We start from the raw sequence: 55,808 nt of genomic DNA, 5'->3' as shown, positions 1-55,808 counted from the left end.
ACGTCGCGCATCAGTACGGTGTTGACCTTTACCCGCTCAAAGCCCGCGTCGAAGGCGGCATCGATACCAGCCATCACCTGGTCGAACTTATCCTGGCCGGTAATGGCGTGAAACTGACGGGCATCCAGACTGTCCAGGCTGACGTTGATGGCGGTCAGTCCCGCATCGCGCCAGGCGCGAACGTCGCGCGCCATGCGATAACCGTTGGTGGTCACCGCAATCTGGCGAACCGCCGGGTTTTCAGCAACGGCGGCCACAATATCGGTAAAGTCACGGCGCAGGGTCGGCTCGCCGCCGGTCAGGCGTACTTTTTCGGTGCCCAGCGCGGCAAAAGCGCGGGTGACGCGGCGAATCTCGTCGAGGCTCAGAAAGCCCTTATTGGTGACGCCATGGGGGCGATATCCGTCCGGCAGACAGTAAGTGCAGCGGAAGTTGCAGACATCGGTAATTGAGAGGCGCAGATAGTAAAATTTACGCTCAAACGCGTCGGTAAGTTGTGTGACCATGTACACCTTTCCAGATATCGGGAGATGCAGTCATTTCTTCCTGCACCCTGGTGGCCCGGAGCCACGGCCTGAGCGCCGTATCGTAGTCTGACTTAGGCGGCAAAGGCTTGAGTGTTTAATTGTGTCGTTACAGAGGCGATAGTAGCTGCAATTTTTGCTTTTCGCCAACCGCATCTTTCGTTATATATATTTATATATAGCGTTAATATTCAATACGTTGACGACAGAATACGTCAAAATCGCGCTTTTGCTTTGATATACATCATTATCTCCTGCAGCGCCCGGTCAACGCAAAGTGCCACCAGCGTTTGGCGTGTGCAGAGAGCGTTCTTCCCAGGCGAGCTACCGGCTATGCCGTTCATACCATTGCCCCAGGTTGCTATACCTATCCCTCTACAGGTAAAAACCCACGAAGTCACTACGCCTTTGCCTGCTTTATTTTTACGCTATGTGCAATGGCTGCTTTGTGCCAGGAGCGGACATTACAGATTACAATCACAAGAGATGATAATTACCCCGTTGTCTTATCAACGTTACTTTTTCATCCACGTATCAAACTGTTCTTTCCAGTCCGGGTGCCAGCGGGAAAGTGCCGGACGATTCTCTATAATGTCCTGGTTTGCCCATGCTATTCGTTTAGCATCCATCTCAGGTGTGACTTCATTATCAGGGCACAGGATATAAAAATCCCCACGGGTGAAGCCAGTTATGAAGTAGTCAACTACCTGAGCTGCAGTCCATGCGGCTTCTGGCTGAATATCGTTCTTCTCATCCATCCCCGGAAAATTCATCGGGGTCCAGGTGTAGCCTGGAATGAGAAGATGGGCCGTTACGCGATCGGCTGCAATCTGACGAAGCTCATGCGCTAACTGTTCCGTAAGTACTTTAATAGCGGCTTTCCCGGCACTGTAGGCAGCATTACCGGGTGGTGTGGTGATGCCTTCTTTCGAACCCAGATTTACCACAGCAGCAGGGGTATGATGAGAGAGCATATCCGGAACAAATAAATGCTGAAGAGTGATGGCAGAAAGCAGGTTAATCTATAAGTGTTTCAGCCAGCGTTCTGGCTCATCCCAGGGACCGGCTCCGGTATTCACTGCGGCATTGTTCACCAGTAATGACACATTGCCAAATTCAGTCTTCGTGTTGTTATAAAACGTTTGCAGGTCTTCATTGCTGGCCACATCGCCAACTGTGCTGCAAGTTTTGACCGCAAGTGATTCAGATAAAGACAAAAGTGCCTGCTCATCTCTGTCGAATAAGCTCAGTTGCATTCCTTCGGAAGCAAAACGTCTTGCCATTGCAGCGCCAAGCCCATGAGCGGCCCCGGTGATAACTGCTACGTTGTCGCGGATAATTATATTGTCAGGCATGCTGACTCCTTTTAGATGCAATTACGGATAAAACCATGAAAACTAATCCTCCAGATGCCAGAGCAGCGCCAACCCAACCCGTGGTCGCCCAACCAGCCCCAGCAGCGATTGCCATACCACCTAATGAAGCACCGATGGCATTAGATAGGTTAAAGGCGCTGTGATTGAGCGAGGCAGCCAGTGTCTGAGCATCGCTGGCGACGTTCATTAGGCGACTCTGGAGAGCAGGAACCAGGGCAAAACCGTTTCCCAGCAGGAATAATGCAATCAGGACAGCCCATTTCCATTGTGCGACGAGAGCAAATAACCCCAGGCAGCCAATGTTCCAGAAGAGCATGATAAAGATGGCCGGGATAAGTGATTTGTCTGCCATCCAGCCGCCAATTATATTTCCACAGACCATACCCATTCCCCACAAGACTAGCACCGCAGGAACCTCTGATAGAGAAAAGCGAGAGACCTGAGTCAAAGTTGGCGTGATATAACTATAAACAGCAAACATTCCGCCAAAACCGACAGTGGCTACGGCCAGCGTAAACCAGACCTGAGGCTTTGCCAGGGCACTCAATTCTCTCAAGGGTGAAGCATTATGGTCAGGCGAGGTTGAAGGTATGAAGAATTAGAGCATACATGCGGTGATCGTGACACCGACTGCTACGAACGAGAAAGCCACCCGCCAGCCCATTTGTTGTCCAAGCCATGTCATTGCAGGAACGCCTGCCACATTGGCAGCAGCAAGACCTAACATCACATAGCCGATATATTGAGTACGCCTCGATTCGGGTACCATCACAGATGCAGCCAGCCCGGCGACACCGTACCATGCTCCATGAGGCAGGCCTGAGATGAAACGCGCTACCATTAGTGAAGGGTAGCTCCATGCAAGAGCGCTAAACGCGTAGCCCAATAAAGCGATAAACAGCAGACAATAAAGCAGCCATTTTCTCGGCCATCTTGCTCCAATAACTGCCATCACCGGTGCCCCAATCACAACACCAACGGCGTATGAGCTAATATATTGTCCCGCGATGGGGATAGAAACCTGGGTTGCGTTTGCCAGAGAGGGAAGCAAACTCATTGTGGCAAACTCACCTGTACCAATAAAAAGGCCGCCCAGCGCTAACGTCAGGATAGCCGCAAACAAGCTTATCGGTGGCTTCACCAGATTATCTTTGTCGAAGATATCTTCATTATTCAGCGTTTCGGAATTATGCATAAATCAACCTGAAAGAACTGCGGCACAATGATGACCTGAGGCCAGCAAAGGCCCCAGATCTTGTAGGAAACGATTTTAATCGCAAATGCAGGCTTTTCTGATGAATTAACCAGGATGCTTTGTTGAATTCAACTCAACACTGGAAAGCAATCCACTAAATTGAATTCAACAAAACCCGACCCCATGGCATATTATTGAATATCACGAGATGTATTCGTGAGTCATGTTCAACGATTTGAGGTGTCACTATGCCTGTACGACCGGTAGCCCGTTTATCCCGTAGCGATCTTGCAGACCTTAATGCTTTCCGGGCTGTAGAGAGGTTGCGAAGCTTTACTCAGGCCGCTGTTGAACTAGGGATAACCACATCTGCCTTGAGTCACGCCGTCAGAAACCTTGAAGGAAGACTCGGTGTAAGGCTACTTAACCGAACCAGTCGAACCGTTTCGCCCACAGAGGCTGGTGCGAAGCTGTCGGCCCGTCTGAACGTTGGTTTTGAAGAAATCATTGAAGCCTTAGACGAAATTAATGCATCCAGAGAAAAACCTGTCGGACGCCTTCGACTCAATGTCCTCCATGACGGCGCAAGACTGATTATTGGTCCTCATCTTCCCGCATTTTTAAAACGCTACCCGGATATGCAGATTGATATCACTGTTGATGATCGCATGGTAGATATCATTTCAGAGGGGTTCGATGCGGGGATTCGCTATGGTGGAACCGTACCTGAAGATTTTATCGCGGTAAAATTAGGTCAGGAATTACGATGGGTTGCCGTAGCGTCACCACGATATCTTTACCACCATCAGTCTCCATTTATTCCGGAAGACCTTATGGCGCACTCTTGTATTCAAATTCGTACGGGTGCAGGAACTATCTATAAATGGGAATTCAGAAAAGATAGCGACTACCGTGAAATTGATGTCCCGGGACAGGTATGTGTTGGTGACACCATCACGGGCATAGACCTTGCTCTTGGCGATGTAGGGATCACCTACTGTCCGGAAAAAAGGGTTGAAAAGTATATTAAAAATGGTGAATTAAGAGTTGTCTTGCCTGACTGGTCACCTGTAGAGCCAGCTATGTATCTTTATTATCCCCGTAACCGTCATAATTTGCCGGGGCTACACGAATTTATCACGGTGTTACGAGAAAGAATGCCTGTCTAATTTCACTTACATGACAGTGTAAGTGTAAGCATCCCTGCAAAACGAACCCTACATTTTTTATTTATTGCGATGTAGGGTTCAGGTACTAAAAAGGTGAACTTCCGCTTATCGCTCATAAGGGACAACCATACTCAAATCTCCCACATTGCAGGAGATTTGAGTATGAACACGTCACCGTGGAACAAAGACCGTATCATAGGCCAAAAAAGACCACTTCAGATATCTCATATCTGGGGTATCCGAATCCGACTTGAACTGGAAGGTAAAACGCGCGATTTAGCTCCATTCAATATGGCCCTGGACAGTAAGCTTCGGGGCTGTGATCTGGTCAAACTCAAAGTATCTGATGTGGCATATGGTAGCTGATCTCTTCCCTTTGTTCAGATCCAACTTCTGTTGGGCTACAAGAAACTGGAAAGTACAGTCCGTTATTTTGGCATTGAAGTCGATGATGCGCTAGAGATCTCTGAATCGATTGAAGCCTAAGGTTGACAGGGCTGCAACAGCGGCCCTGTGCCATAAGCGGAGCTTTAGGCAAAGTATTTCTGAATGATTCAGACACCAATATCGACAGTTTACGTTCGTCAACGAACTAACTAACAAGTACAGCGTAATAATATATTAACCAATTGAAATATGGGTATTTTTTAATATTTCAATCTATGCTTAATATTCTATTGGTTAACAACCTATGTAAATATTTATGTGAAGTAGGACATGTTTTTTTATAGTTAAACTTGTATGGTAGTATTCATCGGCGTAGATTTTAACCAACCTAAATGATTGACAGTCTTAAGGGTATAAAATGATAAATCGTGACATGGATAAGCCTATAAAGCTAAAAAATATGCTGGCTTATGGCGGCGGTGATTTTTTTGGCGGTGGCAGTTTCGCTGTACTTGGCCTTTGGTTAATGTTCTTTTATACCACCTATGCCGGATTAAGCCCGGCACAGGCAGGAGCTATTATTGCTATCGCGCGTCTCCTGGATGCATTTTTTGACCCGTTAATGGGTTATGTCACCGATAATTTTTATCGAACCAGGATTGGCCAGAAATATGGTCGTAGGGGATTCTTCTTTCTGTTTGGCGGGCCACTTGTAATGTTTACTTATATTATCATGTGGATAAACGGAATGGGCTTCTTCTATTACCTATCAACTTACATCCTGTTCTATGTCGCATATACCTTAGTTATTGTTCCCTATGAAACGTTAGCCGCAGAAATGACTAATGACTTCAAAGAACGCTCGAAACTGACTGGGATAAGGATGTTCTTCTCAACCGGAGCTGGCATTCTTGCGGCCTGGTTACCAGGACGGATCATCAACTTTCTTGGGGATAGTAACCCCTCTTCATTCCTCTATATGGGGGTTATCTTTGGGGTGCTTTTTGCAGTGGTTATTCTCTGCCTGTATCTCTTTACATGGGAGCGGCCTATAGCCTTTGACCCTGATTCACCGAGAAAGGACTTCTCCCAGGATATGAAGCATCTGTTCCGTTCCCTGATATCTACGTTCCAGTTAAGAACGTTCAGACAACACGTTGGCATGTACCTGGGCGCATATGTGGCGCTTGACGTCCTCGGAGCGATACTTGCGTATTACATAATCTTTGTCCTGGGCGAGACGCCGGTTAATGCTTCAAATGCCTTAACGTTTATGACGATAGTGCAATTTTTATGTGTAGCTTTATTTATTACCCTCTGTATTAAATTTGGTAATGGCAAGTCATATAAAATTGCGCAAAGCTTTATGTTGCTGAGCGTGACATTGTTCCTGGCCATTCATTTTTTCGCCCTGCCGTATAGTTCCTGGCTGGTCTATGTCGCAGCGCTGCTGATGGGAATCGGTCGTTCAGGTACTTATTATGTCTGCTGGAATATTTATAGCTTTATTCCGGATATCGATGAAATGCTTACAGGCAAACGCCGGGAAGGTATTTTCGCAGGCGTAATGACATTTGTGCGTAAAGCTGTGCAGGCCCTTGCTCTCTTCCTGGTCGGTGTTATTCTTCAGTATTATGGGTTCGTCGCAAAAAGCATGTCACAAGGTCCTGAAACAATTCATGGTATTGTAATGGTGTTCGGCGTTGGTTCTGTTGCATTCCTTACCTTCGGTATTCTCTGCTCATTGAAGTTCAGACTCACGCAGAAAAATCATGCGGTCCTTGTCGATGAAATTAGTCGGCTAAAAAACAATGGCAGCAAAAAAAATGTAACACCAGAGACAAAAGAAATAGTCGAATTACTTACCGGCTGGGACTATGAATACCTGTGGGGAAACAACAAAGTTTCTCGTGAGGATACTTCTTTATCAAAAGCATCACAGAGTTAATTCTTAATATATAAAGGATACGTTATGGCATTAGTTAAATTTGACGAGATGAAGCACACCGTTAAACAAGCATTTATGAATTCTGGTTTAAGCGAAAAGCAAGCTGACATTTGTGCTCAAATTCATACCGAAGCGAGCTGCGATGGTATTTTCTCTCATGGTCTGAACCGTGTTGCCCGTTTTGTGGATTACGTTAAAAAAGGCTGGGTGGATATTAACGCTGAGCCTAAGCAGGTCAAAACCCTTGGCAGCATGGAGATTTACGATGGTCAGCGCGGCATCGGCATTACCAATTCACTGTTTGCAGTGGAAAGAGCAATGCAGCTCGCCAGTGAATTTGGTATCGCGATCGTTGGTATGCGCAATACCACCCACTGGATGCGTGGCGGTACCTACGGCTGGAAAGCCGCTGAGAAAGGTTATGCCGCGATTTGCTGGACGAATACAGAATCCTGTATGCCAGCATGGGGAGCTAAAAACCCACGTCTAGGTAATAACCCTTATGTCATGGCTGTACCGATGAAAAAAGGTGCCCTGGTTCTTGATATGGCAATGTCTCAGTACGCTTACGGCAAGCTGCAAGTAACCCGTCTCAAAGGTGAAAAATTGCCGTTCCCTGGTGGTTTTGATAAAGAGGGTAACCTGACGGATGAACCTGGTCCGATTGAAGAGTCTATGCGTATCCTGCCAACCGGCTACTGGAAAGGCTCTGGCATGGCAGTACTGCTCGATGCCATGGCGGCATTCCTGACTGCCGGTGTGCCGACTAACGAGATCGATAAAATCCAGGAAGGTAGTTGTACCGGTGCGAGTCAGGTATTTATGGTGTTTGATCCTAAACATTTTGGCGGTAAAGAATTCAGTGAAAATATGGCCGCGAGTGTCGCTGAGTATGTGAAAACCTCGACTCCAGCCGAAGGCCAGCGTGATGTGTACTACCCTGGTGAAATGGAGCTGGCTAACCGTACTAATTTCAGCGCAAACGGTATTCCGGCGGATGATGGCGTCTGGGCAGAAGTACAAGAACTGGCGAAACGGTAGTGACCATGATTACAGGAAATATCGAACAATTAAGTAAATCTCAGATTGAGCTGCCAGTTGCCATCTATGAAGTTCTCAGCGCGATTAAGGATTTAGATTTTTCAGTGCATCCTGATGGACAGAAAGAAGTAAATGGCGTTATTTTTAAGACATTTACAGCGAATACTGATCTGCCTGAGAAACGCACTCCTGAAACACATAAAGACTTTATTGATGTTCAATTCGTGATCTCTGGAAATGAGCTGGCTGAATTTGGTTGCCTTGGGGATATAAAACCTAATATGGAAAAACCAGAGGATGATAATTATTTTTACGATCGTCCCGATCTTGATCTGAATCAAATGACGTTGAAAGATGGTGATTTCATTATCTTCTTTCCATGGGATATTCACTCACCATTGTGTCACAAAAGCGTCATCAGTAGAGTCAGGAAAATAGTTGCTAAAGTTCCTGTTGCTTCACTTTAAAAATAAGCCACTCCTTAAAATGGAGTGGCTTATTTTATTGTTTTATTAAGGTTGAATTAGTCATTCACCCACCGTGATAATCCGAACGCCTGATCCCTGCCCCATGCCGTGCCTCTATTTTCAGTTGCTTACGCCATACCCGGTTATGTAACATCAGGCTATTGACCGATAGAACACCGACAAATTCATCCACATAATACTCAGACCGAAGAATATCAGCCCTAAAACAGATGGTATCTGCGGCGTGTAATTATCAACAGAGCCGAATAAAAATGAAAACCAGGAAGAGACAAAATAAACACTGGCTATCATTCCTGTCAACACAATAACCACAAGATGTAATTTATATCCCGTTAAAGAACCACGTGAAGTCAGTAACATAGTGGTCATAATAATCACACAATAAACCACTGCGGCAAAGAACACTCCCATTAATACCTTATGTTCCGGTAACCCCAGCCAGCGAAACAGCATCATCCAGACAGAAACCTGTGGCATGGCGTAGCAAAAAATGGCAAGTATCATGCTGATAGCTAAGGGAATACCTGTTATATGTATGCTGACAGGCACGCCGAATCGGCTTTTTAATCGATCTTTTAACAACTCAAGTCGCTGCGGATCATCAGTCGCCATTTTCTTTGTAGTGACAGAGCTTAACGCAAGGCTCTTTCTAATATATTTCATCATCGCCGGGTCAATGATTTCCTGTAAATGAGAACGACTGAATTAAACCAAAAATGCATTTTCCGGATTACGCAATATTCTGAGGATTCCTGATGGTACCCGAAATTGCACTACCGACAAACGCTGAAGAGTTTGCAACGGCATTCATCGACTCAGGAGGCAAGAGTAACCGCAATTCGTCTTTTCCACCACTTTGCGCTACCTTAAGGGCGGAAAGTTATCCTGAAGGAATCGCTATGCGTAGTCGCACTTTTGCCGATCTTGACCGGGTGGTCGCCCTGGGCGGTGGTCACGGGCTGGGGCGCGTGATGTCTGCCCTCTCCTCTCTGGGCTCGCGCCTTACCGGCATTGTTACCACCACCGATAACGGCGGCTCCACAGGCCGTATCCGCCGCTCCGAAGGCGGTATTGCCTGGGGGGATACGCGCAACTGCCTGAACCAGTTAATTACCGAGCCCAGCGTGGCATCGGCGATGTTTGAGTATCGTTTTGGCGGTAATGGCGAGCTTTCGGGCCATAACCTCGGAAATTTGATGTTAAAGGCGCTGGATCACCTGAGCGTGCGGCCGCTGGAAGCCATTAACCTGATTCGCAACCTGCTCAAGGTCGATGCTTTTCTGATCCCCATGTCCGAACAGCCGCTGGATCTGGCCGCTACCGACAGCGATGGTAATCTGGTGTATGGCGAGGTGGATATCGACCAGCTCAGCGCGCCTCCGGCGGATTTGATGCTATCGCCAAAGGGCCAGACCACCCGCGAAGCCCTGCAGGCCATTGCCGACGCCGATCTGATCATTATGGGGCCCGGCAGCTTCTATACCAGCCTGATGCCCATTCTGCTGCTTGAAGATATGGCCCAGGCTCTGCGCCGAACCCCGGCACCGGTGGTGTTTATCGATAACCTGGGCGCGGAACACAGTCCCGCCGCCGATCTGGATCTGGGTCAACGGCTGGCGCTCATGGAGCGCCACGTGGGGAAACACTTTGTAGATGCGGTGGTGGCGCGCCCCGGCGTCAGCACCCAGGGCTGCGGCGACCGGACTATCATTGAGGAGCCGCTGGAGGCCAGCGACATTCCCTACCGCCACGATCGCCACCTGCTGCGCCTGGCGCTGGAAAAAGCGCTCCAGGCGCTGGGCTGATCAAGAAGCGGCGATAAACAGTTCGCGCAGCTGGTGAATCTGGTCGCGCAATGCCGCCGCCTCTTCGAACTCCAGATCCCGGGCGTGCTGCATCATCTGCTCTTCCAGTTGCTGAATCTTCTGCTGCAGCGCCTTCGGCGTCATCTCTGCCGCTTCCGGCACTGCGGCCGCCCGACCGCGACCGCGTCCCTTCGCTTTGGTGCGCGCCAGCCCCTGGCCCAGCGCCAGAATATCCACCACCTTCTTGTTAAGCCCCTGGGGCACAATGCCGTGCTCTTCGTTATAGCGCTGCTGCTTCTCGCGACGGCGTTCGGTTTCGCCAATCGCCTTCGCCATGGAAGGAGTAATCTTATCGCCGTACAGAATCGCCTGGCCGTTAACGTTACGCGCAGCGCGGCCAATGGTCTGAATCAGGGAGCGTTCTGAACGCAGGAAGCCCTCTTTATCGGCATCAAGAATCGCCACCAGCGAGACTTCCGGCATATCCAGCCCCTCTCGCAGCAGGTTGATCCCCACCAGCACATCGAATTCGCCCAGTCGCAGGTCGCGAATAATCTCCATCCGCTCCACGGTATCGATATCCGAATGCAGATAGCGTACCCGCTCCCCGTGCTCTTCCAGATATTCGGTCAGGTCTTCCGCCATGCGTTTGGTCAGGGTGGTCACCAGCACCCGTTCGTTGCGTGCGGCACGTTGACGGATCTCCGACAGCAGATCGTCCACCTGAGTCGCTACCGGTCGGACCTCGATCATCGGATCCAGCAGGCCGGTAGGCCGCACCACCTGATCGATCACATCGCCGCCGGATTTTTCCATCTCGTAATTGCCCGGCGTCGCGGAAACGTAGATGGTCTGGGGCGCCAGCGCCTCGAACTCTTCAAATTTCAGCGGGCGGTTATCCAACGCCGACGGCAGCCGAAAACCGTACTCCACCAGGGTCTCTTTACGCGCCCGGTCACCGCGGAACATGCCGCCAATCTGGGGAATGGTCACGTGGGATTCATCCACCACCAGCAGTCCGTCTGCGGGCAGATAGTCGAACAGGGTCGGCGGCGGCTCGCCCGGGCCGCGCCCGGAAAGATAGCGTGAGTAGTTTTCGATGCCCGAGCAGTAGCCCAGCTCGTTCATCATCTCCAGATCGAACTGAGTACGCTGGCTCAGGCGCTGCTCTTCCAGCAGTTTATCGTTAGCCAGTAGCACTTTGCGGCGATCGGCCAGTTCGACTTTGATCTCTTCCATCGCCTGGATGATGCGCTCGCGCGGCGTCACATAGTGGGTTTTGGGGTAGATGGTGTAGCGCTGCACCGTGGACTCCACGTGGCCGGTCAGCGGATCGAACAGCGACAGCCGCTCCACTTCGTCATCGAACAGCTCCACCCGCAGCGCTATCTCGTCGGATTCCGCCGGGAAGATATCGATAACCTCGCCGCGCACCCGGAAGGTGCCGCGCTGGAACGCCTGATCGTTACGGGTGTATTGCAGCTCCGCCAGACGCCGCAGAATCGAACGCTGATCCACCAGCATCCCGACGGTCAGATGCAGCATCATCTTCAGGTAGAGGTCGGGATCGCCCAGACCATAGATAGCGGATACCGATGCCACCACCACCACATCGCGCCGCTCCAGCAGCGCTTTGGTGGCCGACAGTCGCATCTGCTCGATGTGCTCGTTCACAGAGGCATCTTTTTCAATAAAGGTATCGGAGCTGGGCACGTAAGCTTCGGGCTGATAGTAATCGTAATAAGAGACGAAATACTCCACCGCGTTTTCCGGGAAGAACTCCTTCATTTCGCCATACAGCTGCGCCGCCAGGGTTTTGTTCGGCGCCAGCACCATGGTGGGGCGCTGCAAATTCGCGATGACGTTGGCAATAGTGAAGGTTTTCCCCGAGCCGGTTACCCCCAGCAGAGTCTGGTGCGCCAGCCCGTCATCCAGCCCCTCGCAGAGGCGTTTAATGGCATCAGGCTGGTCGCCGGAAGGTTGGAAGGCGGAGTGGAGTTTTAACGCTTTGCTCATGGCGGGCTACCTGGTGGTGAAGAAGTGTGCAAGCCGGAGAGTAATTTTACTCGCCATGGCGGCTTTTGCCAATCACAATAGCTGGATGAAAACACAGTAACCTGCTATTCACCTCCCCCTCCTCACACCGATTCACCGGTAAAAATCTGCCGTTTGGCCGCCGCATCGGATGATTTAACCTGGCGATTTCGGTTATCCCCAGAGAGCGGGTAAATTTTAACATTTGTCAAGCAAGGCGATGAAAGTTTTATTTCCTGAGATGGCAGTTTTATGACAAGGATTGATTTTATTTAACTCGTTGAAATAAATTAATTTTTAAATAAAGGCGGCTTTGACACCAATTCAGGCGCGGACCGCGTCTTTTCTTGCTTACCGCAGGTTTTCTAACTCTAATGCACAAGGTTATCCACAGGAATAGTGGATAACTGCTCCAGGCCCACAGACCATGCCGTCTGTCCAAAAGCCCTGATTTGTGTGTGTCAGGCCGCAAAAAAAAGTTTTGCGCTTTTTTTTCTCTCTTAAACCGTCCGAGGCACATTCCAGTCTGGCACCATAAAGTCCCCTTTCTGCACCAAAAGGGCGAGCCCCCCGGCACCGGTGAAGTGCAGGCTGACGCCCCAGCCAGCAGAGTAAAACTCTGCATTGCAGCGTTTTATCCGTTTTTTTAGCGGGTGTCTGCTCTTTCCGCTCATTGAAATAGCTGGCAAGCGATTTGCAGTGGTTCCTGATAGCCGCGCACGCGGTGGCCGATAACCCAGGCGGAGGAGTGAGCCATGTTGAGTGTACGCGCAGTGAATCAGTTTTACGGTGAGCGCCACGTATTATGGAATGTGGATCTGGAGCTGGCGCCGGGAGAGTGCACCTGTCTGTTAGGCGAGCCGGGCGCGGGTAAAACCACCCTGGCCAACTGTATCACCGGCCACCTGCCGGTACAGAGCGGCACCCTGCTCTGGCATGCCCCCGGTGGTCCGCCGGAGGATTTGCGTAATATGTCGGTCGCACGCAGGGCGGCACTGGGCATTGGCTACCTGCCCCAGGGTCGGCGGCTGTTTACTCAGCTTTCGGTCGAGGAGAATCTGCATATCGCGCACAGAGCGGTGAATACCGCTCCCCGCGCCATTCCGCCGCTGATCGACACCCTGTTTCCGGCGCTTTATGCCATCCGACATCTGCGCGCCAGCGCGCTGCCTGGTGTGCTGCAACAGCAGCTGTCGTTAGCTCTGGCGCTGGTCACTGCTCCACGGCTGCTGATTCTGGATGAGCCCCTGAGCGCACACCCGCAAACGCCGCTGGAAGAGATGGCGCTGCTGGTGAAACGGCTGGTTCAGGAGTTTGGAATGACGATTCTGATGGCCGAGTGCAGCCTGTCGTTCATCCGCAAAGTGGCGGATCGTTTCTGTCTACTGCATCGCGGCCGTAACCTGGCCCAGGGCAGGCCAGGTCAACTGGATGAACGACTACTGGGCTGGATGGCGCCTTAGGCGTCAAGCAGGGTCAGATCGAGCCACCGGTCGCCAGGTACGGCAGGATCCGTAAGCCAGGGGATCTCGCCAAGCATCGGCGCGGGCAACCGCTCGCGCAGCGTGGCAAGGTATTCCGCATGGCGGCGGCCGGGTTGCTGAACATTATTGGCGACCCAGCCCGCCAGCCGCAGCCCGGCGCTCTGCACCGCGGCGGCGGTCAGCAGCGCATGGTTGATGCAGCCAAGCTTAATCCCCACCACCAGAATGACCGGCAGTTGCTCTTCCACGACCCAGTCGGAAAAATAGCGGCGTTCAGACAGTGGCGTAAACCAGCCCCCGGCACCTTCCACCAGTACCCAGTCAGCCTGCTGCTCCAGAACACGCAGCCCGGCGGAAAGCTGGCTGAATTCAATAGGCCTGCCCTCTTCTGTGCTGACGATATGCGGCGAGGTCGGCTCCAGAAACGCCAGCGGATTCACCTGGGCATAGTCCAGCGTCAGGGTACTGTGACGCTGCAGGGCCAGAGCATCGCCATTACGTATCCCTTCACGGGTCATCCGGCTTCCGGACGCCACCGGTTTATAGCCCGCCGTGCGCCAGCCCGCCCGGGCGGCGGCCTGTAACAGCGCGCAGCTGGCGACGGTTTTTCCCACTTCGGTATCGGTTCCGGTTACAAACCAGCGCTTAGTCACTTCTCGATCACTCCATAAAACAGTTGATAACTCAGAGGAAATTGCCCCTCATGTTGCGGCCAGGCCAGGGTCAGCGCCTTAAGCTGGCTGCGGGTCAGGGTTCGGGCGGTACGGCCGTCGTGCAGATGGGTGGCACCAATGCCCTTAAGCGAACGCATGGCGCTGAGCGGATCGGCAAAATGCAGCCTGACCGTCTCGCAGAACCAGCGCATACCGGGCGCGTCAGCCGCACGCGCAATCTGCCCGGCGGTCAGGAAGCGATTGGCGTGGCGCTGGCTATCCACCGCCCGCCACGCCTGATGCAGCTCCGGCAGCGAGCCGTCGCACAGAGTGCTGAACAGCACCCGACCTCCGGGACGTGTCACCCGCTTCAGCTCCGACAGGCCGCGGGAGAGGGAGCTGCACCACTGCACCGCCAGGCTGCTCCACGCAAGTTCGACGCTATCAGTCGCCAGCGGTAACGCCTCGATATCACCCTGCACGCAATGGTGAGCCGCCTCGCAGGCCCGCACCCGGGTCAGCATGGCCGGAGCCAGGTCCAGGGCAATCACCTGACTGCCGCGCTGGCGCCAGAGGTGACTGAAAAAACCGGTACCGCAACCGGCATCAAGCACCCGGTCCGGGGTCCGCTCTCCGGCTTCCTGCATCAGCCGCTGACCACTAAGACGCTGCAGTTCGGCAAATCGGTCGTAGGTGGCGGCCGCCCGCCCGAAGGCGCCGGCCACGGCCTGTTTATTCACGGCAGTCATTCAGCGCCTCCAGTAACGCATCGATATCCTGTTCCTGATGGGCCGCGCTCAGGGTCAGCCGCAGCCGCGCAGTCCCGACAGGCACCGTTGGTGGACGAATCGCGCAGCACCAGAATCCGCGTTCACGCAGGCGCTGAGCCAGTCGCAATGCGCGACCGTTATCGCCAACAATCAGCGGCTGGATGGCCGTTTCCGATGCCGCGAGCTGAAACGGCAACCCTGCCGCTCCGGCCCGAAAGCGGGCAGTCAGACGCTGCAAGTGCCGACGCAGCGTGTCTCCCTGCGGCGATCGGATTATCGCAAGCGACGCCGATAACGCCTGGGCCTGGGCGGGTGGCATGGCGGTGCTGTAAATCAGATGACGGGCGAACTGCAGCAGATAATCGGCAACCGACTCGCTGCACAGCACCGCCGCACCGCTTACGCCAAAGGCCTTGCCGAAGGTCACTACCAGCAGTTCGGGCTGAATCCCGGCCTGATGACAGCTGCCGCGCCCCTGCTCCCCGATAACGCCAGTGCCGTGGGCATCGTCCACCATCAGCCAGCTACCGCTGGCCTGGGTGATAGCGTGAACCTCCGCCAGCGGCGCGCGGTCACCGTCCATACTGAAGATCCCTTCGGTGATCGCCAGTTGCTGACCGGCGCAGGGAGCGGCCAGCAGACGGCTTAACGCCGCCATATCGTTATGGGGAAAGCGCCGTAGCTGCGCCGGGCTCAGGCTCGCCGCTTCCAGCAGCGAGGCGTGGCTCAATCGATCCGCCACCAGCCGATCCTCCCTGCGGGCCAGCGCGCTTATCACCGCCTGATTAGCGGCAAAACCAGAGATAAACAGCAACGCGCGCGGATAGCCCAGCCAGTCGGCCAGTTCCCGCTCCAGGGTTTCGTGGGCTTCGCTGTAGCCGGTAACGTGGCCGGAACCACCGCTCCCTACGCCGTAGCGCGCCGCGCCATCCTGCCAGGCGGCAATGATTTCCGGATGGCGGCTCAGCCCCAGATAATCGTTACTGGAAAAGTTGCGCCACTGGCGCTCTCCCATCTGCAACAGCCGACCATTGCCGCCGCTCAGCGACTGCCGAACCCGGAAGCTATCAGCGGCGCGTCGTTCATCAAGCGCGGCATCGATGCGCTGCGACCAGCTCATAGCGCAGCCGCGTCGTACCAGGGAGCGCTGGCGTCAGCGCGTTCGATCTGGCGGGTCAACTGCTCCTGCTGTTCGTTATCACCCGCTTCCACGCCGTGCGACTGCGGATTCAGCCCCAGTTTGCGGAACAGCAGCAGATCTTTATCCTCTTCCGGATTAGGAGTGGTGAGCAGCTTGCAGCCATAGAAAATCGAGTTGGCCCCGGCCATAAAACACATAGCCTGAGTCTGTTCGTTCATCTGTTCGCGACCGGCAGACAAACGCACGTAAGAACGCGGCATCATGATGCGCGCCACGGCGATGGTACGAATAAAATCGAAAGGGCAGACATCGTCGTTTTCAGCCAGCGGCGTCCCCTTCACCTTCACCAGCATGTTGATCGGCACGCTTTCCGGGGGCGTGGGTAGATTCGCCAACTGTAACAGCAGACCGGCTCTGTCTTTCACCGTTTCCCCCAGGCCGACAATACCGCCAGAACACACTTTGATCCCGGCGTCTCGTACCCGATCAAGGGTGTCCAGCCGCTCCTGATAGCTGCGGGTCGTGATGATATTGCCGTAGAACTCCGGCGAGGTGTCCAGGTTGTGGTTGTAATAATCCAGACCGGAGCCCGCCAGCCGCTGGGCCTGTTCGTCGCTGAGGGTTCCCAGCGTCATGCAGGTTTCCATACCCAGCGCCTTCACCCCCTGAACCATCTGCTCAAGGTATGGCATATCGCGATCGTTAGGGTTTTTCCACGCCGCCCCCATGCAGAAACGGGTGGATCCGGCATCCCGCGCCTGGCGGGCAGAGGTCAGTACCTGTTCGACCTCCATCAGCTTTTCCGCCTCCAGCCCGGTTTTGTAGCGCGCGCTCTGGGGGCAGTATTTACAGTCTTCGGGGCAGGCGCCGGTCTTAATCGACAACAGCGTGCTCACCTGCACCTGACGCGGGTCGAAATGCTGGCGATGTACCTGCTGCGCTTCGAACAGCAGATCCAGAAAGGGTTTATCGAACAGGGCGTTAACCTGCTCCATTGTCCAGCGAGCGGGATGAGTCATGAGCCTCTCCAATGGGGGTGTTGTTTATTTCGGTTTTTGGTTATCCTTGTAAACCTAAATCTTTTTAAATTGGTTTACAAGTTTGCTTATGACCCCTGCCGATCTCGAATTCGACCGCCAGCATATCTGGCACCCCTACACCTCCATGAGCCAGCCGCTGCCCACCTGGCCCGTTGTCGCCGCCCGGGGTTGCGAGCTGGAGCTTGCCAGCGGCGAACGGCTGGTGGATGGCATGTCCTCCTGGTGGGCCGCGATTCACGGCTACAATCACCCGCGGCTCAATGCCGCCCTTGAGCACCAGATGGCGCAGATGTCCCACGTGATGTTTGGGGGCATTACCCACCCGGCGGCGGTGGATCTGTGCCGCCGCCTGGTGGCGATGACGCCCGACGCGCTGGAGTGCGTTTTCCTGGCGGATTCCGGTTCGGTGGCGGTGGAAGTGGCGATGAAAATGGCGCTTCAGTACTGGCAGGCGAAGGGCGAGTCGCGTCAACGCTTCCTCACCCTGCGTAACGGCTACCATGGCGACACTTTTGGGGCGATGTCGGTCTGCGACCCGGATAATTCGATGCACAGCCTGTGGCGCGGCTATCTGCCGGAAAATCTGTTTGCCCCGGCGCCCCAGAGCCGCTTCGACGGCGAATGGGACGAGCGCGATCTGGCGGCATTCGCCCGCCTGATGGCCGCCCATCGCCATGAGATTGCCGCCGTCATTCTGGAGCCGGTAGTCCAGGGCGCAGGCGGCATGCGGATGTGGCACCCCGAACTGCTGCGTCAGATTCGCCGCCTGTGCGACCGCGAAGGAATACTGCTGATTGCCGACGAAATCGCCACCGGCTTCGGGCGTACCGGTAAGCTGTTTGCCTGCGAACATGCCGATATCAGCGCCGATATTCTGTGCCTGGGCAAAGCGTTGACCGGCGGCACCATGACGCTTTCCGCCACCCTGACCACCCGTCACGTGGCGGAAACCATCAGCAACGGCGAGGCAGGCTGCTTTATGCACGGCCCCACCTTTATGGGCAATCCGCTGGCCTGTGCGGTAGCCTGTGAAAGCCTGGCGCTGCTGGAACAGGGCGACTGGCAGAGTCAGGTGGCGGCTATCGAGACGCAGTTGCGTCAGGCCCTGCTGCCGCTATGCGATGAGCCGGAAGTGGCAGACGTGCGGGTGCTTGGCGCCATTGGCGTGGTAGAGACCCACTCCCCGGCCAATATGGCGGCGCTACAGCGCTTCTTTGTGGAAGCCGGCGTCTGGATCCGCCCCTTCGGACGCCTGATCTACCTGATGCCCCCCTATGTCATCACCCCGGAGCAGCTTACCCGCCTGACAGACGCGATAGCCGCGGCGCTGCGTCAGCCAGCGCTTTTCCAGCGCTAAGGCACTCACTCCCGGCGGATGCACTACACTTCAGGCAGTCGTCATCAACCGGGAGGACACAATGAAAATACTTATGGTGCTGACCTCGCACGATAAACTGGGGGATACCGGCAAAAAGACCGGCTTCTGGCTGGAAGAGTTTGCCGCCCCCTTCTACGTCTTTCTTGACGCCGGACTGGCGATTACTCTGGCCTCTCCCGCAGGCGGTCAGCCGCCGCTCGATCCCAAAAGCGACGAGCCGGATTCCCAAACCGAAGATACCCGCCGCTTTCGTGCCGACCAGGAAGCTAAAGCCGCCCTGGCAGGTACCCGCAAGCTGAATGCTATTCGCCCCCAGGACTATGATGCCGTATTTTATCCCGGTGGCCACGGCCCGCTCTGGGACCTGGCCCAGGATCCCGACTCTCTCGCCCTGATTGAGCAGTTCTGGGCGGCGGGCAAACCGGTCGCAGCCGTCTGCCACGCCCCCGGCGTGCTGTACAGGGCGCGTAAGCCCGACGGCTCGCCGCTGGTGGAAGGTAAGCGCGTCACCGGTTTCACCAACAGCGAAGAAGAGGCGGTCGGCCTGAGCCAGGTGGTTCCCTTTCTGGTGGAAGATGCGTTAAAACAGGCAGGCGGCCTGTTTGAACGCACCGACGACTGGGGGGCTTTCGCCATCGCTGACGGCCATCTGGTGACCGGGCAGAACCCGGCCTCTTCAGTCGCTGCCGCACAAGAGCTACTAAAGTTATTAAAACTCTGATTGTAACAAGGAGCCCACATGGAACTCACGAGTGAGGATATTAACGACGGCGCAAAGCTGCCGGAACGCCACGTCTTCAACGGCATGGGCTACAGCGGCGAGAATCTCTCTCCCCATCTTGCGTGGGATGAGGTACCGGACGGCACTAAAAGCTTTGTAGTAACCTGTTTTGACCCCGATGCGCCTACCGGTTCCGGCTGGTGGCACTGGGTGGTGGCCAATCTGCCAGCCGATGTCCGCGAGCTGCCGCGCGGCGTCGGGTCTGGTTCGGCCACGCTGCCCCAGGGCGCGATTCAGACCCGCACCGACTTTGGCACTGCGGGCTACGGCGGCGCGGCACCGCCTGCGGGTGAAAGCCACCGCTACATTTTTACCGTTCACGCGCTGGATGTCCCGGCCATCGAGGTGGATGAAAACGCCAGCGGCGCCATGGTGGGCTTTAACGTTCACTTCCATTCTCTGGGCCAGGCAAGCCTGACCGCCCGGTACATTTAGCGCCATTCCAGGGGACAGCGCTAAAATCGGCTTCCCGTTTCGCTCAAGTTAGTATAAAAAGGCAGGTTTCTGATAATGAATCCTGCCCTCCCCCGTAGTTGCGGACCGACACCAGGCAGGAAAGTTATTCGTCACCTGTAAGCAAGGAGCAACCCTTGAAAACCTTTTCGCTATCCCGCCTGGCGCTGGCGCTGGCCGTTGGCGTAACGCTGAGCGCCTGTAGTTCTTCCGGCACCAGCTCCAACCAGGAAGCGCCGGGCAGCCAGGCGCGCCCCATTCTTTCCGCCGGGGAAGCAAAGAACTTTACCCAGCAGCGCTACTTCTCTGATATATCACCGGATTCAGCCCCCTGGTCTCCGCCCGGTATCGCCATCCCTCAGTCCCCTGACTTCGTGGTTGGCCAGGCGAACGGTGAAGGGGTGACCCATACCAGCATTCAGGCCGCGGTGGATGCCGCGATGGCGAAACATTCCAGCCGCCGTCAGTACATTGCCATCCAGCCCGGCGAATATAGCGGCACCGTCTATATTCCGGCGGGCTCCGGTAGCCTGACCCTTTACGGCACCGGCAATAATCCCGCTGATGTGAAGATTGGTATGTCCCTGGATTCCGAGATTGATGCCATCACCTGGCGCCACGCGGTCAACCCCGGCGGTAAATATATGCCCGGCAAACCGGCCTGGTATATGTTCGACAACTGCCAGAACCGCCGCGAAGGCAACGTCGGCATTATGTGTTCCGCCGTGTTCTGGTCGCAGAACAACGGCCTGCAGCTGAAAAACCTGACCATTCAGAACACCCTGGGTGATGCCGTAGGCGAAGGCGATCACCGGGCGGTAGCGCTGCGCAGCGATGGCGATAAAGTACAGATCGACCACGTCAATATTCTCGGTCGTCAGAATACCCTGCTGGTCACCAACAGCGACCTGAACAACCGGATGATGGATAACCGCCTGACCCGCACTCTGGTCACCAATAGCTATATTGAAGGGGATGTCGATATGGTGGCGGGCCGCGGCGCGGTCGTGTTCGATAACACCGACTTCCGGCTGGTGAACTCCCGTACCCAGAAACAGGGGTGGGTGTTCGCACCGGCAACTCAGGCCAATATGTACTACGGGTTCCTGGTGGAAAACAGCCGCCTCACCGCCGATGGCGAGGGTGTGGCACAACTGGGTCGTTCATGGGACCTGGGCGGCAAGTCCAACGGTCAGGTCGTTATCCGCAACAGCACCATCAACGCCGGCTTTAACCGCGACCAGCCCTGGGGCGACGCCGCCGAATCTGGCCGCGCCTGGGCCGGTAACGCCGGGGAAGGCGCTGACGACGACGGTAATATCAAACGCGATCTGAACGATCCTAACTTTAACCGACTGTGGGAATACCAGAACAGCGGTGAAGGTAGCGAGTAATCGCTAAAATAACAGAGGCGCCGGATATGGCGCCTTTGTTTTAATATAGTTAAACATATTTAACGAATATATTTCGAGGCATAGCAAACAGATAAGCCAATGCATAAAAAAGAGCGCCATACCAAATTGAATCATATGCATCAACATTAAGATTGATATGTAAAAATCCTTGCGCAAACTTTGTTCCATGAGTAAACAAAGCAAACTGTACTGAAGCAGAAAAAATAACAAATAATGTATAAAGGATAAATATCATCCTGTTTTTCTTTCGGGTTACCAACGACTTTCCGTAAAGCAAAAAGAAAAAAAACACAATTGATATCAGGTGATAGAAAACTGGAGGCAAAATTGATTGAGATATTACAATATCTTCATAGCTCATTGTTTTTTCTCCTTATATAAGGTATACATTTGCCATCCGGTACCCACTGTACCTAAACTATCAACCCCCAGAGAAACTTTAGTGGCATCCTGCCAACCACGAATATAATCAATTCTGACATGGCGAAACAGGCTCCAGGGTTTTTCTCTGGGCAAAAGCACATTACGAAAAGCGCCATAGCCAGTCAAGATTACATCAACTCCTCCATATATAAAATCAGCCTCCCGATGACCGTATCCCAATTGCGATGCTACATAACGATAGGCATCTTTTACGATGCCTTATTTACTCTCTCGGAACAAAAGATAGTAACCATTCTCGTAGGTATTATTAGTCCCCTGAATCATCATGGGGACACCGTATGCAGCGCAAGCAGCTCCAAGAGAGGCTGCACATACACCCATACCACCAAAAACTTGAGCGTCCCCTGAAACAAAACCTACCTGAGCTAAAGTAATTTTAACAAAACGCTCCCGAGGGCTCTCTTTCGGCTCTTTTTTTACTACATAATAGGTTTTTATTTCATCCAGGGTTAATAAAGAATCTTGCTCCCTCAAATGTTCTATCTGCATGATAATGAGCTCAAGCCCACCTTTATAAGTAAGGCAATTCATCTCAATATCGCGTTTCACTCAATCTATCATTATTTGAATTTCGGAGTAAAAATCAGAAGAAAGATAAAAAAGGTGTTTTGATTTTACATCAAGTGCAAGCCTTGTCAGCTCGTTACTCTTACGCTCAAATTCATCTTTGTCCCGATTATGTGAATACATTTATTTATTCCTGTACACCCTCATAAAAAAATACTCGTTGTACGGTCTTCTCCTCAGACCGTACAACGCCACTTTTTAAAACGCGTTAATCGTGACCCACATCGGTCCCTGACCTACCGCATAACGGCTCTGCTCTTTCAGCAGCCCCTGCTCGCCTTCGATCTGGTAAACGGCGATATGGTGCGACTGCTGTCCTGCCGCAATCACATATTTACCGCTGTGGTCGATATTAAAGCCGCGCGGCTGGGTTTCAGTAGGCTGGTAGCCTTCTACCGACAGCACACTGCCATCTTCCGATACGCTAAAGACCGTGATAATGCTGGCAGTACGGTCGCAGGCGTAGAGATGACGGCCGTCCGGGGTAATATGGATATCCGCGGCCCAGCGGGTGTCGGCAAAGTCCGGCGGCATCATATCCAGAGTCTGCACGCACTCGATCTCACCGTTCGGATCGCGCAATTCCCAGACATCCACGGTGCCATTCAGTTCGTTCACGCAATAGGCGTACTGACGGTTAGGGTGGAACGCCATATGGCGCGGCCCGGCCCCTTCCACGGTCATCACCTCCGCAGGCTCCTGAGGCGCCAGGTAGCCGTCATCGCTCAGGGTAAACAGGCAGATGCGGTCCTGCTTCAGTGTCGGAACCCACAGGGTGCGGTTATCCGGTGAGATATTGGCGGAATGACAGCCATCCAGCCCTTCGACTTTATCGATAACCGGCTGAGGGTGGCCGTCTTTCAGGGGAGTGACGCTGACACAGCCCGCATTGTAAGAGGCGCAGAACAGGAAGCGCCCTTCATGATCGGTGGACAGATGGGTCGGGCTGCCCGGAAGCGGCGCTTCCCCGGCTTCGCTCAGAGTGCCGTCGTCCGGCGCAATCCGGTAGGCAACAACCCGAAACTCCGGGCGTACCCCAACATAGAGCCAGCCTTTATCCGGGCTGACCACCATGGGCTGAACCTGCCCTGGCGCATCCACCACCTGCAACAGCTTCAGACTGCCGCCATCCTCCAGACGCCAGACGTGAATCTGATGGCTTTCAGGGCTGGCGATATAGACAGTTTGTTTCATAACGAGCACCTTCTACAGGGATTACGCGATAGCAAATCAACAAATTAGCATATCCTGATGCGGGGTGCTGCTATCACTCGCCTCTCTGAGTGTTTTTCCGCCTGTGCGCCATATAACACAGCGGCACCCGGGTATGTCATACTGGCGGCCTCTGCTTCCCGAACACATGGAATTCCTATGACCAGGCGAATTATCGCGCTCGATCTTGATGGCACCCTGCTGACGCCGCAGAAAACCATTCTTCCCGCTTCGCTGGAAGCGCTACAGCAGGCCCGGCAGGCGGGCTATCAGGTGCTGATCGTCACTGGCCGTCACCACGTTGCCATTCACCCCTTTTATCGGGCGCTGGAACTGACTACCCCGGCCATCTGCTGTAACGGCACCTATCTGTATGATTATCCGGCTAAGCGGGTACTGGCCGCCGATCCGCTCAGCGCCAGCCAGGCGCTGGCCACCCTCGATCTGCTGGAATCTCAGCAGATCCATGGCCTGATGTACGTGGATGATGAGATGCTGTATGAAACGCCCACCGGCCACGTGGAACGCACCCGCAACTGGGCCCTGTCGCTACCGGAAGATCAGCGCCCCACCTTCCGCCAGGTTGATTCGCTGCGCGATGCCGCCCGCTCTGCGCAAGCTATCTGGAAATTCGCCCTGACTGGCGAAAGTATTTCCCGGTTGCAGGAAACTACCGCGCTACTGGAAGGCGAGCTGAATCTTGCCTGCGAATGGTCATGGCACGATCAGGTCGACGTGGCCCAGGCGGGAAACAGTAAAGGCAAACGTCTGGCGCAGTGGGTGGAGTCCCAGGGAATGACCATGGACCAGGTGGTGGCCTTCGGCGATAACTATAACGATTTAAGTATGCTGGAGCCTGCCGGCATCGGCTTCGCCATGGGCAATGCCGATGACGCCATTAAGGCGCGTGCCGATATCACCATCGGCACCAATGAAGAGAACAGCATCGCCGACGCTATCCGCCGCTACCTGCTGTAATCGAAACGCTCTTGATCTGAGCGTGGAGCCACTGCCCCGGCTGGACATCCAGTTCGTCCCTGGCCCAGGGGCTGATACGCGCCCACAGACGGTGGGCGCCCACGCTCAGCATCACTTCCACCTGACCTTCTTCTTCGTAGCACTCCTCCACCCGCGCGGCCAGAATGTTGCGAATGCTGCTGCCTTCCGGGTGCCGGAGCGTCAGCGAAACGTCCTGCGCGTTAATGCGAATACGCAGCGGGCTGCCCGGGGGCAACTCCAGGCGATTCACCCATAGCAGGCGATCGCCCAGCGCCAGGGCGGTCATGGCGTAGTGCGCATGGTGTTCCAGCACCTTCACGTTCAGCACGCTGCTCTGCTGCTCCCTGGGTAGCCAGGGATGCATGACCGGGCTGCTCCATACCTCTTCCAGGGAGCCAAAGGCCCTGACCTCGCCGTTATCCAGCACCAGCACTTTATCGGCCAGATGCAGAATCTCTTCCAGCGAGTGGCTGACGTAGAGCATCGGAATGTGGATTTCCTGAGCCAGACGCTGCAAATAAGGCAGCAGCTCGCGCTTGCGTGGGATATCCAGCGAAGCCAGCGGCTCATCCAGCAGCAGCAGCTCCGGCGCTGTCAGCAGCGCCCGACCAATAGCGACCCGCTGCTTTTCACCGCCGGACAGCGACCAGGGAAAGCGTTCAAGCAACGGCTCAATGCCCAGTAGCGCTACCAGCTTATCGAACTGCCCGGCCATGCTTTTCGCCATGCCGTAGCGCAGGTTGCCCCGCACCCGGTAGTGAGGAAACAGGCGGGCATCCTGAAAGACATAGCCGATACGCCGCTTTTCCGGCGCCAGGAAAATGCCGTTATCACAGTCGCTCAGTACCCGGCCATTCAGCACAATGCGCCCCAACTGGGGGCGGGTCAGGCCGCTTATCGCGTTAATCAGAGAGGTTTTACCGGCGCCGGACACGCCGAATATGGCGGTAATCCCCGCGCCGGGCAGGCTTTCATTCACCTGTAACCGGTGGCTGCCAAGGGTTTGTACGAAATCGAGTTCCAGCATGGCTATCCTCCCATCCGCTGCCGACTACGGCGCGCCAGCCACTCAGAAACCAGTAGCGAAACCAGCGCCAGCACAATAGCGATGATGCACAGACGCGCAGCGGCACCCTCCCCTCCCGGGGTCTGAATCAGGGTGTACATGGCAGATGGCAGGGTTCGGGTTTCCCCCGGAATATTGGAGACAAAAGTGATGGTAGCGCCGAACTCTCCCAGCGAACGGGCGAAAGCCAGAACGGTACCGACGATAATCCCCGGCAGGGTCAAAGGCAGGGTAATGGTGCAGAACACCCGCCAGCGCCCGGCCCCCAGGGTACGCGCCGCCTGTTCGAGGCGCATATCCACCCCTTCCAGCGCCAGCCGGATCGCCCGCACCATTAGCGGAAACGACATCACCGCCGCAGCCAGCGCCGCGCCGCGCCAGCTAAAGGCAAAGCTGATGCCGAACCATTCCCAGAGGATGCTGCCCACCGGACCGTGACGCCCCATTACCACCAGCAGCAGATAGCCGACCACCACCGGCGGCAATACCAGCGGCAGGTGAATGATGCCATCGAGCAGCGCCTTGCCCGGGAAGCGGCAACGCACCAGAATCCAGGCGAACAGAATCCCGAACGGGAGGCTGAATAACACCGCCAGAAAAGAGACTCGCAGGCTTAATAGCAGCGCCTGCCATTCGGGATCGCTTAAAATCATGAACGGGTTGTAAATCCATAACGTTTAAAGATTGCCGACGCCTCGGGCCCCTTCAGGTATTTGCGGAAGCCTTCAACGCTGGCGTTTTTATGTCCCTTTACGTCCGCCATCGGGTACTCGACCTTTTTATGGCTCTCTTCCGGGAAAGTCGCCACCACCTTAACCCCTTTGCTGGCGACGGCATCGGAGCCATAGACGATACCCAACGGCGCTTCACGGCGCTCTACCAGCGCCAGCGCGCCACGCACGTCTTCCGCCGGAGCCAGTTTCGGCTCAAGGGCCTGCCAGGCGCCCAGATGGGTCAGCGCCTCTTTAGCATAGATGCCTGCCGGCACGTGATCCGGGTTGCCGGTCGCCAGACGACCGCCGTCCAGCAGCTTAACCCAGTCGGTCTTATCATTCACCGTAAACGGCGCCCGATCGCTTGCCTTTGGCGCCACCACCACCAGACTGTTACTCAGCAGCGTGCTACGGGTCGCAGTATCAATTGTGCCTTTCTCTACCGCGTAGTCCATCCATTTCTGGTCGGCGGAAATAAAGAGGTCCGCAGGCGCCCCCGCTTCAATCTGGCGCGCCAGGGTCGAGGAGGAGGCGAAAGAGGCCACGACCGCCACCTTCTTCTCTTTCTGATATTGCGCTGCGATATCCTGCAGGGCGTTAGTCAGAGACGCTGCCGCAAAGACCGTGATTTTTTCGGCGGCCACGCTTTGGCCCGCCACACCGATGGTTAATGCCGCGCCCAGCGCCAGGCGTACCCATGAAATTGCCATGTTATTCTCCACTGTTTCGCTATGTAGGAGTCAATATAGCGACAGCGCTATGCTTTTCAAAGAGGGGATATCGGCACTTTTGAACTTTACTTGAGCGAGAATAAGATAATGCCCGGAAGAACCGGGCATTGGGAGAAATCAGGCGTTTTTCTGCTTTGAAGAGCCGTCGCGGTGACCCACGGCGGAAAGGATGTTAAACACTTCTCCAAGACCGTAGATCAGACCCAGAATGACAGCCATCACCACGGGCACCATGATAACAGCGAACGCCAGGCTTTTAATCAATTCAAACATGGTTGCCTCCAGCATATCGTGAGTGGCCATTCTAACGGTATTTATAGAAAAGGTATTGCCTTTTGTGCCAATTGCCCCACCGAAGCCAATCGGCGACAATGGTCTTTTACCCATCGGGATACAAGGTTATGCAGGCTGAAATTCTGTTAACGCTGAAACTCCAGCAACGGCTGTTCGCCGACCCGCGGCGCATTGCGTTACTGAAGCAGATCGATAACACCGGTTCGATAAGCCAGGGAGCGAAACTCGCCGGTATCAGTTACAAAAGCGCCTGGGATGCCATTAATGAGATGAATCAGCTTAGCGACGAACTGCTGGTTGAGCGGGCGACCGGCGGACGCGGCGGCGGCGGCGCGCTACTGACTTCCCGGGGTAAGCGCCTGTTGCAGCTTTACGATCTGCTGGCTCAGATTCAGCAGAAAGCCTTCGACGTACTGCGTGACGATGCCCTGCCGCTGGACAGCCTGCTGGCCGCCATTTCACGCTTTTCACTGCAAACCAGCGCCCGTAACCAGCTATTCGGCACCGTGCTACACCGCGACCATCAACAGATTCAGCAGCATGTCGCTATTCTGCTGGCCGATGGTAAGACCCGTATTAACGCCGCGATCACTCACCGCAGCGGAGAACGACTGGGGCTGGAGACCGGTAAAGAGGTGCTGGTGCTGATTAAAGCGCCATGGATTGAAGTCACGCGAGAGCCACAGGAGGCAGCCTCTGCCGACAACTGCCTGACCGGCATCCTGAGCAGTATGGAACAGGGCCCCCAGCAGACCGAAGCGCTTATCACCCTGCCTGGCGGACAGACGCTGTGCGCCACCCTGCCCAACGCCCGGGTGGCGCAAGAGCAGCTTCAGGAAGGGGAAGAGGTAACAGCATTTTTTAACGCCGATAAGGTGATCATCGCTACGCTGTGCTGACGCCTCTACAGAAAGTATTGCCCACCCCCGAATGGGGCGGGCAACGGCTTATACAGCCTCAAAAGTCCCTTTCACGCAGGCTTTACCGTGGATGACCATACGTTTACCCCGGGCGTAAACCTGATCAATCCGTAGCTCCGGCGTCAACACCAGCAGATCGGCATCATTGCCGACGGCGACTTCCCCTTTTCCCACAAGGCCGAGGAAACCCGCCACGCTGGTCGTCAGAGGACGTAGCGCATCCGCCAGAGAGAGTCCACGCTCAATAACCAGCTCACGCAGGGTATTGAGCAGACTTTCAAATCCCGCGACGCCGATTCCCGTCAGATTCCCCCCGGCATCAAAGATCGGCTGACTGCCATTACCGTCGGAGCTAAGCGTAACGCGGGACAGCGGTATATTCGCTTTAACGGCGCGAATAATGCCATCTGCAGGCGTTACCGGGCCGGGAATTCCGCTGGTGATATCAATAGTCCCCCCTTTAAGCGCAAACTCCAGCGCCTGTTCGAACAGAGCTTCATTGCGATTAACGTGGGTGGGAAGCAGCTTGCCAATGGGCACATCGCTATTTTCCAGAACGTGGTAAATCGGCTTAAGCCCCTTTTTGCTGTTTCCCATATGGAAGACACTGACTCCGGCTTTCCCCCCCAGTAATCCCCCAACACGAGCTTCAGCCGCCATACTGGCTAACAGCTCATCGCTTGCCGCCGCTGAACGATGGTCAGAAACCGCGCATTTCACCCCAATAACACGATCGATTAACGTCACATCTTTTTCCACCGAACCGGTAATGGTCGGTGACGGAACATGATACGCTCCCGTTAACATCCAGGCGGTAATACCCTCTTCATTTAACGCGCGGGTTTTTGCCAACAGAGACTCCGGATGGCGGGTCACGGAGTCAGTGCCAAGCAGGCCGACGACCGTCGTGATCCCGGCTTCCGTCAAACGACTCAGGGAAACTTCCGGCGTGCGCGTTGTCGGCCCGGCTTCCCCCCCTCCGCCAATCAGATGAACATGCTGATCGATAAATCCCGGACACAGGATCTGCCCGTGGAGGGGAATGACCGTGCAGTCAGGCACAATGCCAGCGGGGATATCCGTATCAATGGATAAAATCCTGCCACCAGCGAGTAAAACATCACAAATACCCCGGTCTTCTGGGGCAAACAGATGCGCCCCCTGCAATAGCATAAAATTTGCCGTGGAGAGATCAGGCATAATCATTCCTTACTAAACAATAAGTTGCATAACCCACATCGACAGCAGCGCATTGATGACGCAGACCGTGATAATGTGCGGATAATATCTTGCATTCACTTCGGCGGTCCCCAGACAGCGGCCAACGTTCTGTACTGGATTGCCCATCAGATAAATGGCAGGCAGCAGGACTGTCACATCGTGACCACTCAGCGTACCGGCAACGACCAGACTTGCGGATACGCCCACAGCCCCTCCCATACTCATCAGGGAGGCCAGCAGTACCGTCGCCGCAACGCCGGGAAGCCCCCAGAACGCCATAATGGGCTGACAGACCAGTCCCACCCAGTCAAGCAAACCGGTAATTTTTAACGCCTGAATAATGACAAACGCCATCACGACATTGGGTAACAGGTTGGTAGTGGCAATCGTGAAGCCGCGACGTGCGCCTTCAATAAACATATCCATAATATTTTTTCGGGTCTGGGTCGTCATGAAGGCTCCCCCTGTACCGGCTGGCGACGTTCTTCGAAATTGATCCATATACGCAACAAATTGGCGCCAATAAATTTAAACACCAGAATCACCGCTAACGGTACGATGACGGAAGTCCCCAGATAAGCAAAGACTGCCGCACCTGAAGAGAAATAGTTGGTAATGATGGCGCTGCCGCTGGTCTGGTAAGCCGCGAAAATCACCTTATCCCGTTCCGTAATTTCCCCCTCCTGGGCCAGCTCTTTCGTCATCCCCGCGGCAGCATCCGTATTTTGCAGGTTTGCAATCAGCGCCAGCGAGCAAATGCCCGGAATGCCAAGCAAAGGATGGAGTATGGGGGTCATAAGCTGTTGCGCAGCACGCAGCCCTCCCAGGCCATCGGTGACAGAAATGATCCCCAGTGAAAGAATGACAGACGGCGCCAGTTCCAGCGCGAAAAGAAAGCCGTCTTTTGCGCCAGCACCACCGGAACCGCGAAAGGTCACGCTCCCCTGGCCGATCCCGTTGTCGATATGGCCAAATGAACCATTAAGCACGGTAAAATCAAAAACGCGCCACCAGCCATCGCTGGCGGAAAAAATGCCAGAAAAGAAAATAATCGTCAGAAAAAAAGCCAGGTATCCTTTAATTCCGGCCCGTTCTGGTTTAAGCGGGTTTACCGCAGTTTCTTCTTGTTGTGGTGTCATAGTGTTTCCCGTTGTTGTCGATGTTTGTTGATATATTGTCGTCCCTGTCAGGGGTAAATTATTATGACCTTATATTTAGAGTGGGTATAGAGGAGGAGACGGGATAAAGGCCAGACTTTTTCAGACCAAACTTCAGTAGAATAGCGATCGCCATGAATGGGTCGTCGCTTCATGAAATACGGTATCAGAAACATTCCGGCGCCCGCTCTCCACTCAAACATTGACTTTAAGCGCCACAACACGTATCCCTGTCGTTAATTACTGCAAGAAATGGGATATAAGATGTCTTTGTTGCAAATTTCGCAAGGCACGTTTCACCTTAGCGACACCCGGACTCTGTCTATTACCGATCTCCGCCTGCATGCTGGCGAAAGCTGGGCTTTCGTCGGCACTAACGGTAGCGGCAAATCCTCCCTCGCCAGAGCGCTTTCTGGCGAGCAGCCCCTTCTTTCAGGCCACTACCAGTCGGATTTCACCCGCACCGTACGTCTTTCTTTCGAACAGCTACAAAAGCTGGTCAGCGATGAGTGGCAGCGCAATAACACCGACCTGCTGGGGCCGGGTGAAGAAGATACCGGTCGCACCGCCCTGGAGATTATCCAGGACGAGATTCACGACGATGCCCGCGCCCGGGAGCTGGCCAGCCGCTTCGGCATTGACCATCTGCTGGACAGGCGCTTTAAATATCTTTCCACCGGCGAAACCCGTAAGACCCTGCTGTGCCGGGCGCTGATGGCTCAGCCAGATCTTCTGGTGTTCGATGAGCCGTTCGACGGCCTGGATGTTGCATCACGCCAGCAGCTGGCGGATTTGCTGGCGGAGCTTAACGGCCATGGCTACACCCTGGTGCTAATCCTCAACCGTTTCGACGATATTCCCCCGTTCGTAGAGCACGCTGGCGTGCTGGCCGACTGTACCCTGAATGACGTTGGCCCCCGGGCGCAGTTGCTGGAGCGGGCGCTTATCGCCCAGCTAGCCTGGAGCGAAAAAATAAGCGACACCCAACTACCGGAAAAAGATGATCCTACAGAACACCCGGCGCTCCCCGGCGATGCGCCACGGATTATCCTGCGCGATGGGGTGGTTTCATATAACGATCGCCCGATTATCAACCACCTGGACTGGACGGTGAACCCGCGCGAGCACTGGCAGATAATCGGCCCGAACGGCGCCGGGAAATCGACTCTGCTCAGCCTGATTACCGGCGATCATCCCCAGGGCTACAGCAACGATCTGACGCTGTTTGGCCGCCGACGCGGCAGCGGTGAAACTATCTGGGATATCAAACAGCATATCGGCTACGTCAGCAGCAGCCTGCACCTGGAGTATCGGGTCAGCGCTTCGGTACTGACCGTGGTGCTTTCCGGCTGGTATGACTCCATCGGTCTCTACCAGGCCGCATCGGACCGCCAGCACAAACTGGCCCGCGAGTGGCTGGCCCTGCTGGGTATGGATAACGACATGGCCAATGCCCCATTCCATAGCCTCTCCTGGGGCCAGCAGCGACTGGTGCTGATCGCCAGAGCCCTGGTGAAACACCCAACGCTGCTGATTCTGGATGAGCCGCTACAGGGGCTGGATCCCCTTAACCGCCAACTGGTGCGCCGCTTTGTGGATATTCTGATCGGCGAAGGGGAAACCCAGTTACTGTTCGTCTCGCACCATGCCGAAGATGCGCCAGCCTGTATCACCCATCGCCTGAGCTTTGTGCCCGACGGCGACGGTTACCGCTACCAGCAGGACACACTGTAACCGCTGCGGAGGGGAAGCCCCCTCCGCCCTGTTCCAAATATTTAAGACTTGCCGTAATAGCCCTGTTCCGATATTGATTTATAATGCTTTTTTTCCGGTCATCGACAGGCTTATCGCTGTGTAAACGATTCCACTAATTTAGCCCATGTCACACTTTTGCCCCTTCTGGTATGCTATGGTTAGTTCATAACCCAAGCCTAATGGAGCAAAAAATGAAAGTTCTGGTAACAGGTGGTAGCGGTTACATCGGCAGCCATACCTGCGTACAACTGCTGCTGCAGGGTCACGATGTGGTGATTCTGGATAATCTCTGCAACAGCAAGCGCAGCGTACTGCCGGTCATCGAGCGCCTTGGCGGAAAAACGCCGCTGTTTATCGACGGCGACATCCGCGACGAAGCGTTACTGACCACGGTTTTCCACGACCACGGCATTGAAGCCGTTATTCACTTCGCAGGCCTAAAGGCGGTGGGTGAATCGGTCCAGAAGCCGCTGGAGTACTACGACAATAACGTTACCGGTACCCTGAAACTGGTCAGCGCCATGAAAGCCGCGGGCGTCACCAACTTCATTTTCAGCTCCTCTGCCACCGTCTATGGCGATCAGCCAAAGATCCCTTATGTGGAAAGCTTCCCCACCGGCCATCCGGCAAGCCCCTACGGCCGCAGCAAGCTGATGGTCGAACAGATCCTGACCGACGTTCAGAAAGCCGTTCCCGATATGAGTATCGCCCTGCTGCGCTACTTCAATCCGGTCGGTGCCCATCCGTCAGGCGATATGGGCGAAGACCCTCAGGGGATCCCCAACAACCTGATGCCCTACATCGCCCAGGTGGCGGTCGGGCGCCGCGAATCTCTGGCGATCTTCGGTAATGACTACCCCACCGAAGACGGCACCGGCGTGCGCGACTATATCCACGTGATGGATCTGGCCGATGGCCACGTGGCCGCTATGGAAAAACTGGCAGGCAAAGCGGGGGTTCATATCTATAACCTCGGCGCTGGCGTCGGCAGCAGCGTACTGGATGTGGTCAATGCCTTCAGTAAGGCCTGCGGAAAACCGGTGAACTATCACTTCGCACCGCGCCGCGACGGCGATCTGCCCGCCTACTGGGCCGATGCCACCAAAGCCGACAAAGAACTCAACTGGCGCGTCACTCGCTCTCTGGACGAAATGGCGCAGGACACCTGGCGCTGGCAGTCACGCCATCCTCAGGGCTACCCGGACTAAGGACATCATCATCATGCCGCAATTTAACCCGGTCGATCATCCACATCGCCGCTACAACCCCCTGACGGGGCAGTGGATCCTGGTTTCTCCCCATCGCGCTAAGCGTCCCTGGCAGGGGGCGCAGGAGATCCCCGCCAAACAGACGCTGCCGCAGCACGATCCCGACTGTTACCTGTGCCCGGGTAACACGCGGGTCACCGGGGACAAAAATCCGGACTACACCGGGACTTACGTTTTCACTAACGACTTTGCGGCACTGATGACCGACACCCCCGAGGCACCGGCGAATAGCGACCCGCTGATGCGCCTGCAGAGCGCCCGGGGCACCAGCCGGGTGATCTGCTTTTCACCGGATCACAGTAAAACCCTGCCCGAACTGCCACTGGCGGCGCTGGAGGAGGTGGTGAAAACCTGGCAGGCGCAAACCGCCGAACTGGGTCAGCACTACCCCTGGGTGCAGGTATTTGAAAATAAGGGCGCGGCCATGGGCTGCTCTAACCCGCACCCCCATGGTCAGGTATGGGCTAACAGCTTCCTGCCTAACGAGGCGGCCCGCGAAGACGACAATCAGCGCGCTTACTATGCCGAACACGGCTCGCCAATGCTTCTTGACTACGCCCGGCGCGAACTGGCGGACGGCAAACGGACGGTAGTCGAAACCGAACACTGGCTGGCGGTCGTGCCCTGGTGGGCGGCCTGGCCGTTCGAAACCCTGCTGCTGCCAAAGGCACAGGTCCGGCGCATTACCGACCTCACGCAGGCCCAAAGCCAGGATTTGGCACTGGCGCTGAAAAAACTGACCAGCCGCTACGATAACCTGTTCCAGTGCTCGTTCCCCTACTCTATGGGCTGGCACGGCGCCCCCTTTAACGGCGAGGAGAATGCCCACTGGCAGCTGCACGCCCATTTTTATCCGCCCCTGCTGCGCTCCGCTACGGTGCGTAAGTTTATGGTGGGCTACGAGATGCTGGCGGAAACCCAGCGTGATTTAACCGCCGAACAGGCCGCAGAAAAACTGCGTGCGGTCAGCGATGTGCATTTCCGCGAATCCGGAGAACAATAATGGACCTGAAAGAAAAAACCCGTACCCTGTTTACCGAACAGTTTGGCTACCCTGCCACCCATATCATCCAGGCTCCGGGTCGCGTCAACCTGATTGGCGAACATACCGACTACAATGACGGCTTCGTACTGCCCTGCGCCATCGATTACCAGACGGTAATTAGCTGCGCGCCGCGCGATGACCGTACGGTGCGGGTGATTGCCGCCGATTACGATAACCAGCGCGATGAGTTTTCGCTGGATGCCCCTATTCTCGCTCACGACAGCCAGCAGTGGTCTAACTACGTGCGCGGCGTGGTGAAACATCTGCAGCAGCGCGACGCCAGCTTTGGCGGTGCCGATCTGGTGATTAGCGGCAACGTTCCCCAGGGCGCGGGTCTGAGCTCTTCCGCATCGCTGGAAGTGGCGGTCGGCAAGGTGTTCCAGCAGTTGTACCATCTGGCTCTGGATGGCGCCCAGCTGGCGCTGAACGGCCAGGAGGCGGAAAACCAGTTTGTCGGCTGTAACTGCGGCATTATGGATCAACTGATCTCGGCGCTGGGCAAGAAAGACCATGCGTTGCTGATCGACTGCCGCTCCCTTGGCAGCAAAGCGGTGCCGATGCCCCAGGGCGTGGCGGTAGTGATTATCAACAGTAACTTTAAGCGCACCCTGGTCGGCAGCGAATACAACACCCGTCGCGAACAGTGCGAAACCGGCGCCCGCTTCTTCCAGCAGAAGGCGCTGCGCGATGTCTCTCTGGAGCAGTTTAATGCAGTGGCCAACGAGCTGGATCCGCTGGTTGCCAAACGCGTACGTCACGTCCTGACCGAAAACGCCCGCACCGTTGAAGCAGCCGACGCTCTGGCGCGCGGCGATCTTAAGCGCATGGGCGAACTGATGGCCGAATCCCATGCCTCGATGCGTGACGACTTTGAAATCACCGTGCCGCAGATCGATACCCTGGTAGAGATAGTTAAACAGACCATCGGCGAACGTGGCGGCGTGCGTATGACCGGCGGCGGCTTCGGCGGCTGCGTAGTGGCGCTGGTCCCGGAAGAGCTGGTCTCTGAAGTACAGCAGGCGGTGGCCGATAGCTACCACGCCCGCACCGGTATCAAAGAGACGTTCTATGTCTGCAAAGCCTCGGAAGGAGCGGGATTATGCTAAAAGAGACTCCACAACTGGCGCCGGATGGCCAACCCTGGCGTATTTCGACTCTGCGCAACGTGGCCGGTATGGTGGTGACCGTCACCGACTGGGGCGCAACCCTGCTCTCCTGCCGGGTGCCGATGCCGGATGGCAGCGTACGTGAAACCCTGCTGGGCTGCGCCAGCCCGGAAGATTATCTACAACAGAGCGCCTTTCTGGGCGCCAGCATTGGTCGCTACGCCAATCGCATCGCCAACAGCCGCTTTTGGCTTGACGGCAATGAAGTCAGTCTGACCCCCAGCCAGGACGAACACCAACTCCATGGCGGGCCGCAGGGCTTCGACAAACAGCGCTGGATGATCGATCGCCAGAACGAGCAGGAGGTGCTCTACAGCCTGACATCACCGAACGGCGATCAGGGTTTTCCCGGCAAGCTGTGCGCCACCGTGCTCTATCAGTTGACCGAGGATAACCGACTGGAGATCACCTATCGCGCCGAGGTGGATAAGCCCTGTCCGGTGAACCTGACCAACCACGCCTACTTCAATCTTGACGGTGAACAGAACGATATCCGCCGCCACGAGCTGCAACTGCTGGCCGATCAGTACCTGCCGGTCAATGCGGCCGGTATTCCTGACCAGGCTCTGCGCGCAGTGACCGATACCGGCTTCGATTTCCGCAGCCGTAAGGCTATCGGCCAGGACTTTCTGAACGATGACTGTCAGCAAAAAGTGGGCGGCTACGATCACGCCTTCCTGCTGAATGCCCGTGGAGATGAGGCTCAGCCCGCAGCGCATCTCTGGTCTTCTGACGGTAAACTGCAGATGACGGTCTACACCAGCGCGCCGGCGCTCCAGCTCTATTCCGGCAACTTCCTGGCCGGAACCCCTGCCCGTGAGCAGGGCGAGTATGCCAACTACCAGGGCGTGGCGCTGGAGAGCGAATTCCTGCCGGACAGCCCCAATCATCCGGAATGGCCGCAGCCGGATGTGATACTGCGCCCGGGCCAGACTTATCGCAGTCTGACCGTCTATCAATTCACCCCCTGCTGATTTCTGTATGCCCTCCTCTGGGGGGCATTTCCGCCTGGTTTTGCGCCAGTTCCGCTAAAAAAACAACGCCTCCGTCACATCTGCCTTACATTCACGGCCGGGTTTCGCTATGTTAAAGGTCAGGCATTGCTGTTATTGCCCCTGTGGCAATATAATGAGAATCGTTATCAATTAATCTGCATCGATCGGGTTTATGAGGAGTAAAACTATGGCTGTTACTAAGCTGGTTCTGGTTCGTCACGGTGAAAGTCAGTGGAACCAGGAAAACCGCTTTACCGGATGGTACGACGTGGATCTGTCCGAGAAAGGCAAAGGCGAAGCCAAAGCCGCCGGTGAACTGCTGAAGAAAGAAGGCTACAGCTTCGACTTTGCGTATACCTCCGTGCTGAAACGTGCCATCCATACGCTGTGGAGCATTCTGGACCAGCTGGATCAGGACTGGCTGCCGGTAGAGAAGTCCTGGAAACTGAACGAGCGTCACTACGGCGCCCTGCAGGGTCTGAACAAAGCGGAAACCGCCGAAAAGTACGGCGACGATCAGGTTAAGCAGTGGCGTCGCGGCTTTGCGGTCACCCCGCCGGAGCTGACCAAAGACGACGATCGCTATCCGGGCCACGACCCGCGCTACGCGAAGCTGAGCGAAAAGGAGCTGCCGCTGACCGAAAGCCTGGCGCTGACCATCGACCGCGTGGTTCCCTACTGGGAAGAGACTATTCTGCCGCGCCTGAAGAGCGGTGAGCGTATTATCATTGCCGCCCACGGTAACTCACTGCGCGCGCTGGTGAAGTATCTGGATAAGCTGAGCGAAGATGAGATTCTGGAACTGAACATCCCGACCGGCGTACCGCTGGTGTACGAGTTCGACGAAAACTTCAAGCCGCTCAAGCGCTACTATCTGGGCGATGCGGATGAGATCGCAGCGAAAGCCGCGGCCGTCGCCAACCAGGGTAAAGCGAAGTAATTCCAGAACCCCGGGCACAAAAAAGCGTGGTGTGAACCACGCTTTTTTTATTGCAGTCGCATTAACCGCGACGCGCCTTCACCGCCGCAGCCAGCTGGCGCAGCAGCGCGTCGGTATCGTCCCAGCCAATGCAGGCATCGGTCACGCTCTTACCGTAAGTCAGCGGCTCGCCGCTTTCCAGGCTCTGGTTGCCTTCCACCAGATGGCTTTCTACCATCACGCCGACAATAGCATCTTCGCCGTGAGCTATCTGGGAACAGACATCGGCCCCCACTTCCATCTGCTTCTGGAACTGCTTGCAGGAGTTAGCGTGGCTGAAATCGATCATCACCCGCGCTTCCAGGCCAGATTTTTCCAGCCCCTGCTTCACTTCCGCCACGTGCTGCGCGCTGTAGTTCGGCTCTTTGCCGCCGCGCAGAATAATATGGCAGTCATCGTTACCGCTGGTGTTAACGATAGCGGAGTGTCCCCACTTGGTGACCGACAGGAAGCAGTGCGGCGCGCTGGCGGCGTTAATGGCGTCGATAGCCACTTTAATCGTACCGTCAGTACCGTTCTTAAAGCCCACCGGGCAGGAAAGGCCTGAGGCCAGCTCGCGGTGAACCTGAGATTCGGTGGTGCGTGCGCCAATGGCGCCCCAGCTCATCAGATCCGCCAGATACTGCGGCGTAATCATGTCCAGAAACTCACCGGCTGTCGGCAGACCGCTGTCGTTGATCTCCAGCAGCAGCTGGCGCGCAATCCGCAGACCGTCGTTGATGCGGAAGCTGTTATCCATACCGGGATCGTTGATCAACCCCTTCCAGCCCACGGTGGTACGCGGCTTTTCAAAATAGACCCGCATCACCACCTCAAGCTCGCCGCACAGTTCGTTGCGCAGCGCCAGCAGGCGTTGGGCGTACTCTTTGGCAGCGGCTGGATCGTGAATGGAGCAGGGCCCAATCACCACCAGCAGACGATCGTCCTGGCCGTGCAGGATCTGATGGATAGCCTGACGCGAAGCAGATACCGTACTGGCGGCGTTGGCAGTGGCAGGAAATTTTTCTAACAGTGCAACCGGAGGGAGAAGCTCATTGATCTCTTTGATTCGTAAGTCGTCGTTCTGATACATGCTGATTCCAGTGGAGCGTGATAATTTGCGCTATTGCAATGCCTTCAATCTATCGCGTCGTGGCTAAGGTGTAAACCGGGTTTTACACGCACGGTTTATCATTTCATCAATGAATAAAAAAAACAGAAAAAAACATCGCCAGAGAGTTAAACAAAGCTACACTTTCATATGTTAATGCTAAATCACCAAGAAAATAAAGAATTATGCGCTATTATTGGCGCAGGATATTCTGGTATCTGCGGATAGCTCAACCACTCGATGACAGGAGTACGATAATGCAGAAAACGCTCCCTCTTATTTTTGGTATGGTGCTCGCACTCTGTAGCGGCGCGGCACTGGCAGGCAGCGCTCATCACAACCCGGTAACCGGCGCCAGCGCTAACCCGGACTCTGAACTCCATTTAAGCCATAAGTGCGGCGGAGAAGGTCAGCCTCCCTGCCCCCACGAACAAGGCTAATCAATCATATTCGCGGGGCAGCACCAGAGTGCCCCTGTTTTTAACTCAATAACAACTGACGCAATAATGCTTTTAAAATCCCTCTGCCACAGTCAATAATAGCGTTACCCTGTCAGAATTTTCTGTGAAAACCATGGCTCACTCTCATACCCAAACCGCCAGCCCTCAGGACGCTAACGCCCGGCGCCTGCTGATAGCTTTTAGCGTCACTGCGCTGTTTATGGTCGCCGAAGTGATTGGCGGTCTGATCTCCGGTTCGCTGGCGCTGCTGGCTGATGCCGGGCATATGCTCACCGATGCCGCAGCGCTGCTGGTGGCGTTACTGGCGGTTCATTTCGCCCGCCGTCCGGCAAGCGGGCGACATACCTTCGGATGGCTACGTCTGACCACCCTCGCCGCCTTTGTGAATGCCATCGCTCTGGTGGTCATTACCATTTTTATCGTCTGGGAAGCTATCGTCCGTTTCCAGAACCCCCAGCCGGTGGCGGGCAAAACCATGCTGATTATCGCCTTTGCCGGATTGCTCGCTAACCTGTTCTCATTCTGGGTGCTGCACGGAGGAGGCGAAGAGCGCAATATGAATGTGCGCGCCGCAGCGCTGCATGTTTTGGGAGATCTGTTAGGCTCCGTTGGCGCTATCGCCGCCGCGCTGGTGATATTGTGGACCGGCTGGACGCCCATCGACCCTATTCTGTCGGTGCTGGTCTCCTGCCTGGTACTGCGCAGCGCCTGGCGGCTGCTGAAAGAGAGTATGAATGAACTGATGGAAGGCGCGCCGGTAACGCTGGATATCGCGGCGCTGAAGCGCAACCTGTCACGCACTATTCCCGAAGTGCGCAACGTTCACCACGTACATATCTGGCTGGTCGGTGAGAAGCCGCTGATGACCCTGCACGTACAGGTGATTCCACCGCACGACCACGATGCGCTGCTGCATCGCATTCTCCACTTCCTGGCCCATGAGTATCAGATTGAGCACGCCACGGTACAGATGGAATACCAGCCCTGCCACGGCTCTGAGTGCGATCTAAACGAAAAAACGGCGCACCACCATCATCACTAGTCTACGATAGCGCGTGTGGCGAATGCTCACGCGCGCTGCGCATCCACATCCGGGTGCCGTTCAGGGCGATAAAGGTCAGGATCAGGTACTCCAGCGCCATGGCCCATACGCCCTGTATCGCGAAAATCACCACGCTAATCACATTCACCGCACTCCACAGCAGCCAGTTTTCCACATATTTGCGGGTCATCAGAATCATCGCCACAATCGACAACACCATCATAGAGGCATCCCAGAACGGGAAGGCATCGGGAGAAAGTTCCGGCATGGTCGTCTGCAGACCGAAAATTCCCAGTACCGCCAGCGCTGCCCGGGTTAGCGCAGCAAAGACCGGATCGATCCATAACGTCATCATGATAATCGCCACCACACATACGGCAAGTAACAGTAACGCCTTAGGCAAGGGCAGCCAGCGAATGCGTAATTCAGGCCGTTGCCCGTCACTACTACGTGACCAGGCATACCAGCCGTAAATATTGGCGGCAAAGAAGAACAGCTGTAGTAGCAGGCTGGCATAGAGCTGGATCTGGAAAAAAATAATCGCAAACAGCGTGACATTAATCAGCCCGAAGGGGTAATTGATAATCTTCTCCAGACTGGCCAGCCAGATACAGAGTAAAGCGGCCAGGGTGCCTGCCGCCTCAATCCACGAAAGGTCGTAACCGCCCGCGCCGAGCGGTATATGCACCAGAATATTTTGGGTACCGAAAATTTGATAGATGTCCAATCTTAATTTCCCTCATGATGCCGTATTGGCTGGAGTGTATCTTACCCATGACAAGCGCTCTACCTTTCAAAACATCGCACTGCTATCGCTTTAAAGTTGATAATTATTATCATTTGTGATATAATGTTATTTAATATCAATAGATTAAAAAGGAGGTTTATTGCAGTATCTACGACCATTTACCCCCCCATCTCCAGCACAGCATGAGAAGCTAACAACACGGCTCACCTCTGCAAATATGTATCATGCAACCAGCTACCAACGCCTACTCCATTACCTGACCGAAACGCCAACAGCACTAAGCGCTGGCGATCTCTCAGCGGTAACGAATATTCCGCTGCCAACTACATATCGGGCATTACGCAGGCTGGCAGACAGAGGACTGGTCGATTGGTACACGGATAAGTCGGCGGTAGCACGCTGGTATGCTGTCCGCTCCGGCCACAATAAAAACTACTGCACCGCGTGCAACCGACCCTATGTTGAACATGAATGAAGATGAGGTAATAAAATGAAAAATAATACAAAAAATAGAAAAATCGATGCGGCGGTGCAGGCGCATATTGATGCCATTGCCGCAAAGTTTCAGCCTGACGACGCCGAACTACAGCGCCGGATTAACCAGGCTATCGCCCGGCATAACGCGTGCAATGCGAGCCAGGAATTCAGTGGCCCGCCGCCGGTAGCGATGCAGATTATGCAGGAGAAAATTCTTGATGGCTGGCGGTTCGACGGCGCTGCCCCAAATGCTGTCCGGTTCACCCCGAACGGTGCCCATATCAACATCAAACTATTCAAGCCGCATACTCTGATGGAATCGGAGCAGGAAGACCTTCGCCAGCGCGTAGAACTTGAATACAAGGAAGTGATGCTTGCCGATATGGAGCAGGCGATTGATGACCTGATGGCGGATGCCGCCAAAGATGCTCAACGACGCGCTGAAGAGCAGGCAGCAGCGGAGCAAGTTGCTATGCGGGAGCGTCTCCGGGAACTGCTTACCGGGACTGATGCTTGACATAATTAGCATTGCCATGAAATACTATCGTAGGGTTTTTATACCCGTAAACTTCGTTCGAAAAAATCCATCAGCCATAACTCCTTCTAAACCCCTTGTATTTAGCGGCGTCTGCCTGTGCTCATAGTGCAGGATTGGCGGTGGATTTAGGTAATACCTATCCTGCCCATCGTCTATCTCTTTTAATGAATTACTGGAGGTGTTCTGTTAACCAATACAACTACTGTTAGTAGCTATGCATACCATGCTCATGGCCGTTATGAAGCCATTGCTGATAGCTTTCTGTACGGCGACCACGCCTATCCTATAAACTCAACTGACAAATCCCGTGTTCGGCTGGATATCCTGACGCCGATGATGGAAGAACTTGATGCAATGCAGCGCACGTACAGCCGTGTCTTTGTCGCCCGCTTCGATCTTCGCCTGCCATCCGGCACCGCCGTTGAGACTGGCAACGAATGGATACGCCAGCTATTCAAGAAACTGCGGGAGCGTCTCAAGTCGAAGCATCGCCGCCCTGAGAGTATAACCTCACCAATCCGAGAGTTTGCTTACGGCTGGGTGCGTGAAAAAGAGAAGGCAAAGCAGGTTCACTATCATTGCTGGATTGCCCTGCCGCACCGGCAAGTCAGAAGTATTGGGACTGCGAATTGCGGGCTTGGTGGTGCCATTACAGAGGTCTGGTGTGATCTGACAGGCGGCAAGCCTTCGCTGGTGGAGTTCCCTGGTGGGGAGTATATTATTCTACGTGGGGAACCTGAGACGCTGGAAGAACCAGTCTGGCGGATCTCATACCTCGCCAAGGAGCGGGGAAAATTCTCGACGGGTCAGGGTGACCGCCTTTTCTCAACGTCAAAACTCAGGCATAAGTATCCCAACACCTAAATCTTTCCTGTAACGCCATTTAAGCAATTTTCATGCCAAGCATGCATTGGTATTGATGGTGATATAAAAATGGCGTACAGAGCCATACAGGGCGCTTAACGGGCATTTTCCTTCCCTCTTTCTGATTGATTTTTTATTTAATGCCCTTTTATCACCTTCAAGTGAACAAAACTTAATCACAGCCAATATTGTCAGAGATCTTCACGTACGATTTTCTCAGGTTAATAACACAAAAAAACTCCGCCGCAGCGGAGTCTCAGGAATGGTTAGTGCAGGCGCAGTGTTAGCCAGCCAGTTCCTTTTTGATCCTGTAGAAGGTGGCGCGGCTGATCCCTGCCGCCTTCATAATCAGCGCCGGTTTTACATTCTGCTCCAGCATCTCCTTCACGGCTTCCCGTGCCTGCATATCTTTTTCCTTCCCGGTATATGCTCCCGCCGCCTTTGCTCTTTCAATCCCCTGAGCCTGCCGCTTGCGACGAGTCTCATAGTCCTGCCGTGCCATTGTGGCAAGTATATCAATAAGCATCGCATTGACTGCCCGCAGGATGCCGCTGGTGAGATCGCTGCCAACCATTTCGACCATCTGCCAACTGGTTGGCAAATCCATTGAGACAATTACCAGATTCTTCTCGTCCAGGACTTTCTTTAGTTCTGCCCATTCCTGATGTTCCAGACGGCTCAGACGGTCGATAGCCTCCACCAGCAGAAGATCGCCGGACTCTGCTTCATTCAGCAACTGCATAAGTTCCGGGCGGTCAAGTTTGGCTCCGCTGGCGTTCTCAATATACTCACCGGCAATATTCCACTTCTTGCTACCTGCAAAGGTTCGCAGTGTTGCCAGTGCCCTGTCTGCGTGTTGCCCTTCAGTCGATGCCCGACAGTAGATACGAACGTTCATGATAAAGTCTCAATAAAGTGTTAATTTAATATCCATATGATACATTACCAATTTTTGTAGTCAATAAAGTCTTTTTAAACCCTATTGAGACTTATGTTTCATAGTCTATCTTGGGTATACCCAAACGAGACGGCATGCTACTGATGATGGCTACCTGATATTTTCAAAAGATCGACAGGGCACTTGCCCTTTCGGGACTGTACGTTAGACCGCTCTGCCCGTGCGCCGGTGATATTTGCTGGGGAAGGTTAAAACACTGCGGGTATGAAAGATTTTCATTACACTGGGGAGTTGGGGGATTACTCCCCCGGTCTTTTGCTAATCCAGCAGGTGACTCAGCGGCGTTAGCGTCACATAGATACTGTCGCCACGATCCTCTATGGTGATGGGCATATCGACACCGTTGGTCAGCATTGCATTGGCCCGGTAGTACTTCTCAGACACCTTCTTCAGATCCGTAACCTTGATGCACTGCACATCCGACTTTTCATCCTTGTATACCTCAGTCACCACCTCACAGGCTGATTGCCTAATGCTTTGATTATAATCTGTTATCTCCGTGATAAGAAATACGGCAACAACAATGGCGCTATGAACAGCAAACCATCCCCACCGATTCATTCCAACAGCCTTTGCCCGGATAAACGTATGCACTGGCGGGAAGATGAGGATCGCTAATGCGTCACCAATATAGTCCTGGAAAGATTTCTTCAGCTCTCTTCCATCAAGAACCGCACACGTAAATGCAGCAACATAAAATGCCACAAGTGAGGCCTTGTAACCAAAATTCAAAAAGTCAGCAACAAGAAGCGCCAGCGGTGTAGCCACGAACACATAGAAATATATATTATTGATTTTAATGATATTATTATCTTTTGTAAGTTCCATTACCTTACTAACCCTCAGATTAAGATTAAAAAACACCCAAAATGAACCATGATACCGCTTGATCGATTTTGTCGATCAATTATTGGATTATTGATCATTAAAACTGATCAAGAAAGTGATTAGTTACTTTAGTAGATAGTTTGAAAACGGTTGTTTATGGTCTGAATATCTGAGGCTGTGGAGTGCAAGAGATGAAGATTATTTCCTGTATTTTTATGATGTTACTGATTTCTCCAGCATGCTGGGCGGGGCGAATTACGATGAGCAATCCGGATGAGCAGGAGTTACAGGGAGGGAAGCGGCTATGTGTGTACAGCAACATTATCTACACATTCACCTACGTCACACGCTCGCAGTCTTGCCCTTACAGCAAGACGTTCGACACATCAGAGAATGAAAGATAATCAGATTTTTGTATATTTACCAACCAGCCAAATAATCATAAAATAACTGTGGGTAATAATAACAACATGAGGATTGAAAGAATGGCCGTTCCTGTTCACCTATGGCTAACCGATGATGGGGGAGCCACTATTAGAGGTTCCTCTGATGTTGCGGATCGTGAAGGAAGTATTGAGATTAGAGGGTTACATCATAACCTGAGCATCCCAACCGACAACAACACCGGCAAGCTGACCGGAACACGCCAGCACGCCCCCTTCCAGTTTGAAAAGGAAATCGACTCGTCCAGCCCTTACCTTTATAAAGCAGTTGCTACCGGACAAACACTAAAATCAGCCGAAATCAAATGGTATCACATTAATGATGCTGGTCAGGAAGTGGAGTACTTCAATATCCTGTTAGAGGGCGTGAAGGTTATATCTGTTACACCCATGATGCATGACACCCGAAACTGTCCGGGAACAGGCCATATGGAAAGTGTAGCGATGCGCTATGAAAAGATCACCTGGAAGTATGTTGACGGGAATATCCAGTATACAGACGCCTGGAACGAGCGCCCTACCGCCTAAAAGAAGAGGGGCAAATGCCCCTCAATCATATAACCACTTTCCAGCTTTAGCGGATTCTATGAGCATCCTGATAGTGAAGTCCGGGACAGGAATCGGCTCTATCTTCTTAAACGGATTCCAGGAAAAAGGTGTATCTGGGTAATAGGTGTTAATGTTGAAGTTGCCCCGATCGACATCGAAGCTTTTAAAAAACTCATCCATCATATCTTCTGCTTCACTGACATCCATACTTAAATCCGTATCAAAGTCAGTATCGGGGGTAAGTTCTACCTCTTTTCTTTTAAAGACGTATACCCCCGCATAAGGCCGGACAAGTTCATAAATCCGGTTTTCTATACCATCTACCATATCTTATCATTCCCCCGCGCGATTGCGTTATAATCCCGGACGGTTTTATATGTTATTTCTATCACGTCTGCGGAAAGAATAACAACGCCAACAAGCGGAATAGTGCGACCTACAAAGGTGCCAATATTACGCACCATCACCCTTCTTGCTGTCCAAGGTGTATAACCACCAATCCAGGTTGGAAGCCTGACACCAAAAGGAAACTTAACTTTTCCAAATACATTACGAGCCGCTTTAGATGCATGGGATGTACCTTTTAAAGCATCCTTGGGCTTAGTTCGTGTATCTAAGTCATTCCTTCCGGAAACAATCGCAACGACAGCACCAAAATCGGCAACACCTAATCCGAATTGCTCTACTGTTTTTTCACAGAAGATCATGAAAAGTAACGCGCTGGCGGAAAGATTCGACTTTCCCGCATAAAAATATGTGTTGTTAAGTTCTTCTACGGTATCCATCCCATTACCCTCGCCTGTTGGTGTTGTGGGCTAACTATACAGATGAATTTTCATACATTCCAGACATCAGGATGCCTCTCGATTCCGAAAGCTCCGCCAGTTCATCGTTTACCGAAAAAATCCTTCCCATTAAGGGGCTTATGCCCCATAGCTTCTATCATGGTGCGCGTGCTCTCCAGAGAATCGTAAGGTTTTGGTGATGGTAGCTGAAAATCAAAATCACCGGCAATCTCATCGGTTAGCATCTCCCAAAAACTGCTACGGACCCGATTCATAAATGTGTCCAGCGGTGTTATGCCATCTTGCTGGGTTAAATATTCAACGTAGGATTTTTCTTTTTTTCCATTGTTTAACTTCATGACCCCTTCACAGAGGTAGTTTACACCAGAGGGAAATATAACCCGGATAGACAGGGATTTATCATCACGCTTAGTTACTATAACTTTACCAAACAACCTTCTGACCAGTTCCCTGACTTCATGCCTGTGTGGGTGCGTAACGTCAGTTAATACCTCTGGTGTTAATTTCCGCGCCACCGCTAATAACTGATTTGTTATATCATCGTCACTGTTTCGTATGGCCTCCTGTTGGGACAGCTTATCCAGTTCCAGGAGTAAAGAATTTTTCTCGCTCTCAGCCCGCTGTAGCGCCATTACAAGACTGGCAATAGGGCCAGTTCCCATCTGGATCGCTGTAGTCAAATTCTCTATCTGTTTATTGAGGTTCTCTGCCTCTTCCCTACGCTGGTCAATCAATGGCTGGAGGCTCTCTAAATCGCTCCCATTAGCGGCTATATCGAGAGTGTTTGCTACCCAGACAGCACGGATAACACATGCCTCAAGCAACCTCCCCTGAACAGACCACGCCCGGCAGGTTGACACGTATTGCTGTCCACCAGCACAGACATATCTGATCCGTCCCTCTTTGGTATAGTACGTCATAGGAGTGTCGCAATGACCGCAACGCAGCAGGCCACCCAGTCCAGAAAGAAATGTTGTGGTTTTCCTCTCACTGCCAATCTTGATACGGTTGTTTTCCCGTATGTCGTTGAGCCGAGCAAATTCTTGTTCTGTACACAGTGGGGGATAGTAGTTCTGGAGGGTGTAGGAGCTACCACTAAGGGTCATCACCTTTTCCCCGATTAGTGCCCTACTCAGTCGCAACCGTTTTACAGTGGGAATAGTCCAGAAAGATCTTACTCGTTGCCTCGGGCCTTTGTTGCCCCTAGGTGCCGGGTACAGTTCCAAATGTTGGTTTAAATATGTTACAACCCGATAAGCTCCCCACCCCCGTAAAAAAAGCTCTACCGCCTTCTTTGCTGCTACCCAATGGACAGGGTGAGGCTTGACGGCTTCATACTGGGGACCAGATGCATCAATCCACCACGGCGCGCTACCCACGGCTTTAATGTTAACGGGCCTCCCTTGTTTATGACGTTCAACCAACGCCAGAGCATTACCCACCGTCCGCTTTTGCTTTGTCCTTGATTCCTCGTTGGCTCGTTCAAAAGCGAGGATGGAGAAGATCATAGCCATCACATCCTTTTCGCTCTCTGGCGTATGAATCCGTTTATCCTGCCCAGTGACAACCGTCATACCCAGAGATAATAAGCGCCGCAGAAGATCGTTAGATCTCATCGCTTCATCACGGCTCAGGCGATCGAGGTTTTCCACGTACAACCAAGAATCAGACGGAATAGCGCCAGCCTCAACGGCGGCGATGAAGTCGGCCAGCGCCCCCCGCTTTGAGTTCTTCCCACGGAAGGCGGAAACGCCTTCATCCCTGATTTCGTCATACTCAAGATCATGTTCAACCGCAAAAGCTTTAGCTGCGGCTGTCTGGCGGGCGAGTGTGGTCCCCTCTGACTGTCTGGAACTACTCCAGCGGATGTAGGAGAAGAGCTTTGGCATGGTGGGCATCCCTCTATGAAAAGAGGGATATTATAAAACGATGTTGCATCTAAACAACATTTGGGGTGCTGAAGATATCCATTCGCCCTCCGGCGCCACACTATTATGCCTTTACAGACTGGCGCAGCGTCGCCGCAAAATCGAGCATGCGATTGAGCGGTAGCAGCGCCCGTTCACGCAGCGCCGGAGCCACATCGATCTCATGCTGCGCGCCGCCCTGTTCCAGACCGCGAACGATGGCCTCAAGGCCGTTCATCGCCATCCAGGGACAGTGTGCACAGCTGCGACAGGTGGCTCCTTCCCCGGTGGTCGGCGCTTCCATCAGCTCTTTATCCGGGCAGGCCTGCTGCATTTTGTAGAAAATACCGCGATCGGTGGCGACAATCATCTGGCGCTGTGGCAGGCGACGAGCGGCGGCAATCAACTGACTGGTGGAACCAACCGCATCGGCGATATCCACCACGCTCTGGGGCGATTCAGGATGCACCAACACGGCAGCATCCGGATAAAGCGCCTTCATGCGCAGCAATCCCTGGGTTTTGAATTCGTCATGCACGATACAGGCGCCGTCCCAGCACAGTACGTCGGCACCGGTTTGCTTCTGTACGTAACGCCCCAGATGACGATCCGGCGCCCACAGGATCTTTTCGCCCATGGCATCGAGATGCTCAATCAGCTCCACGGCAATGCTGGAAGTCACCACCCAGTCGGCACGGGCCTTAACGGCTGCCGAGGTATTGGCATAGACCACCACGGTGCGATCCGGGTGCTTATCGCAAAATGCGTTAAAGGCGTCATCGGGGCAGCCGAGATCCAGCGAACATTCCGCGTCGAGCGTCGGCATCAATACCCGCTTTTCGGGGCTGAGGATCTTCGCGGTTTCGCCCATAAAACGTACCCCGGCCACCAGCAGCGTGGAAGCGGGATGGCTGGCGCCGAAGCGCGCCATTTCCAGCGAATCCGCCACGCAACCGCCGGTTTCTTCGGCAAGGGCCTGTATTTCAGGGTCAGTATAGTAATGCGCCACCATAACGGCATCGCGCGCTTTCAGCAGCGTTTTGATATGCTCTCGGTAGTGCCGCTTCTGCTCAGGGTTTAACGGCGCCGGCTTGGGCGGGAAGGGATAGATGGCCGTCTGGGGATCGAACATCACGCTCATCGCTAATCTCGTTTCGTCAACTTAACAAATATGGCCTTTACGCGCTCCGATGCCCATAAGAAGCCGCTAATCGTTTTATATGCTAAACAAGATAGCCGATCGTTTCCGCGTTGTCGTCTGTTATTTTACCCATAAGTAGGGGCCGGTGCTTCAGTGCGCTGCAAAACCTGCCTTGTGGAAGGGCAAGCAAAGCTATCATTGGGGTCGCTTTGCTTACAGGGCATTAACGGATACCGTATTTTTTCTCAGTCACGAATTTGGGCTCTTTCCAGCTGGGGCCTTTTTTATAACCACCTTTTCCATTAGATGATATATCACCTTTTTCTCGCATGTTTTTCACTAATGTAATCAACTCAATGTTTGATATCCGTTGAGTACCATACATAGTACAATATCCATCTAATTGAGGGTGAGATATCCCGTTCCCTTTTCGTCCCGATAAAAATAAAATGATATCCCGGATTTGTTCATTTTCAAACTTAGGTTTAAAATCAATCATATATAATCTCTGAATTTATTCACCGCCAGATTTTAATGCTTCTAACCTGTATAGCAGAGAGCACTCGCTACTTAATTTGTAGTCTTACAGTGCTGCTGTATGAGTATTATTCCACGTAGTGCCATCATCACCAGGTGATACTCCATCAGGATCCCTGGCGCCCGATAACGCTACAGCCCTCTGATTTCATGGATATAAAATCGTTTATCTGTTAGCTCTCCTTGCAAAATTTTCTCCAGATTAGCAATCCATCCGACTCAGTAAACCGTCAGGTATGGGCAACGAGCAAGTATTTCCAGTATTGATCCCCCCAGCCTGCCCAGAATGGGGAAATAAGAAAAACCAACTTTCCGGTTGGCTTTGCAAGTGTGCTATTAGCTGATTCCGTATTTTTTCTCAGCCACGAATTTAGGCTCTTTCCAGTTGGGGCCTTTCATAGCATGTCCCCTGTCGTTTTTCGCTAATTTCCCTTGCTCAACTAATTTCTGAAAACAGAATAGAAGATCCCGTTTTGCAACAGCATCAAAATTATAGCGAACATACATACGATCTATATCAGGATATGATCTGATTGGTGCAAAATGTAAGAGGACATCTTCAATGCTTTCATTTTCAATCATTTTTTTAAAATCGATCATGTATTTTCTCGCCTTTCCTGTTCTTCATAGGCCTTGTCTGCATCTGGAGTATACAAGGGTTGAGTTTTTTCACTTACTTTGAAATCTTCCAATGTTGCAGTATGCGTATCATTCCAGACTGATTCATCCTCCATTCCATCAGGAACCCCTAACGCCCGATAACGCTCCAGCTCCCTGATTTCATGGGTATAAAATCGTTTATCCGTATCGGTGGGCTGTAGCTCACCTTGCAAAATTTTCTCCAGACGGGCAATCATCACTTTGTTCGCATCCGACTCAGCAAATCGCCTGATATGTACCAGAATTAATAAAATAAGGTAAGCAAAGCCAACCTTCCGATTGGCTTTGAAAGTGTAATATTAGCTGATTCCGTATTTTTTCTCGGTCACGAATTTAGGTTCTTTCCAGTTGGGACCTTTTATTACCAGCATTTTATTTCCAAAATTGACAACCCCATCTCTGAGCATTTCGTCAAAGACTTTCGATAGTTCACCATTGCTAACAACATTAAATCGGTAACGAACAAAAAAATTATCCAACTGCGGATAACCAATCCCTTTTGTACAGCCAGCAAAGAAGGACACCACATCGTAAACTCTTTCTTTCTCAATCATAGCCTTAAAATCAATCATAGCTCTTCCCTTTTTGCTTGTTCCTCTGCCGCTTTTATAGCATCAGAAGAGTATAAAGGCTTATTTCGCTCATCTATTTTATAGTCTTCCAGAGTAGCGGAATGCGTATTGTTCCATATAGCTTTTTGTTCTTGAAAATTTTTGGGAACTGTACCGTCTTTTATGCCAAGGTTGCGATAACGCTCCAGCTCCCTGATTTCATGGGTATAAAATCGTTTATCCGTATCGGTGGGCTGTAGCTCACCTTGCAAAATTTTCTCCAGACGGGCAATCATCACCTTGTTCGCATCCGACTCAGCAAATCGTCCGGTATGCAGCTTCACCTTGTCCACCCCTTTCCGGTCAATACGGGCACTCCTCCAGTCAAGCTCCAGAATCGGGCCACCGCACTTTTTAGAATTATACTCCCGCCCGCTATATTTACCGACCGTATCCGTTTCCCCGTAGATATTACTGATAACGACATATACCGGCTCTATCCCGGTCCCTTTCGCATCCGGTCGCCAGTAAACAAAGTCAAACCAGCGTTGAGGATATGGCCATGGAGATGGCAATATAACCACGGGTTTCAGGACCTTAATCTCACTGCCGGTATGTACCGGCGTTACCGGCAACGGGCCGGTATTTCCGGTATGGGTTGTTCCCGATGGCGCAGGAACAGGATTAATTAATATCGTCCTGGGCGGCGTTGCCCCGACAGCCGGCAATGTAATGATATCCAGCCCGGTCGCTTCATCGCGCACGGGAGTGAGTACCGGTACTGTGCCGGGTATCCCTTCCCCCGTTTTGATGAGTTTCAGGCTCAGCTGGCCCTCTTCATAGCTGAGCGCGGCGCGAACAGGCAGCTCCACGCTGGTTGCCCCCTCTTCGAATTGAATCCCACTCTCAGAAAAGTTGTGGCCACTCATGGAGAGCATGGCATCGTAATCCCGCCCCGGCACCCGGTCGCTCCCTTCGCCTACTGGCGGCGAATAAAAAATAGAGGTTAATACCACGCCTCCAGCCAGCGCACTGGCTAATTCGGCAACTGCGCTGCGAATTCCCGCTGTCAAAGCCAGTTCGGCCGCACCGCTCAGTGTCATCGCTCCCGCTCCGGCCCATGAGAGCTGGGATCCTCCCGGATTTCGCTCCGCGACAAGGGCGCCAGAGCCCGCCATCGCGTCATTTGCCGCCTGAGCCTGTTCAGCGCTATATAACGGCGCAGGTAACAGGCCGAGTATGGCAAGCGTACCGGCAATCTTTTCAAGCGTGCTGGCATTACACATCGCAATCCCTTTGCCATCAGCCCTGTCCATGACCCATGTCCAGCCTAAAGCGTTAAGCTTTTTCAGATAGCAATATTTTTTCTGAGATCTAAACAGGAACCTCCCGTCACCAAGATATTTGTATAACGGTTCCTGGCCCGGTAGCTGGCTTCTTTCAGCGCTCCCTTTTTTCATTTTTATTCTCCAAAATAGCTCTCCTTGTTGAAAAAACTAACAACGCCCAGACTCCCTTTTTGGTCATCTGAAGACTTTGCGACTATTTATAAAAAAATAAAAATGAGCGTTTTAAAGAAATTCCAGGAAGTAATGATACGGGTGATAAGCTAACCTGGCGGGGACATTCCCTTCTGGCGCGGATCGGTATCCTCACGATAAGCTCATGACCTGATAAACGCTGCGCGGAGTAATGCCTTCTACCTTCTGGTATATGGGAAGGCCACACGGCCCCCTGGAGGCAATCTCAGGCGTTTTCATAGCGTGGCCAGATGGATTCCGGCATAACCGAACGGCGAAAAGGGAAGACAGGAAGATAGCCGTGAGTCTAATGCCCAGGCAGACACCAGGCTCACACGGAAACAGCAAGACGAAAAAAAGCCGCACCCTGATGACCAGGGTGCGGCTTTTCCACTTCCCCGGATGCCCTCAGGCGTCCCGGAAAGATATATTGGTGGGTCGTGCAGGGCTCGAACCTGCGACCAATTGATTAAAAGTCAACTGCTCTACCAACTGAGCTAACGACCCGCAAAGGGGGGTACGCATTTTTCGAAGTGGTGGGTCGTGCAGGGCTCGAACCTGCGACCAATTGATTAAAAGTCAACTGCTCTACCAACTGAGCTAACGACCCGCAAGGGGTATTACGCATCTTCGAAATGGTGGGTCGTGCAGGGCTCGAACCTGCGACCAATTGATTAAAAGTCAACTGCTCTACCAACTGAGCTAACGACCCGAAGTGGTGGGTGATGACGGGATCGAACCGCCGACCCCCTCCTTGTAAGGGAGGTGCTCTCCCGGCTGAGCTAATCACCCACTGCGTACTGCTACCAGATTTTAAAGTGGTGGGTCGTGCAGGGCTCGAACCTGCGACCAATTGATTAAAAGTCAACTGCTCTACCAACTGAGCTAACGACCCACTTTTCGTCACTACGGGTTAATCACTTAACCCCGGCAACGGCGGCATATATTACTGATTTAAGACGCTGACGCAACCTTAATTTTGGCAACCAACGTCTGACCGCTCAGGATTCACACGCCACGCGCAGAAAACCAGCATATTCAGGCTATGCCGCGCCCATCAGAGCGCGGAAAGTTTCTTTTGCGCCTGGGTAGCGGCGCTGGTGCCCGGATACTTGCTGATAACCTGCTGATAAACGGCCTTCGCTTTATCCTTGTCGCCTTTCTCCTGCATGATAGTCCCTACCTTGTAAAACGCATCAGGCGCTTTAGGAGACTTAGGATAGCTCTTCACCACCAGAGCGAAGTAGTGTACCGCGCTGTCCTTCTGTCCCTTGTTGTAGTAGAGCTGACCCAGCCAGTAGTTAGCGTTGGGCTGATAGGTGGAGTCAGGGTACTTTTTCACAAAGTTCTGGAATGCCGCAACCGCCTCATCGCTACGCTTTGCCTGTACCAGCGCAAAGGCGGCATTATAGTCGCTGTTGGCATCACCGCCCTGAACCGCCTTTCCCGCATTACCGGTCTCCTGGGAAGCCGCACCCGCTGCTGCGCCCTGCGCTGGCGCATCGCTTTGAGCCCCTGCGTTTCCCTGCTGCTGTCCGGCATTACCACCGTTCAGGCTCTCTATCTGCAGCAGAATCTGCTTCTGGCGTTCGACAACCTGGTTGAGCTGGTACTGGTTTTCCTGGATCTGACCGCGCAGCTGAGCGATATCCGTCTGGTTATCGGCAGCCTGCTGCTGGAGTTGAGTTAATAGCTGGCTGTGCGCATTGCTGATGCGCTCGAGTTGGGTGACCCGGTCTTCGACCGAGCCGGAACCGACGTTACTGATTGACGCCTGGGCATGAGCGGCCCCCAGAGGGGCCGCTACGCCAACCAGCAACGACAGAGCCATCAGAGATTGTCTGAAGTTACTGCTCATGCCGTTCTCTTAGTAGACCAGTACCGCACGACGGTTTTTAGCGTAAGCCGCTTCGTCGTGACCCAGTACTGCGGGTTTCTCTTTACCGTAGGAGACAATGGCTATCTGGTCGGCAGACACGCCTTTACCCTGCAGGTACATTTTCACCGCGTTCGCGCGGCGCTCGCCCAGGGCGATGTTATATTCCGGCGTACCACGCTCGTCCGCATGACCTTCGATGGTCACTTTGTAAGAGGGGTTGTTACGCAGGAAGGTCGCATGGGCGTCCAGCATCTGCTGGAACTCAGAGTTAACGTCAAAGCTGTCGTAGCCGAAGTAAACGATGTTGTTCTGCTGCAGCTGCTGCATCTGCAGACGCGCCTGCTCGTCGGCAGACATGTTGCCGTTGCCGCCGTTGGCGCCGGTCATTCCGCTGCCTGCGCCCATCATGCCGCCAGCACCGCTCTGATCGTTGTCGGCGCTCTTATTGGAGCTACAGGCAGCAATCGCCATCACAGGCAGCGCCAGCATCAGCCCTTTCAGCACTTTGTTCAGTTGCATTTTCTTATCCTTAACTCATCACAATTGTTATCAGAGATACGGCGACCAGGCAGGAGATTTGACCTGCCCATCAGTAGCCGGTAGACGCGCTTTGAAACGCCCGTCTGTTGAAACCAGGTTCAGCACGGAGCCCATCCCCTGGGAAGAGCTATAGATAACCATTGTGCCGTTCGGTGCCAGACTTGGCGTCTCATCCAGGAACGTGGAGCTCAGCGTTTGTACGCCCCCCGTCGCCAGATCCTGTTTGGCGATGTTCTGCTTGCCGTTGTTGGAGCTGACCATAACCATAGATTTACCGTCGCCGCTGACGTCCGCATCCTGATTCTGGGCACCTTCCCAGGTCAGACGCTGCGCCGCGCCGCCGTTAATATTCATTTTATACACCTGAGGGCGACCCGCCTGATCGGAGGTAAAGGCCAGGTTCTGGCTGTCCGGGAACCATGTCGGCTCGGTGTTGTTGCTGCGACCATTAGTCACCTGACGCATCTGGCCAGAAGCCAGGTCCATCACGTACAGCTGCAGACTCCCCGTTTTAGAGAGCGCAAAGGCCAGCTTACTGCCATCCGGCGAGAAGGCCGGAGCCCCGTTATGACGCGGGAAGGACGCTATCTGACGCACGTTGCCGTTAGACAGCGTCTGCACCACCAGCGCAGAGCGACCGCTTTCGAAGGTCACA

The 55,808-nt window shown here is 53.8% G+C and carries 55 protein-coding genes, 5 tRNA genes, 5 pseudogenes and 1 riboswitch (2 of these 66 only partly in view); of the genes and pseudogenes, 25 read left to right on the top strand and 40 right to left on the bottom strand.

Annotated elements, in window-relative coordinates; translation table 11 throughout:
• The 3 genes and pseudogenes from moaA to SCU88_RS08190 all read right to left on the bottom strand — a co-directional run.
• On the bottom strand, nucleotides 1–506 hold the 5' portion of the coding sequence (moaA, locus tag SCU88_RS08200) for a GTP 3',8-cyclase MoaA (protein WP_175339709.1). It extends 484 nt beyond the left edge of the window; only the first 506 of its 990 coding nucleotides appear in the window; it begins with the start codon at nucleotides 504–506; its stop codon lies beyond the left edge, outside the window.
• Nucleotides 494–632: riboswitch (molybdenum cofactor riboswitch) on the bottom strand. (Overlaps the previous gene by 13 nt.)
• Before the next feature lie 407 nt (nucleotides 633–1,039).
• Nucleotides 1,040–1,807, bottom strand: a pseudogene (locus SCU88_RS08195) (SDR family NAD(P)-dependent oxidoreductase).
• Between the two features lie 64 nt (nucleotides 1,808–1,871).
• Nucleotides 1,872–3,095, bottom strand: a pseudogene (locus tag SCU88_RS08190) (MFS transporter).
• 248 nt (nucleotides 3,096–3,343) lie between these two features.
• Between SCU88_RS08190 and SCU88_RS08185 the strand changes: the two are divergent.
• The 5 genes and pseudogenes from SCU88_RS08185 (at nucleotide 3,344) to SCU88_RS08165 (ending at nucleotide 8,107) form a co-directional block, all read left to right on the top strand.
• The gene (locus tag SCU88_RS08185) at nucleotides 3,344–4,264 is read left to right on the top strand and encodes a LysR family transcriptional regulator (RefSeq protein WP_138096511.1); all 921 of its coding nucleotides are present in this window, start codon (nucleotides 3,344–3,346) and stop codon (nucleotides 4,262–4,264) included.
• Between the two features lie 162 nt (nucleotides 4,265–4,426).
• Nucleotides 4,427–4,750 (top strand): annotated as a pseudogene (locus SCU88_RS08180) (hypothetical protein).
• Nucleotides 4,751–5,069: 319 nt separating this feature from the next.
• On the top strand, nucleotides 5,070–6,599 hold the full coding sequence (locus tag SCU88_RS08175) for an MFS transporter (RefSeq protein ID WP_175339708.1): 1,530 nt from the start codon (nucleotides 5,070–5,072) through the stop codon (nucleotides 6,597–6,599).
• Nucleotides 6,600–6,623: 24 nt separating this feature from the next.
• Nucleotides 6,624–7,640, top strand: a complete 1,017-nt coding sequence (yiaK, locus tag SCU88_RS08170) for a 3-dehydro-L-gulonate 2-dehydrogenase (protein ID WP_175339707.1) — start codon at nucleotides 6,624–6,626, stop codon at nucleotides 7,638–7,640.
• Nucleotides 7,641–7,645: 5 nt separating this feature from the next.
• Nucleotides 7,646–8,107 carry a YhcH/YjgK/YiaL family protein gene (locus tag SCU88_RS08165; RefSeq protein WP_138096508.1) on the top strand — a complete coding sequence of 154 codons (462 nt, stop codon included), beginning with the start codon at nucleotides 7,646–7,648 and terminating at the stop codon, nucleotides 8,105–8,107.
• 153 nt (nucleotides 8,108–8,260) lie between these two features.
• Here the strand turns inward: SCU88_RS08165 and SCU88_RS08160 are convergent, their stop codons facing one another.
• The gene (locus tag SCU88_RS08160; protein ID WP_431810111.1) at nucleotides 8,261–8,794 is read right to left on the bottom strand and encodes a hypothetical protein; all 534 of its coding nucleotides are present in this window, start codon (nucleotides 8,792–8,794) and stop codon (nucleotides 8,261–8,263) included.
• 233 nt (nucleotides 8,795–9,027) lie between these two features.
• Between SCU88_RS08160 and yvcK the strand changes: the two genes are divergently transcribed.
• Nucleotides 9,028–9,933 carry a uridine diphosphate-N-acetylglucosamine-binding protein YvcK gene (yvcK, locus tag SCU88_RS08155; protein WP_138096507.1) on the top strand — a complete coding sequence of 302 codons (906 nt, stop codon included), beginning with the start codon at nucleotides 9,028–9,030 and terminating at the stop codon, nucleotides 9,931–9,933.
• Here yvcK and uvrB read toward each other — a convergent pair whose 3' ends face one another.
• A complete protein-coding gene (gene uvrB, locus SCU88_RS08150) occupies nucleotides 9,934–11,949 on the bottom strand; it encodes an excinuclease ABC subunit UvrB (protein ID WP_175339706.1) in 2,016 nt (671 codons plus the stop codon).
• A 773-nt stretch (nucleotides 11,950–12,722) separates the two neighbouring features.
• On the opposite strand from uvrB, the gene SCU88_RS08145 reads away from it, so the two are divergent.
• Nucleotides 12,723–13,430, top strand: a complete 708-nt coding sequence (locus SCU88_RS08145) for an ABC transporter ATP-binding protein (RefSeq protein WP_138096505.1) — start codon at nucleotides 12,723–12,725, stop codon at nucleotides 13,428–13,430.
• Here SCU88_RS08145 and bioD read toward each other — a convergent pair.
• Genes bioD through bioB form a run of 4 tightly spaced genes read right to left on the bottom strand, consistent with a single transcriptional unit; the run spans nucleotide 13,427 to nucleotide 17,034 of the window.
• Nucleotides 13,427–14,104 carry a dethiobiotin synthase gene (gene bioD, locus SCU88_RS08140; protein ID WP_175339705.1) on the bottom strand — a complete coding sequence of 226 codons (678 nt, stop codon included), beginning with the start codon at nucleotides 14,102–14,104 and terminating at the stop codon, nucleotides 13,427–13,429. The genes SCU88_RS08145 and bioD overlap by 4 nt on opposite strands.
• Nucleotides 14,101–14,853 (bottom strand): malonyl-ACP O-methyltransferase BioC, encoded by a 753-nt coding sequence (gene bioC / locus SCU88_RS08135; RefSeq protein ID WP_175339704.1) that lies wholly within the window; start codon nucleotides 14,851–14,853, stop codon nucleotides 14,101–14,103. Before bioC ends, bioD begins: the two co-directional genes overlap by 4 nt.
• Entirely contained in the window at nucleotides 14,837–15,994 is a 1,158-nt protein-coding gene (bioF, locus tag SCU88_RS08130; RefSeq protein WP_138096503.1) for an 8-amino-7-oxononanoate synthase, read from the bottom strand. Before bioF ends, bioC begins: the two co-directional genes overlap by 17 nt.
• A complete protein-coding gene (gene bioB / locus SCU88_RS08125; RefSeq protein WP_138096502.1) occupies nucleotides 15,991–17,034 on the bottom strand; it encodes a biotin synthase BioB in 1,044 nt (347 codons plus the stop codon). The genes bioF and bioB overlap by 4 nt, the downstream gene beginning before the upstream one ends.
• An 88-nt stretch (nucleotides 17,035–17,122) precedes the next feature.
• Between bioB and bioA the strand changes: the two genes are divergently transcribed.
• The 4 genes from bioA (at nucleotide 17,123) to SCU88_RS08105 (ending at nucleotide 21,061) form a co-directional block, all read left to right on the top strand.
• On the top strand, nucleotides 17,123–18,412 hold the full coding sequence (gene bioA / locus SCU88_RS08120; protein ID WP_175339703.1) for an adenosylmethionine--8-amino-7-oxononanoate transaminase: 1,290 nt from the start codon (nucleotides 17,123–17,125) through the stop codon (nucleotides 18,410–18,412).
• Between the two features lie 61 nt (nucleotides 18,413–18,473).
• Entirely contained in the window at nucleotides 18,474–19,154 is a 681-nt protein-coding gene (locus tag SCU88_RS08115) for a type 1 glutamine amidotransferase domain-containing protein (protein ID WP_138096500.1), read from the top strand.
• A gap of 18 nt (nucleotides 19,155–19,172) precedes the next feature.
• Nucleotides 19,173–19,649: a kinase inhibitor gene (locus SCU88_RS08110; RefSeq protein WP_138096499.1), complete on the top strand. Its 477-nt coding sequence runs from the start codon at nucleotides 19,173–19,175 to the stop codon at nucleotides 19,647–19,649.
• A gap of 155 nt (nucleotides 19,650–19,804) precedes the next feature.
• The gene (locus tag SCU88_RS08105) at nucleotides 19,805–21,061 is read left to right on the top strand and encodes a putative acyl-CoA thioester hydrolase (protein ID WP_175339702.1); all 1,257 of its coding nucleotides are present in this window, start codon (nucleotides 19,805–19,807) and stop codon (nucleotides 21,059–21,061) included.
• A 49-nt stretch (nucleotides 21,062–21,110) separates the two neighbouring features.
• Here SCU88_RS08105 and SCU88_RS08100 read toward each other — a convergent pair whose 3' ends face one another.
• The 3 genes and pseudogenes from SCU88_RS08100 to pgl form a co-directional block, all read right to left on the bottom strand.
• Complete coding sequence (locus tag SCU88_RS08100; protein ID WP_175339701.1) at nucleotides 21,111–21,443, bottom strand: hypothetical protein; 333 nt, start codon at nucleotides 21,441–21,443, stop codon at nucleotides 21,111–21,113.
• Nucleotides 21,440–22,015: pseudogene (locus SCU88_RS08095) on the bottom strand (DUF4225 domain-containing protein). Before SCU88_RS08095 ends, SCU88_RS08100 begins: the two are co-directional and overlap by 4 nt.
• 276 nt (nucleotides 22,016–22,291) lie before the next feature.
• A complete protein-coding gene (gene pgl / locus SCU88_RS08090) occupies nucleotides 22,292–23,287 on the bottom strand; it encodes a 6-phosphogluconolactonase (RefSeq protein WP_138096496.1) in 996 nt (331 codons plus the stop codon).
• A gap of 177 nt (nucleotides 23,288–23,464) precedes the next feature.
• Here pgl and SCU88_RS08085 point away from each other — a divergent pair, with 177 nt between their 5' ends.
• Nucleotides 23,465–24,283: a pyridoxal phosphatase gene (locus SCU88_RS08085; protein ID WP_138096495.1), complete on the top strand. Its 819-nt coding sequence runs from the start codon at nucleotides 23,465–23,467 to the stop codon at nucleotides 24,281–24,283.
• On the opposite strand, the gene modC is transcribed toward SCU88_RS08085, so the two are convergent.
• The 4 genes from modC to SCU88_RS08065 all read right to left on the bottom strand — a co-directional run bounded on the left by modC (nucleotide 24,261) and on the right by SCU88_RS08065 (nucleotide 27,087).
• On the bottom strand, nucleotides 24,261–25,331 hold the full coding sequence (gene modC / locus SCU88_RS08080) for a molybdenum ABC transporter ATP-binding protein ModC (protein ID WP_138096494.1): 1,071 nt from the start codon (nucleotides 25,329–25,331) through the stop codon (nucleotides 24,261–24,263). The genes SCU88_RS08085 and modC overlap by 23 nt on opposite strands.
• A gap of 2 nt (nucleotides 25,332–25,333) precedes the next feature.
• On the bottom strand, nucleotides 25,334–26,023 hold the full coding sequence (gene modB, locus SCU88_RS08075; RefSeq protein WP_138096493.1) for a molybdate ABC transporter permease subunit: 690 nt from the start codon (nucleotides 26,021–26,023) through the stop codon (nucleotides 25,334–25,336).
• Nucleotides 26,020–26,793 carry a molybdate ABC transporter substrate-binding protein gene (gene modA, locus SCU88_RS08070; protein WP_175339700.1) on the bottom strand — a complete coding sequence of 258 codons (774 nt, stop codon included), beginning with the start codon at nucleotides 26,791–26,793 and terminating at the stop codon, nucleotides 26,020–26,022. The genes modB and modA overlap by 4 nt, the downstream gene beginning before the upstream one ends.
• A 138-nt stretch (nucleotides 26,794–26,931) precedes the next feature.
• A complete protein-coding gene (locus SCU88_RS08065) occupies nucleotides 26,932–27,087 on the bottom strand; it encodes an AcrZ family multidrug efflux pump-associated protein (protein WP_175339699.1) in 156 nt (51 codons plus the stop codon).
• Between the two features lie 128 nt (nucleotides 27,088–27,215).
• Here SCU88_RS08065 and modE point away from each other — a divergent pair, with 128 nt between their 5' ends.
• On the top strand, nucleotides 27,216–28,007 hold the full coding sequence (modE, locus tag SCU88_RS08060) for a molybdenum-dependent transcriptional regulator (RefSeq protein WP_138096490.1): 792 nt from the start codon (nucleotides 27,216–27,218) through the stop codon (nucleotides 28,005–28,007).
• Between the two features lie 48 nt (nucleotides 28,008–28,055).
• Here modE and iadA read toward each other — a convergent pair whose 3' ends face one another.
• Genes iadA through SCU88_RS08045 form a run of 3 tightly spaced genes read right to left on the bottom strand, consistent with a single transcriptional unit; the run spans nucleotide 28,056 to nucleotide 30,388 of the window.
• Nucleotides 28,056–29,228, bottom strand: coding sequence for a beta-aspartyl-peptidase (gene iadA / locus SCU88_RS08055; protein WP_175339698.1), 1,173 nt, complete (start codon nucleotides 29,226–29,228; stop codon nucleotides 28,056–28,058).
• Between the two features lie 12 nt (nucleotides 29,229–29,240).
• Nucleotides 29,241–29,702: a nucleoside recognition domain-containing protein gene (locus SCU88_RS08050; RefSeq protein WP_175339697.1), complete on the bottom strand. Its 462-nt coding sequence runs from the start codon at nucleotides 29,700–29,702 to the stop codon at nucleotides 29,241–29,243.
• Nucleotides 29,699–30,388, bottom strand: coding sequence for a nucleoside recognition domain-containing protein (locus SCU88_RS08045; RefSeq protein WP_138096487.1), 690 nt, complete (start codon nucleotides 30,386–30,388; stop codon nucleotides 29,699–29,701). Before SCU88_RS08045 ends, SCU88_RS08050 begins: the two co-directional genes overlap by 4 nt.
• A gap of 282 nt (nucleotides 30,389–30,670) precedes the next feature.
• On the opposite strand from SCU88_RS08045, the gene modF reads away from it, so the two are divergent.
• The 6 genes from modF (at nucleotide 30,671) to gpmA (ending at nucleotide 37,575) form a co-directional block, all read left to right on the top strand.
• Nucleotides 30,671–32,140 (top strand): molybdate ABC transporter ATP-binding protein ModF, encoded by a 1,470-nt coding sequence (gene modF / locus SCU88_RS08040; RefSeq protein WP_175339696.1) that lies wholly within the window; start codon nucleotides 30,671–30,673, stop codon nucleotides 32,138–32,140.
• A 212-nt stretch (nucleotides 32,141–32,352) separates the two neighbouring features.
• Nucleotides 32,353–33,369 carry a UDP-glucose 4-epimerase GalE gene (gene galE / locus SCU88_RS08035; protein ID WP_175339695.1) on the top strand — a complete coding sequence of 339 codons (1,017 nt, stop codon included), beginning with the start codon at nucleotides 32,353–32,355 and terminating at the stop codon, nucleotides 33,367–33,369.
• A 13-nt stretch (nucleotides 33,370–33,382) separates the two neighbouring features.
• Nucleotides 33,383–34,432 (top strand): galactose-1-phosphate uridylyltransferase, encoded by a 1,050-nt coding sequence (galT, locus tag SCU88_RS08030; RefSeq protein WP_175339694.1) that lies wholly within the window; start codon nucleotides 33,383–33,385, stop codon nucleotides 34,430–34,432.
• Nucleotides 34,432–35,580, top strand: a complete 1,149-nt coding sequence (gene galK, locus SCU88_RS08025; RefSeq protein ID WP_175339693.1) for a galactokinase — start codon at nucleotides 34,432–34,434, stop codon at nucleotides 35,578–35,580. The genes galT and galK overlap by 1 nt, the downstream gene beginning before the upstream one ends.
• A complete protein-coding gene (gene galM / locus SCU88_RS08020; RefSeq protein WP_175339692.1) occupies nucleotides 35,574–36,614 on the top strand; it encodes a galactose-1-epimerase in 1,041 nt (346 codons plus the stop codon). The genes galK and galM overlap by 7 nt, the downstream gene beginning before the upstream one ends.
• 208 nt (nucleotides 36,615–36,822) lie before the next feature.
• A complete protein-coding gene (gene gpmA / locus SCU88_RS08015; RefSeq protein WP_175339691.1) occupies nucleotides 36,823–37,575 on the top strand; it encodes a 2,3-diphosphoglycerate-dependent phosphoglycerate mutase in 753 nt (250 codons plus the stop codon).
• Between the two features lie 61 nt (nucleotides 37,576–37,636).
• On the opposite strand, the gene aroG is transcribed toward gpmA, so the two are convergent.
• Nucleotides 37,637–38,686 carry a 3-deoxy-7-phosphoheptulonate synthase AroG gene (gene aroG / locus SCU88_RS08010; RefSeq protein ID WP_138096480.1) on the bottom strand — a complete coding sequence of 350 codons (1,050 nt, stop codon included), beginning with the start codon at nucleotides 38,684–38,686 and terminating at the stop codon, nucleotides 37,637–37,639.
• A gap of 275 nt (nucleotides 38,687–38,961) precedes the next feature.
• Between aroG and SCU88_RS08005 the strand changes: the two genes are divergently transcribed.
• Entirely contained in the window at nucleotides 38,962–39,144 is a 183-nt protein-coding gene (locus SCU88_RS08005) for a hypothetical protein (protein ID WP_138096479.1), read from the top strand.
• Nucleotides 39,145–39,277: 133 nt separating this feature from the next.
• Complete coding sequence (zitB, locus tag SCU88_RS08000) at nucleotides 39,278–40,207, top strand: CDF family zinc transporter ZitB (protein WP_175339966.1); 930 nt, start codon at nucleotides 39,278–39,280, stop codon at nucleotides 40,205–40,207.
• Between the two features lies 1 nt (nucleotide 40,208).
• On the opposite strand, the gene pnuC is transcribed toward zitB, so the two are convergent.
• Nucleotides 40,209–40,919, bottom strand: a complete 711-nt coding sequence (pnuC, locus tag SCU88_RS07995) for a nicotinamide riboside transporter PnuC (RefSeq protein WP_175339965.1) — start codon at nucleotides 40,917–40,919, stop codon at nucleotides 40,209–40,211.
• Nucleotides 40,920–41,172: 253 nt separating this feature from the next.
• Here pnuC and SCU88_RS07990 point away from each other — a divergent pair, with 253 nt between their 5' ends.
• From SCU88_RS07990 to SCU88_RS07980, 3 genes are all read left to right on the top strand, one after another.
• Nucleotides 41,173–41,430: a helix-turn-helix domain-containing protein gene (locus SCU88_RS07990; RefSeq protein WP_421805444.1), complete on the top strand. Its 258-nt coding sequence runs from the start codon at nucleotides 41,173–41,175 to the stop codon at nucleotides 41,428–41,430.
• A gap of 15 nt (nucleotides 41,431–41,445) precedes the next feature.
• A complete protein-coding gene (locus SCU88_RS07985) occupies nucleotides 41,446–41,949 on the top strand; it encodes a hypothetical protein (protein ID WP_138096477.1) in 504 nt (167 codons plus the stop codon).
• 354 nt (nucleotides 41,950–42,303) lie between these two features.
• Nucleotides 42,304–42,834: a YagK/YfjJ domain-containing protein gene (locus tag SCU88_RS07980; RefSeq protein ID WP_338324496.1), complete on the top strand. Its 531-nt coding sequence runs from the start codon at nucleotides 42,304–42,306 to the stop codon at nucleotides 42,832–42,834.
• A 283-nt stretch (nucleotides 42,835–43,117) separates the two neighbouring features.
• On the opposite strand, the gene SCU88_RS07975 is transcribed toward SCU88_RS07980, so the two are convergent.
• Complete coding sequence (locus SCU88_RS07975) at nucleotides 43,118–43,732, bottom strand: recombinase family protein (RefSeq protein WP_138096475.1); 615 nt, start codon at nucleotides 43,730–43,732, stop codon at nucleotides 43,118–43,120.
• A 318-nt stretch (nucleotides 43,733–44,050) separates the two neighbouring features.
• Complete coding sequence (locus tag SCU88_RS07970) at nucleotides 44,051–44,620, bottom strand: hypothetical protein (protein WP_138096474.1); 570 nt, start codon at nucleotides 44,618–44,620, stop codon at nucleotides 44,051–44,053.
• A gap of 485 nt (nucleotides 44,621–45,105) precedes the next feature.
• On the opposite strand from SCU88_RS07970, the gene SCU88_RS07965 reads away from it, so the two are divergent.
• Complete coding sequence (locus tag SCU88_RS07965; RefSeq protein ID WP_138096472.1) at nucleotides 45,106–45,591, top strand: Hcp family type VI secretion system effector; 486 nt, start codon at nucleotides 45,106–45,108, stop codon at nucleotides 45,589–45,591.
• A 21-nt stretch (nucleotides 45,592–45,612) separates the two neighbouring features.
• Here the strand turns inward: SCU88_RS07965 and SCU88_RS07960 are convergent, their stop codons facing one another.
• From SCU88_RS07960 to tolB, 17 genes and pseudogenes are all read right to left on the bottom strand, one after another.
• Nucleotides 45,613–45,939 (bottom strand): DUF1493 family protein, encoded by a 327-nt coding sequence (locus tag SCU88_RS07960; protein WP_138096471.1) that lies wholly within the window; start codon nucleotides 45,937–45,939, stop codon nucleotides 45,613–45,615.
• Nucleotides 45,933–46,397: an STM2901 family protein gene (locus tag SCU88_RS07955; RefSeq protein ID WP_138096470.1), complete on the bottom strand. Its 465-nt coding sequence runs from the start codon at nucleotides 46,395–46,397 to the stop codon at nucleotides 45,933–45,935. The genes SCU88_RS07960 and SCU88_RS07955 overlap by 7 nt, the downstream gene beginning before the upstream one ends.
• 101 nt (nucleotides 46,398–46,498) lie before the next feature.
• Nucleotides 46,499–48,307 carry a recombinase family protein gene (locus SCU88_RS07950; protein ID WP_175339690.1) on the bottom strand — a complete coding sequence of 603 codons (1,809 nt, stop codon included), beginning with the start codon at nucleotides 48,305–48,307 and terminating at the stop codon, nucleotides 46,499–46,501.
• Nucleotides 48,308–48,410: 103 nt separating this feature from the next.
• Complete coding sequence (gene nadA, locus SCU88_RS07945; RefSeq protein WP_175339689.1) at nucleotides 48,411–49,466, bottom strand: quinolinate synthase NadA; 1,056 nt, start codon at nucleotides 49,464–49,466, stop codon at nucleotides 48,411–48,413.
• 223 nt (nucleotides 49,467–49,689) lie between these two features.
• Nucleotides 49,690–49,965 carry a hypothetical protein gene (locus SCU88_RS07940; RefSeq protein WP_175339688.1) on the bottom strand — a complete coding sequence of 92 codons (276 nt, stop codon included), beginning with the start codon at nucleotides 49,963–49,965 and terminating at the stop codon, nucleotides 49,690–49,692.
• 374 nt (nucleotides 49,966–50,339) lie between these two features.
• A complete protein-coding gene (locus tag SCU88_RS07935; protein ID WP_175339687.1) occupies nucleotides 50,340–50,603 on the bottom strand; it encodes an immunity protein in 264 nt (87 codons plus the stop codon).
• Nucleotides 50,600–50,908: pseudogene (locus tag SCU88_RS07930) on the bottom strand (S-type pyocin domain-containing protein); the annotation flags it as partial. The pseudogene SCU88_RS07930 and the gene SCU88_RS07935, both read right to left, overlap by 4 nt.
• A 54-nt stretch (nucleotides 50,909–50,962) precedes the next feature.
• Nucleotides 50,963–51,235, bottom strand: coding sequence for a hypothetical protein (locus SCU88_RS07925; protein ID WP_138096465.1), 273 nt, complete (start codon nucleotides 51,233–51,235; stop codon nucleotides 50,963–50,965).
• Nucleotides 51,232–52,674 carry an S-type pyocin domain-containing protein gene (locus tag SCU88_RS07920; RefSeq protein ID WP_431810110.1) on the bottom strand — a complete coding sequence of 481 codons (1,443 nt, stop codon included), beginning with the start codon at nucleotides 52,672–52,674 and terminating at the stop codon, nucleotides 51,232–51,234. The genes SCU88_RS07925 and SCU88_RS07920 overlap by 4 nt, the downstream gene beginning before the upstream one ends.
• A 491-nt stretch (nucleotides 52,675–53,165) precedes the next feature.
• A tRNA-Lys gene (locus SCU88_RS07915) sits at nucleotides 53,166–53,241 on the bottom strand.
• A gap of 27 nt (nucleotides 53,242–53,268) precedes the next feature.
• Nucleotides 53,269–53,344: transfer RNA gene (locus SCU88_RS07910), tRNA-Lys, on the bottom strand.
• A 26-nt stretch (nucleotides 53,345–53,370) separates the two neighbouring features.
• Nucleotides 53,371–53,446, bottom strand: a tRNA-Lys gene (locus SCU88_RS07905).
• A 4-nt stretch (nucleotides 53,447–53,450) separates the two neighbouring features.
• Nucleotides 53,451–53,526: transfer RNA gene (locus SCU88_RS07900), tRNA-Val, on the bottom strand.
• A 27-nt stretch (nucleotides 53,527–53,553) separates the two neighbouring features.
• Nucleotides 53,554–53,629: transfer RNA gene (locus SCU88_RS07895), tRNA-Lys, on the bottom strand.
• Between the two features lie 162 nt (nucleotides 53,630–53,791).
• Entirely contained in the window at nucleotides 53,792–54,592 is an 801-nt protein-coding gene (gene cpoB, locus SCU88_RS07890) for a cell division protein CpoB (protein ID WP_138096464.1), read from the bottom strand.
• Between the two features lie 9 nt (nucleotides 54,593–54,601).
• Complete coding sequence (gene pal, locus SCU88_RS07885) at nucleotides 54,602–55,132, bottom strand: peptidoglycan-associated lipoprotein Pal (protein ID WP_138096463.1); 531 nt, start codon at nucleotides 55,130–55,132, stop codon at nucleotides 54,602–54,604.
• Between the two features lie 30 nt (nucleotides 55,133–55,162).
• Nucleotides 55,163–55,808 carry the end of a Tol-Pal system beta propeller repeat protein TolB gene (tolB, locus tag SCU88_RS07880; protein ID WP_175339686.1) on the bottom strand. 647 nt of this gene lie beyond the right edge of the window, so 646 of the gene's 1,293 nt are visible here — the last part of the coding sequence; its start codon lies beyond the right edge, outside the window; its stop codon occupies nucleotides 55,163–55,165.

The sequence above is a fragment of the Jejuibacter sp. L23 genome, assembly GCF_050815825.1.
In the GTDB taxonomy this organism is placed as follows: Bacteria; Pseudomonadota; Gammaproteobacteria; order Enterobacterales; family Enterobacteriaceae; genus Jejubacter; species Jejubacter calystegiae.
This window is presented reverse-complemented; position numbering and strand designations above follow the sequence as displayed.

Coding starts and splice junctions, on each gene's coding strand:
- SCU88_RS07980 (WP_338324496.1), top strand. CDS start 42,304: ATGATGGAAGAACTTGATGCAATGCAGCGCACGTACAGCCGTGTCTTT.
- SCU88_RS07965 (WP_138096472.1), top strand. CDS start 45,106: ATGGCCGTTCCTGTTCACCTATGGCTAACCGATGATGGGGGAGCCACT.
- SCU88_RS08165 (WP_138096508.1), top strand. CDS start 7,646: ATGATTACAGGAAATATCGAACAATTAAGTAAATCTCAGATTGAGCTG.
- modF (WP_175339696.1), top strand. CDS start 30,671: ATGTCTTTGTTGCAAATTTCGCAAGGCACGTTTCACCTTAGCGACACC.
- SCU88_RS08065 (WP_175339699.1), bottom strand. CDS start 27,087: ATGTTTGAATTGATTAAAAGCCTGGCGTTCGCTGTTATCATGGTGCCC.
- gpmA (WP_175339691.1), top strand. CDS start 36,823: ATGGCTGTTACTAAGCTGGTTCTGGTTCGTCACGGTGAAAGTCAGTGG.
- modB (WP_138096493.1), bottom strand. CDS start 26,023: ATGATTTTAAGCGATCCCGAATGGCAGGCGCTGCTATTAAGCCTGCGA.
- SCU88_RS08185 (WP_138096511.1), top strand. CDS start 3,344: ATGCCTGTACGACCGGTAGCCCGTTTATCCCGTAGCGATCTTGCAGAC.
- SCU88_RS08175 (WP_175339708.1), top strand. CDS start 5,070: ATGATAAATCGTGACATGGATAAGCCTATAAAGCTAAAAAATATGCTG.
- galE (WP_175339695.1), top strand. CDS start 32,353: ATGAAAGTTCTGGTAACAGGTGGTAGCGGTTACATCGGCAGCCATACC.
- modC (WP_138096494.1), bottom strand. CDS start 25,331: ATGCTGGAACTCGATTTCGTACAAACCCTTGGCAGCCACCGGTTACAG.
- bioB (WP_138096502.1), bottom strand. CDS start 17,034: ATGACTCATCCCGCTCGCTGGACAATGGAGCAGGTTAACGCCCTGTTC.
- aroG (WP_138096480.1), bottom strand. CDS start 38,686: ATGTATCAGAACGACGACTTACGAATCAAAGAGATCAATGAGCTTCTC.
- SCU88_RS08100 (WP_175339701.1), bottom strand. CDS start 21,443: ATGAGCTATGAAGATATTGTAATATCTCAATCAATTTTGCCTCCAGTT.
- SCU88_RS07960 (WP_138096471.1), bottom strand. CDS start 45,939: ATGGTAGATGGTATAGAAAACCGGATTTATGAACTTGTCCGGCCTTAT.
- uvrB (WP_175339706.1), bottom strand. CDS start 11,949: ATGAGCAAAGCGTTAAAACTCCACTCCGCCTTCCAACCTTCCGGCGAC.
- SCU88_RS07990 (WP_421805444.1), top strand. CDS start 41,173: ATGTATCATGCAACCAGCTACCAACGCCTACTCCATTACCTGACCGAA.
- SCU88_RS08160 (WP_431810111.1), bottom strand. CDS start 8,794: ATGATGAAATATATTAGAAAGAGCCTTGCGTTAAGCTCTGTCACTACA.
- modA (WP_175339700.1), bottom strand. CDS start 26,793: ATGGCAATTTCATGGGTACGCCTGGCGCTGGGCGCGGCATTAACCATC.
- zitB (WP_175339966.1), top strand. CDS start 39,278: ATGGCTCACTCTCATACCCAAACCGCCAGCCCTCAGGACGCTAACGCC.
- SCU88_RS07935 (WP_175339687.1), bottom strand. CDS start 50,603: ATGATCGATTTTAAAAAAATGATTGAAAATGAAAGCATTGAAGATGTC.
- SCU88_RS08085 (WP_138096495.1), top strand. CDS start 23,465: ATGACCAGGCGAATTATCGCGCTCGATCTTGATGGCACCCTGCTGACG.
- bioA (WP_175339703.1), top strand. CDS start 17,123: ATGACCCCTGCCGATCTCGAATTCGACCGCCAGCATATCTGGCACCCC.
- bioC (WP_175339704.1), bottom strand. CDS start 14,853: ATGACTGCCGTGAATAAACAGGCCGTGGCCGGCGCCTTCGGGCGGGCG.
- SCU88_RS07955 (WP_138096470.1), bottom strand. CDS start 46,397: ATGGATACCGTAGAAGAACTTAACAACACATATTTTTATGCGGGAAAG.
- SCU88_RS08145 (WP_138096505.1), top strand. CDS start 12,723: ATGTTGAGTGTACGCGCAGTGAATCAGTTTTACGGTGAGCGCCACGTA.
- SCU88_RS07950 (WP_175339690.1), bottom strand. CDS start 48,307: ATGCCAAAGCTCTTCTCCTACATCCGCTGGAGTAGTTCCAGACAGTCA.
- pal (WP_138096463.1), bottom strand. CDS start 55,132: ATGCAACTGAACAAAGTGCTGAAAGGGCTGATGCTGGCGCTGCCTGTG.
- SCU88_RS07940 (WP_175339688.1), bottom strand. CDS start 49,965: ATGATTGATTTTAAACCTAAGTTTGAAAATGAACAAATCCGGGATATC.
- SCU88_RS08045 (WP_138096487.1), bottom strand. CDS start 30,388: ATGACACCACAACAAGAAGAAACTGCGGTAAACCCGCTTAAACCAGAA.
- nadA (WP_175339689.1), bottom strand. CDS start 49,466: ATGAGCGTGATGTTCGATCCCCAGACGGCCATCTATCCCTTCCCGCCC.
- SCU88_RS08115 (WP_138096500.1), top strand. CDS start 18,474: ATGAAAATACTTATGGTGCTGACCTCGCACGATAAACTGGGGGATACC.
- SCU88_RS08050 (WP_175339697.1), bottom strand. CDS start 29,702: ATGACGACCCAGACCCGAAAAAATATTATGGATATGTTTATTGAAGGC.
- galM (WP_175339692.1), top strand. CDS start 35,574: ATGCTAAAAGAGACTCCACAACTGGCGCCGGATGGCCAACCCTGGCGT.
- bioF (WP_138096503.1), bottom strand. CDS start 15,994: ATGAGCTGGTCGCAGCGCATCGATGCCGCGCTTGATGAACGACGCGCC.
- SCU88_RS07920 (WP_431810110.1), bottom strand. CDS start 52,674: ATGAAAAAAGGGAGCGCTGAAAGAAGCCAGCTACCGGGCCAGGAACCG.
- SCU88_RS08005 (WP_138096479.1), top strand. CDS start 38,962: ATGCAGAAAACGCTCCCTCTTATTTTTGGTATGGTGCTCGCACTCTGT.
- SCU88_RS07975 (WP_138096475.1), bottom strand. CDS start 43,732: ATGAACGTTCGTATCTACTGTCGGGCATCGACTGAAGGGCAACACGCA.
- yiaK (WP_175339707.1), top strand. CDS start 6,624: ATGGCATTAGTTAAATTTGACGAGATGAAGCACACCGTTAAACAAGCA.
- pgl (WP_138096496.1), bottom strand. CDS start 23,287: ATGAAACAAACTGTCTATATCGCCAGCCCTGAAAGCCATCAGATTCAC.
- iadA (WP_175339698.1), bottom strand. CDS start 29,228: ATGCCTGATCTCTCCACGGCAAATTTTATGCTATTGCAGGGGGCGCAT.
- galK (WP_175339693.1), top strand. CDS start 34,432: ATGGACCTGAAAGAAAAAACCCGTACCCTGTTTACCGAACAGTTTGGC.
- SCU88_RS07985 (WP_138096477.1), top strand. CDS start 41,446: ATGAAAAATAATACAAAAAATAGAAAAATCGATGCGGCGGTGCAGGCG.
- yvcK (WP_138096507.1), top strand. CDS start 9,028: ATGCGTAGTCGCACTTTTGCCGATCTTGACCGGGTGGTCGCCCTGGGC.
- galT (WP_175339694.1), top strand. CDS start 33,383: ATGCCGCAATTTAACCCGGTCGATCATCCACATCGCCGCTACAACCCC.
- SCU88_RS07925 (WP_138096465.1), bottom strand. CDS start 51,235: ATGATTGATTTTAAGGCTATGATTGAGAAAGAAAGAGTTTACGATGTG.
- SCU88_RS07970 (WP_138096474.1), bottom strand. CDS start 44,620: ATGGAACTTACAAAAGATAATAATATCATTAAAATCAATAATATATAT.
- cpoB (WP_138096464.1), bottom strand. CDS start 54,592: ATGAGCAGTAACTTCAGACAATCTCTGATGGCTCTGTCGTTGCTGGTT.
- SCU88_RS08110 (WP_138096499.1), top strand. CDS start 19,173: ATGGAACTCACGAGTGAGGATATTAACGACGGCGCAAAGCTGCCGGAA.
- modE (WP_138096490.1), top strand. CDS start 27,216: ATGCAGGCTGAAATTCTGTTAACGCTGAAACTCCAGCAACGGCTGTTC.